This window comes from Pseudacidovorax intermedius, assembly GCF_001476815.1.
In the GTDB taxonomy this organism is placed as follows: Bacteria; Pseudomonadota; Gammaproteobacteria; order Burkholderiales; family Burkholderiaceae_C; genus Xenophilus; species Xenophilus intermedius_A.
Genome location: NZ_LDSL01000004.1, coordinates 1 through 54,297, shown reverse-complemented (window position 1 = coordinate 54,297; position 54,297 = coordinate 1). Strand labels below are relative to the sequence as shown.

The following is a 54,297-nucleotide window of genomic DNA, read 5'->3' as shown; positions in this document are numbered from 1 at the left end:
GCACGTTCGAGCCGGGGATCACCAGATCGAGCACCAGCACGTCGAGCCGATGGGCGGCCAGCTCGCGTGCCAGGCCGCGCGCGCGGTCGCTTTCCCACACCATGTCGAGGTCGTCCTCGGCCTCGAAGAGCGCGCGCAGGCCGTTGCGCACCACCGGGTGGTCGTCGACCACGCCGATGCGCAGCGCGCGGCCCGGCCGGGCGCCGGTGCGGGACGGCCCATGCAGCACGGAAGGGGCCGCAGGGGCCGCAAGAGTCGGCATGGAGGAAGTTTGCATGAGGGTTTGCTGGCAACTCCCATGCCGCGTACATCTGCGCGAAATGAAGCATTTTGGGCACTGTTAGGCGCACAAGGCTGATGTTGATGCCGAAGCGGAGGCACGGTACGCGCATTTCGGCAACTGTTGCCGCAAGGCTTGCGGCATGCCATGGCCGTCTTGCAGGCCTGCCTGCTGCCACGCTGCACAGCGTCCGCATGGCCGACGTGCGATCCGCCAACGTCCGACAACGGCGCAGCGCGCCGGGAAGAAGGTAAGAGTTCCTTCCACCCAGGGCGCCGCGGCGTCGGTGCTTGCGGCCACGACGGCCGTACATCTATCGCCAGGCGCCCGCCCATGAGAGGCAAGACCATGACCAACACGCACCGCGGCCATCCCCGCCCCACCCCGCACGCACCGCAGAGCGCGCAGGCATCCCGACCCGGCGAGACGCCGCAGCGCACGCCCCAGAGCCGCCATGACCGCGAGGACCACGTCGGCAGCCACAACCAGAAGCAGGCGCGCGAAATCCGTGGCAGCCACTGACCGGCGGTGGGGCCGCGCGGTGGGCGGGGTCGCCGCCCTCCTCCTGTCGCTGACGGCCTTCGCCCAGGGCTCCGGCAATCCCCGCGGCAATCCGCAAGGCAGTGAAACGCCGGGGACCAGCGGACGGGCCGCGCCTGCGCCCGCCTCACGCCCGCCGCAGACCGCGGCACCGACGCCCGATGACGCGGGCAGGCGCACCAATCCTGACCAGCCCGACGTCAGCAGCGGCCATGGCCGGCAGGCCGGCGCGGGGCAACCGGGCGGCCTCGGCGGGCAGCGCGCCGCCGGATCGGGCAACCGGACGACCGAGACCGATCAGGCGCCCAAGCCCGGCACGCGCCAGGGCCGCTAGCCGCGCTCAGGGCGTCCCGGACTGGCCCCGCTGCGACGGCGGCTGAACCACTGGCGAGGCAGCGGGCTCGGTCCGCGCCTCGCCCGGGGCCGCGCCCTCGTCCGCCGGCCCACCCGGCACGCCGCTCACGTCGCGCAGCGCCTGCGCATGGCGCCGGCCGCCATCGCCCCGGTCGCCGGCGGGGGCGTCGTCCTGGTCGAACTGCGTGGTGGGCGGATGGCGTGCATCGCCCACCACGGGCGGACGCGGCATGGGGATTTGCTCGGGCGGCGTGCCGGCATCGGGCACGCGGCCACCGTCGAGAGTGCGGGCCGGGTCTTCGCCCACGCCCCCTGGGGGTGCGCGGCGGCGGTCGTCGTTGTCGGGCATGGGCAGGTCTCCTGGAAATGATGGGCGGAAGGCGGCGGCCGGCTGCGCGGGCCGCCCAGGGTCGGCGCCTGAGGGCGTGCGAGCGTCACGGCGTGAGCACGACCTTCAGGCAGCCGTCCTCGGCCGTGTCGAAAAGCTTGTAGCCCCGCACCGCCTCGTCCAGCGTCAGACGGTGCGAAATGATGGCCGCCGGCTTCAGCCGCCCTTCCTGGATGCAGTCGAGGAGGTAGGGCATGTGCTGCTGCACGTGGGTCTGGCCCATCTTGAAGGTCAGGCCCTTCTCGAAGGCGTCGCCGAAGAGGAAGCCGTGGATGAAGCCGGCGTACACGCCCGGCACGCTCACCACGCCGCCGCGGCGCACGGCCGCCATGGCCTGGCGCAGCGCCTTGCCGCTGGAGCCCTCCAGCCGCACGGCCGTGAGCGCCGTCTCCAGCATGCTGCCCTTGGCCTCGAAGCCGACGGCGTCGATGCAGGCGTCCACGCCGCGGCCGTCAGTGCGCTCGATGATCTCGGCGGCCGGGTCGTCGCTGTCGTCGAAGTTGAGCGTCTCCACCCCGTAGGTGCGCAGCGCGAAGGCCAGGCGGTCGGTCTGGTTGTCGATCATGAAGATGCGCGCGGCGCCCTGCATCTGCGCGCAGGCGGCCGCCATCAGCCCCACGGGCCCGGCGCCGAAGATGGCGACCGTAGAACCCTCCTGCACTTCGGCATTGATCACCGCCTGGTAGCCCGTCGGCAGGATGTCGGACAGGAACAGCACCTGCTCGTCCGGCAGGCCGGGCGGCAGCACCAGCGGGCCGACGTTGGCCTTGGGCACGCGCACGTATTCCGCCTGGCCGCCGGCATAGCCGCCGTACAGGTGCGAGTAGCCGAACATGCCGGCGCCGGGCCGCAGCTGCTTCCTGTTGAGGATGGCACCGCGGCCCGGATTGGTGGTCTCGCAGGCCGCGAAGAGCGAACGGCTGCAGAAGAAGCAGCCACCGCAGGCAATGGTGAAGGGCACCACGACCCGGTCGCCGGGCCGGACGCGGGTGACGCCGCTGCCGACCTCCTCCACGATGCCCATGAACTCGTGGCCGAGCACGTCGCCCGTCTCCATGGCGGGGATCTTGCCGCGGTAGATGTGCAGGTCGGAGCCGCAGATGGCGGTGGCGGTCACGCGCAGCACGATGTCGTCGTCGTGCTGCAGGCCGGGGTCGGCCACCGTTTCCAGCCGCACGTCGCGGCTGCCGTGGTAGGTCAGGGCTTTCATGGCAATGCTCCTCGGGAATGGGCTGGCGTGCGGTGTGGGCCGCGCCGGGCGGCGACAGGTCCGAGGCTGTTCAGGCGCATCCGGCGCCCGGGTAGGAAAAGCCGCAGCACGGCGTCCGCGTGCGAGCGCAGTCGCGTCCCTGCGGCGTGCGATGCCTGGGGACATGCGTTGCCGAGCCTTGCGACGGCAACTGGCGCGGCCTGTACGCACGCCGTCCTGCGCCGCGGCCTACGTGCGGCGAGCGGACTGCGCCGCACCTTGGTCGATCACGCCGTCACGGCCACCCAACTGGCCGCGCCGGACCCGGCGCCGCCCTCCCCGGCCGCGCCGTCAGACCCAGGAGCACGAAGGATGAGCACCACCCGCATCATGGACAGCGGCGAAGGCAGCCGCCCCACCACCGACGGCGCCGCCAGCAATCTCGGCGCCGCCAAGGGCTACCCCGAGGGCGACACCGTCCGCCCCGGCCCGCACGAGCGCATGGCGGACAAGCGCCAGAACGCCGAGGCCGACGAGCACGACGGCGCCACGCCCTGGGGCGTACACGAATCCATGCGCCCGAACCCCAACACCGAGCCGCCGCCCTGGCCGGGCAAGACCCGAAAGGGCCGGCAGGCGCCGCCCGGCCGCTGAACGGCGCGCCTCCTCCCCTGCAGGGCATGGCCAAGCATCGTCTGGCGGGGCTGCGCCGAAGTCCAGCCCCCGGCGCAGGGGGCCGGACTTCTGTACATTCGTCCAGCCTTCGATGCCGGGCTGCCATGCGGCGCCCGGCATCGGCGTGCGTCCTTCCTCCACGCCCCGCTGCTTCGATGCTCCACGTCTCCGTCAAGACCCTCTGCGCCTTTGCGGCCAAGGCGGGCGACCTGGACTTCCGCTTCGCCCCCGCACCCACGGCCCAGGAAGGCCAGGCCGGCCACACCCTGGTGCAGTCGCGCCGCGGGCCGGGCTACGAGCGGGAAGTGAGCCTGTCGGCCGAGGTGGACGGCCTGCACGTGCGCGGCCGTGCCGACGGCTACGACGCCGGCCGCCGCCGGGTGGAGGAGATCAAGACCTTCCGCGGCGACTTCGCCCGCATCAAAGCCAACCACCGCGCCCTGCACTGGGCCCAGGCCCGCACCTATGGCGCCCTGCTGTGCGCCCGGGACGGCCTGGACGGCCTGACCGTCGCCCTGGTCTACCTGGACCTGGGCACCGGCGAGGAGACGGTGCTGGAGCAGCAGGCCACCCGCGCCGAGCTGCAGGCCGGCTTCGAGGCCCTGTGCCGCGCCTACGCCGGCTGGGCCGCGCAGGAGGCGCAGCACCGCGAGCGGCGCAATGCGCAGCTGGCCGGGCTGCACTTTCCGCACGGCGACTTCCGCGCCGGGCAGCACAAGCTGTCGCGCGACGTCTACCGCGCCGCCGCCGCGCGCCGATGCCTGCTGGCCCAGGCGCCCACCGGCATCGGCAAGACCCTCGCCACACTCTACCCGCTGCTGCGCGGCATGGCGGCCCACGGCACCGACAAGGTGTTCTTCCTCACCGCCAAGACGCCCGGGCGGCGCATCGCGCTGGACGGGCTGGACCTGCTGGCCGGGGGCCGGCCGCTGCGGGTGCTGGAACTGGCGGCGCGCGAATCCGCCTGCGAGCGCCCCGGGGCGCCCTGCACCGGCGAGGGCTGCCCGCTGGCGCGCGGCTTCTACGACCGGCTGCCGGCCGCGCGCGACGCCGCGGCGCAGCGCGGCTGGCTGGACCGCCCGGCCCTGCGCGAGCTCGCCCTCGCCCATGAGGTCTGTCCCTACTACCTGGCGCAGGAGATGGTGCGCTGGAGCGACGTGGTGGTGGCCGACTACCACTACTGGTTCGACGCCAGCGCGCTGCTGCACGCCCTGACGCGCGACGAGGAATGGAAGGTGGCCGTGCTGGTGGACGAGGCCCACAATCTGGTCGACCGCGCCCGCGCCATGTACTCGGCCACGCTGGGCCGCGAATCGCTCGAAGCCGTCGCTGCCGACGCGGTGGGCCCGGTACGCCCGGCCCTGGCCGCGTTGCGCCGCGAGTGGCGCCAGCTGGCGCAGGCCCAGCCCGGCCCCTACGCCGCGCTGCCGCTGCTGCCCGAGCGGCTGTCGCGCGCCATGGCCGAGGCCGCGTCCGCCCTGGCCGAGCACGTGGCGCAGCAGCCCGAGGCCCTGGCGGGCGCACTGCAGGACTTCTTCTTCGCGCTGCTGGCGCTGGTGCGCCTGGCCGAGGCCTTCGGGCCGCACTCGGTGCTGGAGCTCGGTGCCGACCCGGCCGGCCGGCCGCAGACGCTGGCCATCCGCAACGTGGTGCCGGCGGGCTTCCTGCGGCCGCGCTTCCAGGCGGCCATGACCACCGTGTGCTTCTCCGGCACGCTGGCGCCCTTCGGCTACTACCGCGACCTGCTGGGCGTGCCGCGCGATGCGGTGGAGCTGGACGTGGCCTCACCCTTCAAGGCCGAGCAGCTGCAGGTGGAGATCGCGCTCGACGTCTCCACCCGCCTGCGCGACCGGCCCCGCTCGCTGGCCCGCGTGACGGCCGTGATGGCGGCGCAGTACGCCCGCGCGCCCGGCAACTACATCGCCTTCTTCAGCAGCTTCGCGCACCTGCAGATGGCCTTCGACGACTTCGCCGCGCGCCATCCGCAGGTGCCGGTGTGGCGGCAGTCGGCCGCCATGTCCGAGGCCGAGCGCACGGCCTTCGTCGCGCGCTTCCGGGCCGGCGGCCGCGGCATCGCCTTCGCCGTGCTGGGCGGCGCCTTCGCCGAGGGCGTGGACCTGCCCGGCGACCGGCTCATCGGCGCCTTCATCGCCAGCCTGGGCCTGCCGCAGCACGACGAGGCGCACGAGGTGGTGCGCGAACGCATGGAGGCGATGTTCGGCCAGGGCTACGACTACACCTACCTCTATCCCGGCCTGCGCAAGGTGGTGCAGGCCGCCGGCCGCGTGGTGCGCACCGAGCAGGACCGCGGCACGGTGCACCTGCTGGACGACCGCTTCGCCACGCCGCAGGTGCGGCGGCTGCTGCCGGCGTGGTGGGCGGTGGGGTCGGCGAAAGGGCCGGAAGGATGAAGAGGGGCGGCGTTCAGGGCTGGTAGGACACCGGGTCGTTCAGGCCAGCCTCGTCGTGCATCTCCCAGTAGCCGTCGTACAGACGCGTGGTGATCGGGCCCGGGAAGGCAGGCAGCGGCCGGCCATCGAGTTTGGCGATGGGCAACACGCCGCCGCCGCTGGAGGTGATGAACACCTCGTCCGCGCTGCGCAGCAGGGCGGCCGGCAGCGGCCCGACGCGCAGCGCAATGCCGAAGCGGCCGCACAACTCGATCGCCGTGCGGCGCGAAATGCCTTCGAGCACGCCACGGTCGGCGGTGTACACGGTGCCGTCCTTCACTGCGAACACGTTGAAACCCGGGCCCTCGGTGATGTTGCCCTGCGCGTCCACCATGCAGCTGGTGTCGCGGCCCTGGTCGTAGGCGTCGAACATCGACTGCACCAGGTCGATCCAGTGGTAGTTCTTGATCGTGGGATCCACCGATTCCGGCGCGATGCGGATGCGCTCGCTGACGTGCAGGTCGATGCCCGCCAGCTGCTTCTCGCGCGAGGCGATCCAGACGTAGGGCACGGCATAGGCATAGAAGCGGTTCTGGGCCAGCCGCGGATCCCGAGCGCCCTTGGCCGGCACGCCGCGCGTGCAGACCATGGCGACGTAGGCGTCCTGCAGACCGCCGGCCCGCACGCAGCCGTGAAGGATCTCGCGCAGCTGCGCACGGTCATAGGGGATGGCCAGGTGCATCTTCTCCAGGCTGCGGAAGAAGCGGTCCATGTGCGCGTCGAGCCGGAAGAAGCGGCCCCGCCACGTGGTCGCCACGTCGTAGGTCACGTCGGAGCGCGTGAAGCCCCAGTCGAACATCGAGATCTTGGCTTCCGACAGCGGTGCATACGCCCCGTCGATGAACACGCAGCCGCCGTCGAACTGGTTCACGGGCGGGGTCGGCGGAACGGGCATGGCAGGCACTCCTTCAATTAATTGAACGCAGTCTAATAAAAATTGAACAGAAAACAAGGCTCCTTAGAATCCGGCCATGCCCAGCCCGCGCAAACCTGAAAAAGGAACACCCGCCCCCACCCGCGCCAGGCCTGGCCGGCCCCGCAAGCCGCAGACCGACGCCGCGGCCGCGGCCGTGCTGGGACGCGAGCGCATCCTGCAGGCCACGCTGGCGCTGATCGACGAAAAGGGCCTCGCGGCGTTCAACATCCGGGCCCTGGCGACCGCCCTCGGCGTCTACCCGGCGGCGATCTACTGGCATGTGCCGAGCCGCGACGCGCTGGTGGCGGGCGCCATCGGACTCGCGATGCAGAACGTGGCGGCGCGATTGCCCGAAGGCGGCTGGCAGCTGCGCCTGGCGGCGCTCATGCGCGGCTTTCGCGACGCCTTGCGGGCGCATCCGCACCTGGCCCCGGCCGTGGCCAGCGAACTGGCCACGAACGTCAATGTCGATGCGCCGCTGATCGACTACGTGCTGGCCGCGCTGGAAGAAGCCCGCTTCGAGGGCCCGGCGCTGGTGGACGCCTTCAACGTCGTCATCGCCGCCATGTGCGGCTTTGCGACCCTGGAGCTGTCGGCCGCGCCGGCCGAGGCCGCCGCCGAGTGGCAAGACGCCTGCCGCAGCCGCATCGACGCCGTCGACGCGCAGCGCCATCCGCACCTGGCCCGCCACGTGGGCGAACTGCGCAACCAGGCGTTCATGCTGCGCTGGGCGAGCGGCCGCGAACAGCCGCTGCACAGCAGCTTCGACGCGTGGATCGACGTGGTGATCCGAGGTCTGGATGCGCGCAGCCGGATGCTGCGTCGGCCGGCGCGTGTGGTTTGAAGCAACGCATGGAAGGCGTGCCGACGTCGAGCCTCGCCGCAGCGGGGCGGATGACGCCGCGCCTGGCTGAGGGGAAATGGCTGGCCAAGGGCAGCGCGATCAACGCTTGACGCTGGCGGAAGCGGTGAGATTCGAACTCACGGACGGTTGCCCGTCGCCGGTTTTCAAGACCGGTGCAATCGACCACTCTGCCACGCTTCCTGGGTCGGCCTTCTGCGGTGGCGCCGGGCGGCGCCCGAAGGCGAAAAGAGGCCGCAAGTGTAAAGGCACCGCCGCGCCCTTCGGTGGCCGCCGCCGCGTCAGTCCGCCGCGCCGCCTTCCGGCAGGAACATCGCCTGCAGGTTGCTCAGAAAATCCATGCCCCGCTCGGTCGGCCACACGCGGTGCAGGTCGCGTGCCAGCAGGCCGCGGGCCTCGGCCTCTTCCAGCGGGCGGCGGATGGCGCTGATGGCCAGGCCCGTGCGCTCGCAGAACTGCGCGAGCGTGAAGCCTTCCTTCAGCCGCAGCGCATTCAGCATGAACTCGAAGGGAAGATCCGCCAGCGCCACGTCGTCGCTCTGGGCCACGGCCTGGCCGGCCAGGGCCTGCGCCATGTAGCGCTGCGGGTCGCGCACGCGTACCTGCCGCACGATGCGGTGGGCGAAGCTCAGCTTGCCGTGCGCGCCGGCGCCCAGCCCCAGGTAGTCGCCGAACTGCCAGTAGTTGAGGTTGTGCGTGCAGCTGTGGCCCTGCCGCGCATAGGCCGACACCTCGTAGCGCGCCAGGCCCGCGGCGGCGGTGCGCTCGGTGATGCGGTCGAGCATGGCATAGGCGATGTCGTCCTCGGGCAGCGCCGGCGGGTGCTTGGCGAAGAAGGTGTTGGGCTCGATGGTCAGGTGGTAGATCGACAGGTGCGGCGGCGCGAGGGCCAGGGCCTGGTCGAGTTCGCCCTCCAGGCCCTGCAGCGTCTGCCCGGGCAACGCATACATCAGGTCGAGGTTGAAGGTGTCGAAGGCCTGGGCCGCCTCTTCCACGCCGGCAATGGCCTGGCGGCGGTCGTGCACGCGGCCCAGCGCCTTGAGGTGCGCGTCGTCGAAGCTCTGCACGCCGACCGAGAGGCGCGTCACCCCCGCGGCGCGGTAGGCGCGGAAGCGGTCGCGCTCGAAGGTGCCGGGGTTGGCCTCCAGCGTGATCTCGCAGCCGGGCTCCAGCCGCAGGCGGGCGCGTACAGCACCGAGCAGGCGGTCGATGCTTTCGGGCGCGAACAGGCTGGGCGTGCCGCCGCCCATGAAGATGGTGTGCACGGTGCGGCCCCACACCAGCGGCAGCGCGGCGTCCAGGTCGGCGATCAGCGCGTCGATGTAGCGCTGCTCGGGGACGGCCGCGGCATCGCCCTCGCCGCGCCATTCGTGCGAATTGAAGTCGCAGTAGGGGCACTTGCGCAGGCACCACGGCAGGTGGATGTACAGCGACAGCGGCGGCGACGCGGCCAGCTGCAGCGGGCCCGGCCGCATCATGTGCAGCACGTCGTTGGCCTGCGGCGCGGCGGCCACCGCGGACGCGGCGGGCTGGATGGGAATGGTCACGACACTGTCCTCGGGCTCAACGACCGCGGGTGCAGGCGAACGCGGACGTTCGGGGCACGGCTCACGCGCCAAGGGCCCAGCGCTCGCGCATCAGGGCCAGCATGGCGCGCGCCGCCTGGCCGCGGTGGCTGTGGGCATTCTTCACCTCGGGCGGCAGCTGCGCGAAGGTCTTGCCGAACTGGGGCAGGAACATCACCGGATCAAAGCCGAAGCCGTGCTCGCCCACCGGTTCGGTGGTGATCTCGCCGACCGCACGGCCCACCGCGACCAGCGGTTCGGGGTCTTCGGCATGGCGCAGCGCGACGAGCGTGCTGACCAGCGCGGCACGGCGGTTGGATTCGCCGCGCAGTTGTTCCAGCAGGGCCTTGACGTTGTTGGCGTCGCCCTTGGCATAGCCGAACTGCGTGGCGTAGTACGCCGTGTCCACGCCGGGCAGGCCGCCGAAGGCGTCCACGCAGAGGCCGGCGTCGTCGGCGATGGCGGGCAGGCCGGTGGCCGCGCTGGCGTGGCGGGCCTTGGCCAGCGCGTTCTCGACGAAGGTGCGGAAGGGCTCCTCCGCCTCGCCCACGCCCAGCTCGGACTGCCGCACGAGCGTGAGCCCCAGCTTGCCGAAGAGCTGCTGCAGCTCGGCCAGCTTGCCCGCGTTGTTGGATGCGAGAACCAGTTTCATGGATGCCTCGTGCGCGCGCGTGCTCAGGCGATCTGCAGCGCCTGCTTCTGCAGCTGCACCAGCTCGGCGATGCCCTTGTCGGCCAGCGCCAGCAGCTGGTCCATCTCGTCGCGGCTGAAGGCGGCGCCCTCGGCCGTGCCCTGCACTTCCACGAAGTGGCCGGCGCCGGTCATCACGACGTTCATGTCGGTGTCGCAGGCCGAGTCCTCGACGTATTCCAGGTCCAGCAGCGGCGTGCCCTGCACGATGCCCACCGAGATGGCGGCCACATGGCTGCGGATGGGCGAGGCGGCCAGCGCGCCGGTGGCGATGAGCTTGGTCACCGCATCGTGCGCGGCCACGAAGGCGCCGGTGATGGCGGCCGTGCGGGTGCCGCCGTCGGCCTGCAGCACGTCGCAGTCGAGGTAGAGGGTGCGCTCGCCCAGCGCGGCCAGGTCGAACACGGCACGCATGGAGCGGCCGATGAGGCGCTGGATCTCCTGCGTGCGGCCGCTCTGCTTGCCCTTGGCGGCTTCGCGGTTGCCGCGGGTGTGGGTGGCGCGCGGCAGCATGCCGTATTCGGCCGTGACCCAGCCTTCGCCGCTGCCCTTCTTGTGCGGCGGCACCTTCTCTTCGACGGAGGCGGTGCACAGCACGCGCGTCTGGCCGAACTCGATCAGGACCGAGCCTTCGGCGTGGATGGTGAAGCCGCGGGTGATGCGCACGGGGCGCAGCTGGTCGGCGGCGCGGCCGCCGCTGCGGAGGAAGTCGGTCATGGAAAGTCCAGGAAAAAGGGCAATGGCAAAAGGAAAAGCGCGGGCCGCTGCGTCACCCCGGGGCCGGGGCCGCTGCGGCGCCGCGCGCGGGTTCAGGTTTTTCGGGCCGCCGAGCGGCGGATGGCCTCGTTGATCTCGGCGATGCTGCGCTCGATGGCGGCTTCGTCCAGTTCGTCGTAGTCGGCCTCGCCCGGAAGGCCGGCCTGGATGCTGGACGCGAACACGTCCGGCCCGATGCTGTCGGTGGACACGCCGGGCTCGCTGCCGGGCGCGTCGGGCGTCTCCCATTCCAGCGCGATGAGGGTCACGTTGTCCGATTGCGGACCGCCGCGGCGCAGCGCCATCTCCACCAGCTCGGGCGCCGCATCGGCCACCGGGCGGGCGCCGCCCAGCGTGCGCACCAGCAGGGCATCCTCGATCACGCCCCACAGGCCGTCGGAGCACAGCATCAGCCGGTCGCCCTGCTGCAGCGGCAGCGCGTCGGACAGATCGAACACCGGCGGCACCGGCGAGCCCAGGCAGGTCTGCAGCAGGTTGCGGTTGACGGTCTGCGGCGACACGCCCGGGCGGGGCCGCTCGGCATGCGAATGGTCGCGCGTGCGCACCAGCAGCCGCTCGCCGCGCACCGCATACAGCCGCGAATCGCCGCAATGCGCCCAGGTGGCACAGCCCTGCTGCAGCACCGCGACCACGATGGTGGTGCGCGGCGTGTCGAGCATCGCCTTGCGGCCGGCATAGCGCATGATCTGCTGGTGCGCCGCGCCGATGGCCGCGGAAAGGAAGTGGCGCACGTCCGTCAGCACCGGCCGCGCCTCGCGCTGAAACAGCGCCGACACCGCCTGCAGCGCGAGCTGCGCCGCCACCTCGCCCTCCGGATGCCCGCCCATGCCGTCGGCCAGCACGAACAGCGCCGACTCGCGGGTGTAGCAGTAGCCCATGCGGTCCTCGTTCTTGAGGCGCCCGCCCTTGCGGCTGACCTGGAAGACCGAGAACTTCATGGCACGGCCGGCCGCGTGGTCGGCGCCGCCGGCGCGCGCGCCGTGGGCTTGCGGTCGTTGGCCCGCATGTTGTCCAGCGACAGGCGCATGCGCTCGCCCACCGACAGCTTGGTGTAGCGGCGTTCGCTCTCGCGGCCCAGTTCCTTCTGCAGCGCGAACACCGACTGTGGCCGCGACAGGGGGTCCAGCGCCATGGCCCATTCCACCACCTCGATCAGGTCGTCGGAATAGACGCCGCGCAGCCGCGTGAGCGACAGGTTCAGGCGGTCCTTTTCCAGCCGCTGCGGCGCGTCGGTGGGCGGGTAGCCGTTCATGCAGGCATAGATGCAGGCGCCCACGGCATAGATGTCGGTCCACGGCCCCATGGACGAGTCGCGCCGGTACATCTCGGGGGCGGCGAAGCCGGGCGTGTACATGGGGCGCACGAAGTTGCCTTCCTTGGACAGCACCTCGCGCGCCGCGCCGAAGTCGATCATCACGGCGCGGTCGTCGTCGGTGATGAAGATGTTGGCCGGCTTGATGTCCAGGTGCAGCATCTTGTGCTGGTGCACCACGCGCAGCCCGCGCAGGATCTCGTCGAACAGGGACCGGATGGTCGACTCGCGCAGCACCTTGGGCCGCTTCAGGTCGCGGGCCGTGACGATGAAGTCCTGGAGCGTGGCGCCTTCCAGGTAGTTCATCACCATGTAGACGGTTTCGTTCTCGCGGAAGAAGTTGAGCACGCTCACCACCGAGGCGTGCGCGATCTGCGCCAGCGCCCGGCCTTCCTCGAAGAAGCTCTTAAGGCCGAGGCGGTAGAGCGACAGCTTCTCGGGCGACACCTGCGGCGCGAGGCTGCCGTCCTCGCGCGTGACCAGGGACGACGGAAGGTATTCCTTGATGGCGACCTGCTGGCCCGCCTTGTCCACCGCGAGGTAGACCACGCCGAAGCCGCCCGCGGAAAGACGGCGAATGATTCGGTAGCCGCCGATCACCGTGTCCGGCATCAAGGGCGACGGTTTGACCTTTGACATAATCGGAGGCTTCGCCCGAAGAGGAGAGGCGGCGTGGCCCGTCGGATCCGCATCAGCTTGGGCGCCGGCCCTGCGCTTTGGCGGGGCATGTCAGACGAACACGGGCCGAGAGCGAGGTGCGATGGCAGTTTACAGCATGACCGGTTACGCCAGTGGCCAGAGCCGCGCCTCGGGCGCGGAGGGCGCACTGGGAGAAGAGCGCTCCGGGCCGCGGCTCGGCATCGAGGTGCGCGCGGTCAACAGCCGCTTCCTGGACCTCAGCTTCAAGCTGGCCGACGAACTGCGCCAGCACGAGCCGCTGCTGCGCGAACTGCTCACCAAGCGCCTCAAGCGCGGCAAGGTCGAGCTGCGGGCCGCCATCGACAGCGGCACCGACGGCGGTGTGACCGAGCCCTCCGTGCGCCTGCTGCAGCGCCTGAACGGCGTGCAGGACGCCGTGCGCGCCTGGCTGCCCACCGCCCGCGAGTTGAGCGTGGCCGACGTGCTCCGGCTGGCCGGCAACGACAGCGGCCGCCACGGCGCCACCGACGGCTTTGACATCGGCGCCCTTGCCGCCACCGTCATCGACGACCTGATCGCCGCCCGCGAGCGCGAAGGCGCCCGCCTCGTTGCGCTGCTGCGCGATCGGCTCGAGAGCCTCCAGGCGCTGGCCGCCCAGGCCGAGCCGCTGGTGCCGCAGCTGGTCGAACAGCAGCGCGCCCGCTTCCTGGAGCGTTGGCAGGAAGCCATGGGCCTCGCGGCCGGCGCCGCCACCCCCGAGGCGGCCCAGGACCGCGCCCTGTCCGAAGCCACGGCCTTCGCCATCCGCATCGACGTCGCCGAGGAACTGGGCCGACTGCGCGCCCACCTGGACGAGATCGAGCGGCTGCTCAGGCAAGGCGGCGAGGTCGGCAAGCGGCTCGACTTCCTCATCCAGGAACTGCACCGTGAGGCCAACACCCTGGGCTCCAAGTCGGCGGCCCTCGAGCTGACCCGCATCGGCGTCGACATGAAGGTGCTGATCGAGCAGATGCGCGAACAGGTCCAGAACATCGAATGAGCGCCATGGAATACCCCGGAAACCTGTTCGTCGTGGCGGCCCCGAGCGGGGCCGGCAAGTCCAGCCTGGTCAAGGCGCTGAGGGAACTCGACACGGGCGTGAATCCCTCGGTGTCGCACACCACGCGGGCGCCGCGCGGGCAGGAAAAGCACGGCCGCGAATACTTCTTCGTGTCGCCGGCCGAGTTCGAGGCCATGGCCCACGCCGACGCTTTCCTCGAATGGGCCAACGTGCACGGCCACCGCTACGGCACCTCCAAGCGCGCGGTGGAAGAGCGCATAGCCTCCGGCACCGACGTGATCCTGGAGATCGACTTCCAGGGCGCGCTGCAGGTGCGCCGCGCGTTCGCCAACGCGGTGCTCATCTTCATCCTGCCGCCCAGCTGGGAAGAACTGCGTTCCCGCCTGGAGCGCCGTGGCGAGGACGCCCCCGAGGTGATCGAGCTGCGCCTGCGCAATGCCGCCCAGGAGATGAGCCAGACCCACCAATTCGACTACGTTATAATCAATGAGCTCTTTGAACGCGCGCTTTTCGACCTCAAAGCGATCGTTCATGCGCAGCGGCTGCGCTACTCCGCACAGCGCCGCGCCCGTGCCGACACCTTCGCGGCATTGAACATTCCCTGACACTTCATCAAGGCACACCGTCATGGCCCGCATCACCGTCGAAGACTGCCTGCAGCAGATCCCCAACCGCTTCCAGCTCGTGCTGGCCGCCACCTACCGCGCCCGCATGCTGAGCCAGGGCCATGCGCCCAAGATCGAAAGCAAGAACAAGCCGGCCGTGACCGCCCTGCGCGAGATCGCCGACGGCAAGGTCGGCCTGGAAATGCTCAAGAAGGTTCCGGGCTGAGCCTCTGCTCTGACGGCAACGGGCGCCAAAGCGCCGAGAACAAGCACCTTTCGAGGTGCTTTTTTTGCGCCCGGCTGCTGCGCGGCGCATCAGCGGCTAAAGTCCGACCATGAGTGTGGTGCTTCCCTCTTCCACGTCCGGCGCGGTTCCAGCGCCCGGCAAGGCGCCCACGGCCGCGTTGAACGCCGCCGCGGCGAGTTTCGCCGCGCTGACCGCGCGGCTGGATTACCTGGCGGCCTACGACGTGGACCTGGTGCGCCGCGCCTACCGCTTCGCCGACGAGGCGCACCTGGGCCAGCTGCGCAACAGCGGCGAGCCCTACATCACCCATCCCATCGCCGTCGCGGCCCAGTGCGCCGAGTGGAAGCTCGACGCCCAGGCCCTCATGGCCGCGCTGCTGCACGACGCCATCGAGGACTGCGGTGTCACCAAGCCCGAGCTGGTCGAGCGCTTCGGCGCCGCCGTGGCCGAACTGGTGGACGGCCTCACCAAGCTGGACAAGCTGCAATTCAACACGCGCGAAGAGAATCAGGCCGAGTCCTTCCGCAAGATGCTGCTGGCCATGGCGCGCGACGTGCGCGTCATCCTCATCAAGCTGGCCGACCGCACCCACAACATGCGCACCCTGGGCGATGCGCCCCGGGCCAAGTGGGGCCGCATCGCCCATGAGACGCTGGACATCTATGCGCCCATCGCCTACCGGCTGGGCCTGAACCAGACCTACCGCGAACTGCAGGAGCTGTCCTTCCGCCACCTGAAGCCCTGGCGCCACGCCATCCTGACCAAGGCCGTGGCCAAGGCCCGCAGCCGGCGCCGCGACTTGATCCAGAAGGTGCAGCGCGACGTCGAGACCGCCTTTGCTGCCGCCGGCCTGCAGGTGCGCATCGCCGGGCGCGAGAAGACGCTGTATTCCATCTACCGCAAGATGGACGACAAGCACCTGAGCTTCGCCCAGGTGACGGACATCTACGGCTTCCGGCTGATCGTGCCCAGCACCATCGCCTGCTACACCGGCCTGGGCGTACTGCATCAGCTCTACAAGCCGCATCCGGGCAAGTTCAAGGACCACATCGCGATCCCGAAGATCAATGGCTACCAGTCGCTGCACACGACCCTGGTCGGCCCTTCGGGCGTGAACGTGGAGTTCCAGTTGCGCACCGAAGCCATGCACGTGGTGGCCGAGTCGGGCGTGGCCGCGCACTGGCTCTACAAGGCCGCGGGCGACGCGGACCACGGCGAGCGGCTCAGCGCGAAGTGGCTGCAGTCGCTGGTGGACATCCAGGACGAAACCCGCGACGCCCGCGAGTTCTGGGAACACGTCAAGGTCGACCTCTTTCCCGACGCCGTCTACGTGTTCACGCCGCGCAGCGAGATCCTCGCCCTGCCCCGCGGGGCCACGGTGGTCGATTTCGCCTATGCCATCCACACCAACGTCGGCCACCATGCCTCGGCCGCGCGCATCAACGGCGAGCAGGTGCCGCTGCGCACCGAACTGAAGAACGGCGACGTGGTGGAGGTGATCACCGCCCCGGTCTCCACGCCCAACCCGGCCTGGCTGGGCTTCGTGCGCACCGGCCGGGCGCGGTCCAAGATCCGCAACTACCTCAAGACCCTCGCCCAGGCCGAATCGGAACATCTGGGTGAGAAGCTGCTGTCGCAGGCCTTGCGCGCCGAGGGCGTGCGCAAGCTGCCGAACAGCGACGCCGACTACCAGCCGATCTGGGACAAGCTGCTGCGCTTCACCGGCAACCGCAACCGCGAAGACCTGATGACCGACATCGGCCTCGGCAAGCGGGTGGCCAGCATCGTGGCCAAGCGGCTCGTCACGCTGCTGGGCGAGCGCGGCGAGAAGCCCGACGCGCTGCTGATGAGCCGCGAGCGCTTCACCGCGCACGAGAACGTGTCCCAGGGCGCGGTCACGCTGGACGGCAGCGAGAACTCCTCCGTGCGCTTCGCCCTGTGTTGCCGCCCGGTGCCGGGCGATCCGATCGTGGGCTACCTGGGCCACGGCGAGGGCCTGGTGGTGCACACCGAGGCCTGCGGCGTCGGCCAGCGCCTGCGGCACAAGGACGCCGAACGCTTCTTCGCCGTCGAGTGGGCGGACGAGCCGGTGCGCAGCTTCGAGACCGGCATCCTCGTCACCGTGCGCAACGACAAGGGCGTGCTGGCGCGCGTCGCCTCCACCCTGGCCCGGGCCGAGGCCGACATCACCCATGTCGAGATGCCGGACGAGAGCCAGCGGGATTCGACGGATCTTCGCTTCGTGGTGGCCGTGCGCGACGCTGCGCAACTCGAGACGGTGCTGCGCGCCGCACGCCGGACGCCGTCGGTGCTGTCGGCGCGGCGGATCGTGCCGGCGGCCTGACGCGCGTCGCAGTCCGGGGTTCAGGCCGCCCGCGCCGGCGCCGGATAGTCCACCGCCACCACCTCGATCTCCTGCGTGCCGCCCGGCGTCACCAGCTTGAGCACATCGCCCACCCGGGCCTTGAGCAGCGTGCGGGAAATCGGCGCGATCCAGCTCACCTGCCGCTGGGTGCTTTCCGCCTCGTCGATGCCGAGGATGGTCACCGACTGCGCGGCGCCCGTCTCGTCCGCATAGGTGACGGTGGCGCCGAAGAACACCTGGTCCGAACCATGGTGCACGGACGGATCGGTCACCTCGGCGATCTCCAGCCGTTTCGTGAGGAAGCGGATGCGGCGGTCGATCTCGCGCAACCGCTTCTTGCCGTACAGGTAGTCGCCGTTCTCGGAGCGGTCGCCGTTCTTGGCGGCCCAGTGCACCGCCTCCACCACCTTGGGCCGCTCTTCGTCCATCAGCGACAACAACTCGGCCCGCAGCCGCGCATAGCCGGCCGGCGTGATGTAGTTCTTGCCGCCGGGCGGCAGGGGCGGCAGTCCGCCGAGGTCATCGTCCTCGTCGGCGGCATCGCTCTCTTTGGTGAAGGCCTTGCTCATGGGCCGGATTGTGCAGAAACCGTTTGGACAAAGAAAAACGGGCTAGCGCTTGTGGCGCTAACCCGTCGTTCCCCATAGGGAAATATGGTGCGGCTGGCAGGAATCGAACCCACGACCCCTTGGTTCGTAGCCAAGTACTCTATCCAGCTGAGCTACAGCCGCTGAGCTTTCTAGTATAGCACGACATTTTCGTGGCGCCAACTATCAAGCAAAACTTTCTTCGTTCTTCCGTCCTGGTAGGCCGTGCTGGGCTTGAACCAGCGACCAAAGGATTATGCCTCCCACTTCAGCTTTCGCTGCCCGTTTCCGGTTTGTGGTCTGGACTCTGTCTTGCCTTTCGGCCTTCCCGTCGAGTCTCTACACGTTCCCCTTGCGGGGCTTCGCTCGGCGTTGGCCTGGCGCTCGGAAGAGCACGTTAGCGTTCGCCGAATTTGAGAAGTTCTACTTCAAGGCAGAGTGAACTTACCTTGAGCAACCCGTCGGGCAACAGCCGTTGGCACAAAAAGCACCTTTAGGCTCTCACCCTTCAAGTCCTCTGCTCTAACCAACTGAGCTAACGGCCCGAAGAGATGAGATTATGGCACAGATTTTCAGCCGCGGCTACGGGGAACAAAGGCGCGACCTGCAAAAGGCTTGCCGCCGTTGCCGCGCGGGCCTTCGGACGAACGGGCATCCCGGCCATCGCGACCGGCGGGGGCCGGGCGGCGCGCATCGCCGTGCGAGCGCGGGCCGGCGAAGCCTTCGCCATGGCCGCGCGGTGCGCCGAAGCCTTCGTTGCTGCGGCCACGGTAGCCGCCGCCGAAACCTTCACCGTGGCCGTGGCCACGCTGCTGGCCACCGAAGCCCTCGTTGTGGCCGCGATGGCCGCCACCGAAGCCTTCGCCGCCACCCTGCGGGCGCGGACCGCCGAAGCCGCCTGCGCGACCGCCGTCGAAGCCCTGGGAACGCTGGCCGCCCTGGCGGTCACCGTAGGACGACTCGCCCCAGCCAGACGCACGGCCACCACCGGCGAAACCGGAGGAGCGGCGACGGTCGTCGCCCTGGCGGCCGCCAGGAGCGCCACGGCCACGGCCGGCACCGCCGCGCGGCGGCTGGGCCGTGGGCGCACGGCGCGTCGGCTCCATGCCCTCGATCACCTCGGCCTGGAAGGGCTGCTTGGTGAAGGCTTCGATGTCGAAGATGCGGCGCTGGTCGCGGAATTCGGCGAAGGTGACGGCGATGCCGTCGCGGCCCGCACGGCCGGTGCGGCCGATGCGGTGGGTGTAGTCCTCCGACTTCATCGGCAGGCCGAAGTTGAAGACGTGGCTGATGCTGGGCACGTCGATGCCGCGGGCGGCAACGTCGGTGGCGACCAGAATCTGCACCTGGCCGTTGCGCAGCGCCATCAGGCGGCGGTTGCGCAGGCCCTGGCTCAAGGCACCGTGCAGCGCCACGGCGGAGAAGCCGGCCTGCTGCAGGTCGTTGGCGAGGCCGTCGCATTCGATCTGCGTGCTGGCGAACACCACGGCCTGCTGGATGGCGGTGTCGCGCAGCCAGTGGTCGAGCAGCGCACGCTTGTGCGTGGCGTGGTCGGCCCAGTGCAGCACCTGGCGGATGTTGGCGTGCTTCTGCTGCGGGCTGTCGATCTGCACCTTGCGCGGCTCGCGCATGACGCGGGCGGCCAGCTGCTGGATGCGCGGCGCGAAGGTCGCGCTGAACATCATGGTCTGCTGGCGCTGGATGGTCAGCTGGTTGATCTCGGCCAGGTCGTCGGCGAAACCCAGGTCCAGCATGCGGTCGGCCTCGTCGACGACGAGGAAGCGCACCTGGTCCAGCTTGATCTGCATGGAGCGCTGCAGGTCCAGCAGGCGGCCGGGCGTGGCCACGACCAGGTTGGCGTTCTGCAGGCGGGCGATCTGCAGCTGGTAGGGAATGCCGCCCACCACGTTGGCGATGCGCAGGCCGCGGCAGTGGCGCACCAGCTCGATGGCGTCATGGGCCACCTGCTGGGCCAGCTCGCGCGTGGGGCACAGCACCAGCGCGCCGGGAACGGCGGCCTTGAAGTTGCGCGACTGCGTGGGATTGACGCGGCGCGGCTTCTTGGGCGGCGCTTCGCCGCGGGCGGCGGCTTCGGCCGCCAGGCGGGCGTGCTCGGCCTTGGCCTCGGCTTCCTCGCGCTGCTGCTGCAGCAGCAGCGTGTGCAGCACGGGCAGCAGGAAGGCGGCGGTCTTGCCGCTGCCGGTCTGGCTGGAGACCATCAGGTCGACGAAGCCGGCCGCGCTCGCGTCCTGCTCTTCGTTGCCGGGCATGGCCATGGGGATGGCCTTGGTCTGAACGGCGGTGGGCTCGGTGTAGCCCAGGTCGCGCACGGCGGCGACGAGCTCGGGCGCCAGGCCCAGTTCGGCGAAGGGATGCGGGCCCTCGGGCACGACGGCTTCGGCAGCGATGCCGTCGGCCAGCACGGCCTCGGGCGCATCGTTGCGGCCTTCGGCCACGGTGTCGGTGGAAAGGGAAAGGTCGAGCGAAGGCGCGGCTGCGCCCTGCTCATGCAGGGAGTCGGTCATAAAAACTGATCGTGAACGCACGCCGCCCCGTGGGGGCAGGCACGTTGGAGGTTCAGAAAAACATCAACCATCCAACGACGATCGGCGCGTGGCGATCCGGGTGAGGATCAGGGCGCCGTGGTCGGGTTCATCGAGCTGTTCCGCCTGAAGCGGGAGCCGCCGACCAATGTGCAAGAAGGGAGATGCGCAAACTCGCCATGTTTTTTGAGGCGAGCCAGCGATTATGGCATGGAGCGAGGGTTTTGCCTAATCCTCACTGCCGACGCGTTCAATCTTCCAGCCGCAGGAAGGTGTCGCGGTAGTGCAGCAGTTCGTCGATGGATTCGTGCACGTCGGCCAGTGCGGTGTGGGCCTGCTGCTTCTTGAAGGCGGCATAGGCGGCCGGCTTCCAGCGCTTGGCCAGTTCCTTGAGCGTGCTGACGTCCAGGTTGCGGTAGTGGAAGTAGGCCTCCAGCCGCGGCATGTACCTGACGAGGAAGCGGCGGTCCTGGCCGATGGTGTTGCCGCACATGGGCGAGCCGCTGCGCGGCACGTAGCGCGCGATGAAGTCGATGAGCTGCTGCTCGGCCGCGGCTTCGTCGAGGGTGGAGGCACGCACCTTGTCGATCAGGCCGCTGCGGCCATGGGTGCCCTTGTTCCAGGCGTCCATGCCGTCGAGCACGGCCTCGCTCTGGTGCACCACGAGCACCGGGCCGTCAACGCGCGTGGCGAGGTCGGGGCTGGTGACGACGACGGCGATCTCGAGCAGGCGTTCCTTCTCGGGGTCGAGCCCGCTCATCTCGCAGTCGAGCCAGACGAGGTTCTGGTCGCTCTTGGGCAGGGCTTGGGCAGGGGTGGCTTGGGGGGCGGACATCGGGGCATTCTCGCCCAGACGACGGCGTCGCCCGTGGGGCGCGCAGGTGCCCACTACACTCGCCCGCGCATGTCCGCCTCTCTCGCTTTCACGCTCGTCTTCGCCCTGGCCCTGGTGGCCGGGCTGCTGGTCCGCTTCTGGCTCGCGGCGCGGCAGGTGCGTCATGTGGCCCGCCACCGCGACGCCGTGCCCGCCCCTTTCGCCGGCACCATCGACCTGGCGGCCCACCGCAAGGCGGCCGACTACACGCTGGCGCGCATGCGCTTCGGCATGGTCGAGGCGGCCTGGGGCGCCGCGGTGCTCGTGGGCTGGACGCTGCTGGGCGGCCTGGACCTGCTGGACAAGGCGCTGGCCGCCTGGCTGGGCGCCGGCCTGCTGCAGCAGCTGGCACTGCTGGGCGCCTTCAGCCTGATCGGCGGGCTGATCGACCTGCCCTTCACCTGGTGGCAGACCTTCCGGCTGGAAGAGCGCTTCGGCTTCAACAAGATGACGCCTGGCCTGTGGCTGGCCGACCTGCTCAAGGGCACCGCCGTCGGCGTGGCGCTGGGCCTGCCGCTGGCCGCGCTGGTGCTGTGGCTGATGGGCGCGGCAGGGCCGCTGTGGTGGCTGTGGGCCTGGGTCGCACTGGCCGGCTGGACGCTGCTGCTGCAGTTCATCGTGCCGACCTGGATCGCGCCGCTGTTCAACAAGTTCGCGCCGCTGGAAGACGCCCCGCTGCGCGAGCGCGTGCAGGCGCTCATGGCCCGCTGCGGCTTTGCCGCCAAGGGCCTGTTCGTCATGGACGGCAGCCGCCGCAGCGCGCATGCCAATGCCTACTTCACCGGCTTCGGCCGCGCCAAGCGCGTCGTCTTCTTCGACACCCTGCTGCGCCAGTTGACCCCGGGCGAGGTGGAGGCGGTGCTGGCCCACGAACTGGGCCACTTCAAGCACCGCCACATCGCCCGCCGCATGGGCCTGATGCTGGTGCTGAGCCTGGCGGCTTTCGCGCTGCTGGGTTGGCTTTCCGCGCAGGCCTGGTTCTACACCGGCCTGGGCGTGCGGCCGCACATGGCGGCGCCCAACGATGCGCTGGCGCTGCTGTTGTTCATGCTGGTGGTGCCGGTGTTCGGCTTCTTCGTCTCCCCGCTGATGGCGCGGTCCTCGCGCCGCGATGAGTTCGAGGCCGATGCCTTCGCCGCCGCCCATGCCGATGGCGCCGACCTGGCCCGCGCGCTACTCAAGCTGCACCAGGACAACGCCTCGACGCTGACGCCCGACCCGATCTACGTCGGCTTCTACTATTCCCACCCGCCGGCCGCCCAGCGCCTGGCGCGGCTGCAGGGCGCGGCCGCGGCCGCCGCCTGAAGGCGGCAGCGTGGGCCGCGGCAAAGCTGCAGCAGCGGGTGCGCCGGCCAGCGGCACGGCGCGCGCAGGCCTGGTGGTCGGCAGCCACGGCCGCCATTGCCTGGTGGAGACGCCCGACGGCGAGCGCCGCATCTGCCATCCGCGCGGCAAGAAGAGCCAGGCCGTGGTCGGCGACCGCGTGCAATGGCAGCCCACCGCCGACGAAGGCACCATCGAGCGCGTCGACGAGCGCCGCAACCTCTTCTACCGCCAGGACGAGATCCGCACCAAGTCCTTCGCCGCCAACCTCGACCAGATCCTGCTGCTGGTGGCGGCCGAACCCGATTTCTCCGAGCACCAGCTGACCCGCGCGCTGATCGCGGCCGAGGCGCAGCACATCCGCGCGCTGATCGTGCTCAACAAGAGCGATCTGGCCGAGCTGTTCGGCCGCGCATGGGAGCGGCTGGCGCCCTACCGGCGCATGGGCTATGCGGTGCTGCCGCTGTCGCTGGAAGGCGCCGACGCACCGGGCCTGGCCGCCGTGGAGGCCGAACTGGCCGGCCGCACCACCCTCATCCTCGGCCCCTCGGGCGTGGGCAAGAGCACGCTGGTCAACCGCCTCGTGCCCGGCGCGCTGGCGCAGACGGGCGAAATCTCGCAAGCCCTCAATTCGGGCCGCCACACCACCACCACCACCACCTGGTACTGGATGGACAAGGCCGCGGGCACGGCGCTGATCGACTCGCCGGGCTTCCAGGAATTCGGCCTGAACCACATCGAACCCACGCAGTTGCCGGCGCTCATGCCCGACATCGCGGCCCACACCGGCGAATGCCGCTTCTACAACTGCACGCACCGGCACGAGCCCGGCTGCGGCGTGATCGCCCATGTCGAAGGGGCAGCGCCGCCCAGCGACGCCGACATCAGCGCCATGCGCTACCGCATCTACAACGAGCTCTTCGACGAGCTGAGCCGGCCGCCGTCGTACTGACCACCGGCACGCGCCCGTGCGCGGCCGCGTTCACCCTTCCAGGATCGCCTGCAGCGCCTCCACCAGCGCCGCGCACTGCGCGCGGCTGCCGATGCTGATGCGCAGCCACTGCTCTATGCGCGGCTGGCGGAAATGCCGCACCAGCACCGCACGCGCCCGCAGCGCCGCCGCCAGTTCGCGGGCATCGCGTGCCGGATGCCGCACGAAGACGAAATTGGCCTGCGAGGGCAGGACCTGGAAGCCCAGGTCTTCGAGCTGCAGCGTCAGGCCCTCGCGGGTGTTCATCACCTCGCGGCACTGGCGCGCGAACCAGTCCTCGTCCTCGATGGCGGCCTGGGCGCCGGCCTGGGCCAGCCGGTCCAGCGGATAGGAATTGAAGCTGTTCTTGACGCGCGCGAGCCCCGCGATCAGCCCCGCCTGGCCCAGCGCGAAGCCCACCCGCAGCCCGGCCAGCGCGCGCGACTTGGACAGCGTCTGCACCACCAGCAGGTTCGGATGCGCGTCGATCAGCGCCGTGGCGCTTTCGCCGCCGAAGTCCACGTAGGCCTCGTCCACCAGCACCACGCGGTCAGGGCAGGCCCGCAGCAGCCGCGCGATGGCCGGCAGCGGCAGGCCGATGCCCGTGGGCGCGTTCGGGTTGGCGACGACCACGCCGGCGCAACCCTGGGCGGCCCGCTGCGCCAGGGCGTCGATGTCGATGCGCAGGCCGTCGTCCACCGGCAGCAGTTCGGCCGCGATGCCGTGCAATTGCGCCCAGACGCGGTAGAAGCTGTAGGTGACGTCCGGAAAGAGCAGCGGCTGCGGCCGCTGGAAGAAGGCCAGGAAGGCATGGCCCAGCACCTCGTCCGAGCCGTTGCCCACGAACACCTGCTCGGGCTTCAGGCCATGGCGGCGGGCGATGGCGCCGCGCAGTCGCGTGGACTCCGGATCGGGGTAGCGCTGCAGCCCGTCGCGCGCCGCCTCGGTGATGGCCGCCACCACCCGCGGCGACGGCGCGGCGGGATGCTCGTTGGTGTTGAGCTTGACCAGGTCCGCGATGTGCGGCTGCTCGCCGGGCTCATAGGGCGACAGCCCTGCCGCGAGCGGGCTCCAGAAGGGGGAGGAGGTCAGCGTAGACATCTCAGTTTTTTTCGAAGGCGCCGCGCGTCACCCGCGCCGCAGAAAACCGGCGCGGTCCCAAGATCGAACGGCCGCGGAGCAGGCCATCCCAGTGCACCCGCGGAACCGGCTTTGCCGGGCCGCCGGGTGCGCCCCTCGAGGGGGATTGGACTTCCACACGCAGTGAGGAAGTCCAAACGGGGTGGTCTCATTCCTACCCCAGCAATCGCGCCAGGGTCAGCAGGGCCAGCAGCAGCATCCACAGCACCACCGAGCGCCACACCAGGCCCACCACGCTGCGCAGGTGGCCGGGCTCCGGCTCGCGGCCCGTCGTCGGGCCGCCGTCCAGCAGCCCGGCGTCCGGCAGTTCGGTCTCGGTCATGAGCGCATCGCCCAGGCCGCCGCGGCTGGGCCGCAGCTGTTCGCCACCCAGGCGCACGTTGAGCGCGCCCGAGGTGGCCGCCAGGATCACGCCGTCGTTGATGCCGGCGAAGCGGCGCGCATCGTTGCGCCAGCAGTCGATGGCTTCCTCGAAGCTGCCCACCACCGCGAAGCCGAGGGCCGTGATGCGCGCCGGCAGCCAGTCGATGGCCACCCACGCCCGCGCGGCCGCCTGCTGCACCCACACGCTCGCCGGCTGCCGCATGGCGTTGTGCTTGTGGGCCCAGTAGCGGCCCACGAATTCGCTCATGCGGTAGAACACCGCACCCGCCGGCCCCAGGCCCAGCAGCGCCCCGAGCGAGAACCAGGCGAGCACGCCCAGCACGTGGCGATGGGCGGCAATCACCGAATACTCGATGACGTGGCGCACGATCTCGCTGCGCGGCAGCTCGGCCGCGTCCACCCGCTGCCAGCGGGCGAGCAGGCTGCGCGCCAGCGCCTCGTCGCCCACGTCCAGCGCGTCGCGGATCTCGGTGAAGTGGTGGCTGAACTGGCGGAAGCCCAGCGTGGCGTAGAGCACGCCCACGCTCCAGATCAGCGCGAACGGCGCGCCCAGCGTGAGCATCAGCAGCCAGTGCAGGCCCAGCGCCAGCAGGCTGGGCGCGCCCACCGCCAGCGTCCAGGCGATCCATCCGTGCTGCGGCTTGCCGGCGTCGAAGTTGCGGCTGGTCCAGCGCGTCCACGACAGGGCCGCGCCATAGGCCGGGTTGTCGGCCGCCAGCGGTCGCACCTGCTCGATCAGCAGCGCGCACAGGATGGCAAAGAAGCTCATCGAGGAATCATAAATCTGCGCTTCACGCGCGGCGGCTGCCGGCCCGCCGGCGCGTCTGCGGGCAAGCCGCCGCCCTCATGCCGACAGGAAGCGGTAGAGGTTGCGCAGCATGCCCGCCGTCGCGCCCCAGACGTAGCGCTCGCGGCCGTGGTCGTCGTAGGGCATGGAGAAGAAATGGCGGCTCTGGCCGCTGCCGTCGTCCACACGGTGGCGGCGGTGGTGGGCCGGATCCATCAGGAAGGCAAGCGGGACCTCGAACACGTCCGCCACCTCCGCCGGATTGGGCCGCAGCACGAAGCCGGGCTGCACCAGCGCCACCACCGGCGTGACGACGAAGGCGGTGATGGTCGTGTAGGTGGGCAGTTCGCCCAGCACCTCGACGAAGCCGGCTTCCAGGCCCACCTCTTCCCAGGCCTCGCGCAATGCGGCATCGGCAATGCTGGCGTCGCCCGGGTCGACGCGCCCGCCCGGAAAGGCGATCTGCCCCGAATGGGTGGACATGCGCGTGGCCCGCTCGGTGAGCAGCACCATGGGCTCGGCCCGCTGCACGATGGGCACGAGCACGGCGGCGGGCGCCGGGCTGCGGCGGGTCTGCCGGGGCTCGCGCCGCACCTCGGCCGCCCACACCGGCGGCGCGGCGAAGCGGGCGCGCAGGGCGGCGGCGGACAGGCGCTCGGCGGGCACGGCGGGCAGGTCGCTGTCGACGCCGGCCACCGGCACCGCGCGCGGATCGACCACCGCGCCGACCGGCGCGACGGCGTTGACCACCTCGGGCGGCGCATGCCCGTCGGCGTCGGAAGGTTGGGGATCGGGACTCAGGGACACGGCAATCGGCTTCGTTGAGGAAGGCCACCGCGGCACAGGCGGCGCGGTGGACGGCAGGGCCGCCCTGCAAAACCCGCGGGCGCGGCGGCCCGGCCATGAAAAAGGCCGCCCGAAGGCGGCCCGGTTCGGGCGGCGAGGACAGGGACTGGCCTCGCCGACATGCCTCGGATTACTCCGCAGCCGCCACCGCTGCCGCGGCCTTGCCCGGCAGCTTTTCCTTGATGCGGGCCGAACGGCCGCTGCGCTCGCGCAGGTAGTACAGCTTGGCACGGCGCACGTCGCCGCGGCGCTTGACTTCGATGCCGGCGATCAGCGGGCTGTAGGTCTGGAAGGTCCGCTCGACGCCTTCGCCGCTGGAGATCTTGCGCACGGTGAAGCCGCTGTTCAGGCCGCGGTTGCGCTTGGCGATCACCACGCCTTCGTAGGCCTGCACGCGCTTGCGGTTGCCTTCGACGACGTTGACGCTGACGATCACGGTGTCGCCGGGGGCGAACGCGGGGATCTTCTTGCCCAGGCGGGCGATTTCCTCTTGCTCGAGGGTCTGGATGAGGTTCATGGTTTCCTGCGAAGGATCGTGTCCGCGCTGCACTGAAGGCGGCTGCCGGTGCCGGTTCGCACGCCAGTGCGTGGAGGGCGCCGGACCAGGAAGCGGGGTTCCTGAACGAGGGCCGCGGCCGGACAGAGGATCGGAAAAGCCCGCGATTATAGCGCGTCGCGCGGCTGCTGTTGCAAGAACTGCTCGTCGCGCGGCTGGAGCCGACCCGCGGCGCGGGCCGCGTCGATCAGTTCCGGCCGCCGCGCCGCCGTGATCGCCAGCCGCTGCTCGCGGCGCCAGCGCTCGATCTGGGCATGGTGGCCCGACATCAGCGGCGCCGGCACGGCCTCGCCCTGCCAGACCTCGGGCCGGGTGTAGTGCGGGCAGTCCAGCAGGCCGTCGAGCGCGGGGTTGAAGCTGTCCTGCGCATGGCTGTCGGCGTCGCCGAGCACGCCGGGCTGCAGGCGCGCTACCGCGTCCAGCAGCGCCAGCGCGGCCAGCTCGCCGCCGGAGAGCACGAAGTCGCCCAGGCTGATCTGGTGCGTGACGTAGCGGTCGATGAAGCGCTGGTCCAGCCCCTCGTAGCGGCCGCAGACCAGCAGCGCGCCGGGACCCGCCGACCATTCGCTCACGGCGGCGTGACGCAGCGGCTCGCCGATGGGCGAGAACAGCACCACCGGCGCACGCGCGCCGCGGTCGGCGAAGGCTGCCTCGGCGCAGCGGGCCATGGGCTCGGCCATCATGACCATGCCGGGGCCGCCGCCGAAGGGACGGTCGTCCACGCGGCGGTAGTTGCCCTCGGCGAAATCGCGCGGGTTCCAGAAGCGCACGTCCACCTGTCCCGACGCGAAGGCGCGGCGGGTGATGCCGTTGGCCAGAAATGGCGCGAACAGCTCGGGAAAAAGGGTCAGGACGTCGAAGCGCATTGGCGTCTGCGCAGGGGGCCGCGGGGGGGGCCGGTCAGAAGGTGTGAATGAATCCGGCGTGGCCGAGCGGGCTGCCAAAACGCGGCCAATCAAGGCGCAAAGCACAGCCATAGCTCGGGCTATGGCGAGCATTTGCAACGCAGAGTGGGCGTGTTTTGGCAGAGCGAGCGGGCATGGCGGGTTCGTTCACACCTTCTCAATAGTCCGGTTGCCAGTCGGCCACGATGGTGCGGCCGGCCAGGTCGACCTTGTCGACGATGGCGGAGACGAAGGGGATCAGGCGCTCGCCGGGCTTGTCGCCCTCGGCGGCCGGGGCCACCTCGAGCACCAGCGTGGTCTGCGGGCCGGTGGCGAGCAGTTCGCGCACCACACCCAGGGCCACGCCCTCGCGGTTGAAGACGGACAGGCCGATCAGGTCGACCCAGTAGAACTCGTCCTCGCCAGGCGTCGGAAACAGGGAGCGCGGCACGAAGATGCGCGCACCGCGCAGGGCCTCGGCCGCGTTGCGGTCGGGCACGTCGTCGGAATGGGCGACGATGCAGTCGGTGTGCTCGCGGGCTTCGCGGATGGGAAGCCGGAAGACCTGGCGATCGTTGCCAGGCGGCTGGAGGAACCAGCGCTTGGAAGTGAACAGCGCCTCCGGCTCGGCGCTGTGGGGCAGGACCTTGAACCAGCCCTTGATGCCCCAGGCATCGACGATGCGCCCGACTTCGATGGCGTCCGCCGGCAGTTCGGCGGCGTCGAGGGTGGGCAGCATCGGCGACGGCGCGCCGATCAGGCGGCGGCTTGCTCGGCGGCGGCAGGGGCGGCGCTGCCGGCCTGCTTGATCAGGCGCACGACGGTGGGCGAAGCCTGGGCGCCGACGCTCTTCCAGTAGGCCAGGCGGTCCTGGGCGATGCGGATGCTTTCCTCGCCGCCGCGGGCGGTGGGGTTGTAGAAACCCAGGCGCTCGATGAAGCGGCCGTCGCGACGGGTGCGCTTGTCGGCGACGACGATGTTGAAGAACGGACGGCCCTTCGAGCCGCCGCGGGAGAGTCGGATCACGACCATGATTTATCCTTGGGGTGGAACCGGCTGAAGGCTTCTGAAAATCGACGAAAGCCCGAAACCAGCCGATGAATTCTTCTTCAGCGTTGAGACACGCGACATGGCCACCCGGCCAGCGACACGCCGAAAAGCCCGCCAGTATAGCGCCCTTCCGACCCCATCCGCCATGCCCCTGACCATCCGACCGAGCCGCGACGACGATGTCCCGGCCATCACGGCCATCTACGCCCACCACGTCCTGCACGGCACGGGCACTTTCGAAACCGAGGCACCCAGCCAGGCCGACATGGCCAACCGCCGCGCCGACGTGCTGGCCAAGGGCCTGCCCTACCTGGTGGCCGAGGGCGAGGCGGGCGAGGTGCTCGGCTTTGCCTACTGCAACTGGTTCAAGCCGCGGCCGGCCTACCGCTACTCCGCGGAAGACTCGATCTACATGGCCGACGCCGCGCGCGGCATGGGCCTGGGGGCGCAGCTGCTCGAAGCGCTGATCGAGGCCGCCGAGGCCGCCGGCGTGCGCAAGCTGATCGCCGTGATCGGCGACTCCGCCAACGCCGGCTCGGTCGGCGTGCACCGCAAGCTGGGCTTCGCCGAGGTCGGCGTCATCAAGGACTGCGGCTGGAAGTTCGGCCAGTGGCGCGACGTGGTGCTGATGGACAAGGTGCTCGGCGAGGGCAGCGGCACCGCGCCTGAATGACCGACCGACTGACCGAATGAAGAAAGCCCTGGCATGACCACCCGCGCCGAAGCCGTCCTCGACACCGCACGCGCGCCACGCAGCAAGACCCTCGCCGCCTGGCTCGCCTTCCTGGGCGGGCCGCTGGGGCTGCACCGCTTCTACCTGTACGGATTGGGCGACATGACGGGCTGGCTGCTGCCGATCCCGACGGCGCTGGGCCTCTACGGCATCGAGCGGGCCCGCATGTACGGGCTGGACGACGGCTGGAGCTGGGTGCTCATTCCCTTCGTCGGCTTCACGATTGCGGGCTGCGCGCTGATGGCCATCATCTACGGCCTGACGACGCCGGAGCGCTGGAACGCCAGACACAACCCCCAGGTGCCGCCCGACGCGTTGCCGGGCCGCACCAACTGGTTCACCATCGGTGCCGTGGTGCTTGCACTGCTGGTCGGTGCGACGGTGCTGATGTCGAGCATCGTCTTCAGCTTCCAGCGCTACTTCGAGCACCAGATCGAGGAAGGCCGCCGCATCTCGCAATGAGCGAGCGGCGCGCCGTTTCTCTGACGGCTCAGAACAGCTGCATGCTCAGCCAGTAGGCGATGGCCGCCACGAAGGCGGCGGCGGGGATGGTGAAGATCCAGGCCCACACGATGTTGCCCGCCACGCCCCAGCGCACCGCGCTGGCGCGCTGGACCGATCCCACGCCGACGATGGCGCCGGTGATGGTGTGGGTGGTCGACACCGGAATGCCCAGCGCCGTCGCCAGGAACAGCGTCAGCGCGCCCCCGGTCTCGGCGCAGAAGCCGCCCACGGGCTTGAGCTTGGTGATCTTCTGGCCCATGGTGCGCACGATGCGCCAGCCGCCGAACATCGTGCCCATGGCGATGGCGGTGTAGCAGGCCACCACCACCCAGGTGGGCGGCGCGGAATCGCCCGCCGAGGCATAGCCGGTGGCCAGCAGCAGCATCCAGATGATGCCGATGGTCTTCTGCGCGTCGTTGCCGCCGTGGCCCAGGCTGTAGGCACCGGCAGACACCAGCTGCAGCCGCCGGAACCAGCGGTCCACCCGGGAGGGCGTGGCGCGGCGGAAGACCCAGGCCACCACCACCATCATCAGCGAGCCGAGCAGGAAGCCCAGCAGCGGCGAGACGAAGATGAAGGCCACCGTCTTCCAGATGCCGGCGCCGACCAGGCCCGAGGTGCCGGTCTTGGCCATCACGGCGCCCACGATGCCACCGATCAGCGCATGCGAGGAACTGCTGGGAATGCCGTAGTACCAGGTCACCAGGTTCCAGCTGATGGCGCCGATCAGCGCGCCGAACACCACGTGCACGTCGATCACGTTGGGATGGGCAATGCCCTTGCCCACCGTCGCCGCCACGCTCAGGTGGAAGACGAAGATGGCGATCAGGTTGAAGAAGGCGGCGAACAGCACCGCCTGACCCGGCTTGAGCACGCCGGTGGACACCACGGTGGCGATGGAATTCGCCGCGTCGTGGAAGCCGTTCATGAAGTCGAAGGCGATGGCCAGCGCGACCAGCACCACCACCACCCAGAGGGCGACCTGCACCGTTGCCATGGAGACTGCTCCCGGCGGCTCAGGAGTTCTCGAGGATGATGCCCTCGATCACGTTGGCCACGTCCTCGCACTTGTCGGTGACGGTCTCCAGCAGCTCGTAGATGGCCTTCAGCTTGATCACCTCGCGGACGTCGGGCTCCTCGCGGAAGAGCTTGCTCATGGCGCTGCGCATCACGCGGTCGGCGTCGGACTCGATGCGGTCGATTTCCTCGCAGGTCTTGAGCGTCGCCTCGGCCACGGCCGGGTCGGCGATCTTGCCCAGGTACTTGACGGCGTCCTTGAGGCGGCCGCAGCACTTGACCGACAGCGTGGTCAGGCGCGAGATCTCCTCGGTCATCTGGCGCACGTCGTACAGCGCCATGGTCTCGGCGCAGTCCTGGATCAGGTCGGCCACGTCGTCCATCGTGTTGATGAGCTTGTGGATCTGCTCGCGGTCGATGGGCGTGATGAAGGTCTTGTGCAGCAGCAGGTTGACGTCGTGGGTCACGCGGTCGGCCGCGCGCTCCGCGTTGTCGACGTCGCGGTTGTACTGCTCACGCAGATGCACGTCGTTGTAGTTGGCAACCAGCTGTTCGAAGGCGTGCGCGGCCTCGACGATGCGCTCGGCATGCTGGTTGAACATCTCGAAAAAATTGCCCTCGCGGGGCAGCAGCTTGCCGAGCATGAAATGGACGTCCTTACACGAAAGATGCGACAGGGTGATGACACCCGAGCAACCCGCAAGTGTAATTGGCCGGCCCGGCGGGCGCCGCCGGTGGGTACTTCAGAGCCGCTCGATGGCCTGTCCGGCCACCGCGGCGAGCCAGGCGGCATCGACCCGTTCCGGGGCGATCTCGGCCAGCGGCAGCAGCACGAAGGCGCGTTCGTGCAGGCGCGGATGCGGGACCGTCAGGCGCGGCGCGTCGATGCGGGCCTCGCCGTAGAGCAGCAGGTCCAGGTCCAGCGTGCGCGGCGCGTTGCGGTAGGGCCGCTCGCGGCCGGCGGCGAGCTCCAGGCGCTGCAGTTCGTCCAGCAGCGCCAGCGGCGCCAGGGCGGTGTCGAGCGCCGCCACGGCATTGATGAAATCGGGGCCACCGGCATCGACCGGCGCACTGCGGTAGAGACTGGAGCAGGCGACCCGGCGCGTCTGCGGCAAGCGATCCAGGGCCGCGAGTGCCAGGGTGACCGTCGCCTGGGCGTCGCCCAGGTTGGCGCCGAGCGCCACGTAGGCGCGAACCTGGGGCGCTTCAGCACCGGTGGCGCAACGGCCCTCGGCTTCTCCCGCAATGGAAGACCCCTGCGCAGAGGCCGGGCGTGCGCTCACGCCGCGTCGGGCGGGCCGCCCGAGTCGCCCGCATCGCCGCCGCCGGCCGCACCGCCGCCGGTGCGGGGCTTGCGGCGCCGGCGGCGCTTGCGCGGCGCGCCGGTCTCGCCATCGGCCGGCACCAGGGCGCCCTCGCCCTCGGCGGCCTGCCCGGTCGTCGCGCCCTCGGCCATCTCGCCGCCGTCCATCGGCGCGGGCGCCGAGGCGCGGTGGCTGCGCGTGTGCACCCGCGGCGCGCGGCTGCCCGACTGGGCCTTGCGCTGCTCCGCACGCACCTGCTCGATGAGGTCCTCGCGGCGGATGTCGTCGGCGGTGCTGAACTCCTGCCACCACTCGGCGATGGCCTCGTCCACCTCGCCGATGTCGGCACGCAGGCGCATGAAGTCGAAACCGGCGCGGAAGCGCGCCTGCTCCACCAGGCCGTAGGGCGTGCTGCCGACGCGCTTGTCGAAGCGCGGCTGCATCATCCAGATTTCGCGCATGTCCGCCGCCAGCTTGCCGCGGCCCGACACGTCGCCGATGCGGGTGTTGAAGACGTCGTCGATGGCGTCCTGCAGCGCCGGCACGGGCGGCTGGGCGCGCTGGCCGGGGCGCTCCTGGAGGCGCGCCTTCCAGCCCTCGCGCACGTCGCTCCAGAGCACGCAGGCCAGCAGGAAGCTGGCGGCCACCGGCTTGCCCTCGCCCACGCGGCGGTCGGTGTCCGCCAGCGCCGCCTTGACGAAGGGCAGGTCGGCGCGCTCCACCACCACGTCCAGCAGCGGATAGATGCCGCGCGCCAGGCCCAGCGCGCGCAGTTGCGCGATGCTGGCCAGCGCATGGCCGGTCTGCAGCAGCTTGAGCATTTCGTCGAACATGCGGCTTTGCGGCACGTCGGCCAGCAGCCTGGCGGATTCGACAAGCGGCGCCGCCGTCTTGGTGTCCATCTTGAAGCCCAGCGCCGCCAGCTTGGCCGAGAAGCGGATGGCGCGCACGATGCGCACCGGGTCCTCGCGGTAGCGGATGGCGGGGTCGCCGATCATGCGCAGCACCAGCTTCTGCGCGTCGCGGATGCCGTTGTGATAGTCGACCACGATCTGCCGCGCCGGGTCGTAGTACATGGCGTTGACGGTGAAGTCGCGGCGCGCGGCGTCCTCGTCCTGCGGGCCCCAGACGTTGTCGCGCAGCACGCGGCCGCTGGCGTCCACGGCATGCTTCATGGCCGAGAGTTCGCTCTTGCTGGTGCGCTCGTTGCCGGCCACCTGCTCGGCGGCGCCGGCTTCCATGTAGGCGCGGAAGGTCGAGACCTCGATCACCTCGTGCTCGCGCCCGCGGCCGTACACCACGTGCACGATGCGGAAGCGCCGGCCGATGATGAAGGCGCGCCGGAACAGGCCCTTGACCTCTTCCGGCGTGGCATTGGTGGCCACGTCGAAGTCCTTGGGCTTGAGGCCGAGCAGCAGGTCGCGCACGGCGCCGCCCACGACGTAGGCCTCGAAGCCGGCCTGCTGCAGCGTGGTCACCACGTTCCGGGCCCGCTCGTCCACCAGGGCGGGGTCGATGCGGTGCACGCTGGCATCCACTTCCTGGCGCTTGCCGAAGCGCGAGCGGCCGCCGCGGGCCGAGCCCGTCTTGGCCAGGATCTTGTCGATGAATTGCTTGATCATGGAATCCGTGTGTCGGACGGCCCCCGCAGGGCCGCCCGGAATGTCGTCATTCGTTTTCGAGCATGTGCCGCACCAGCGGGATGGTGATGGCACGCTGCGTGCGCAGTGCGTAGCTGTCCAGCGTCTTGAGCAGTTCGACGAGGCTGCCCAGGTCGCGGCTGAAGCGGTGCAGCATGTAGTCGACCACCTCCGGCGGCAGCTTGAGGCCGCGCGCCGAGGCCAGCTCGTGCAGCACGGCGCGCCGCTCGGCCTCGCCCAGCAGCTGCAGCTGGAACACATGGCCCCAGGCCAGCCGCGTGCGCAGGTCCTCGCGCAGCCGGAGGTCGGCCGGCGGCAACTCGCCCGCCGCCACCACGCCGCACTGCAGCGACTGGGCCTGCACGAACCAGCTGAAGGCGGCCTGCTGCTGCACGTTGTCGTACAGGTGCACGTCGTCCATCAGCACGGCGTCCCACTGCTCCTCGAAGGGCGGCGGATCGTAGAGGCCCGGATGCATCCAGCCCAGCCGCGCGCCCTGGTCGTACAGGGCCGAGGCCACCGACTCCAGCAGGTGCGTCTTGCCGGTGCCCGATTCGCCCCACAGGTAGATCGGCACCGGCGAGTGCAGCGTGCCGCGGCCGGTGCCCACCCAGCCGCGCAGATGGGCCACCGCCTCTTCGTTCGGCCCGACGTGGAAGCTCGCCAGCGTCGGCGCTGTCTGCAGGCCGATGTCGAGCGCGAGCTGCTTCATGCGAGGGAATGGGAAGGCGGCGGGAGGATGCGGGAATGCGGCGGGGCGGGCCGGAGCCGGCCCTTAAAATCACCCGAAATTCTATGCGGCCCGCCTCCGCGCCTGTCGAAGACGCCCGGGCCGCCTTCTTTTCGTCCCTCTCCCTCGCGTTCCGCCACCATGACTTCGCCCTCCTCCACCCCCCTCAGTTACAAGGACGCCGGCGTCGACATCGATGCGGGGGATGCGCTGGTCGACCGCATCAAGCCGCTGGCGAAGAAGACGATGCGCGAGGGTGTGCTGGCCGGCATCGGCGGTTTCGGCGCGCTGTTCGAGGTGCCCAAGCGCTACAAGGAGCCGGTGCTGGTCTCCGGCACCGACGGCGTGGGCACCAAGCTCAAGCTGGCCTTCGAATGGCAGATGCACGACACGGTGGGCATCGACTTGGTGGCCATGAGCGTCAACGACGTGCTGGTGCAGGGCGCCGAGCCGCTGTTCTTCCTGGACTACTTCGCCTGCGGCAAGCTGGACGTGGACACCGCCGCCCGTGTGGTCGGCGGCATCGCCAAGGGGTGTGAGCTGTCGGGCTGCGCGCTGATCGGCGGCGAGACGGCCGAGATGCCCGGCATGTACCCGGCCGGCGAGTACGACCTGGCGGGCTTCGCCGTCGGCGCCGTGGAGAAGTCGAAGATCCTCACCGGCCAGAACGTAAAGCCCGGCGACGTGGTCCTGGGCCTGGCCTCGCACGGCGTGCATTCCAACGGCTTCTCGCTGGTGCGCAAGGTGATCGAGCGCGCCGGCGCCGACCTGCCCGCCACGCTGGACGGCCAGCCCTTCCGCGAGGCCGTGATGGCGCCCACGCGCCTGTACGTCAAGCCGGTGCTGGCCGCCCTGGCCGCGCATCCGCACGGCGGCGAGGCCGGCGACGGCGGCATCAAGGCCCTGGCCCACATCACCGGCGGCGGCCTGCTGGAGAACATTCCGCGCGTGCTGCCCGAAGGCACCGCCGCGCACCTGCAGAAGGGCAGCTGGCCCCAGACCGAGCTGTTCGCCTGGCTGCAGAAGGTGGCGGGCATCGACGACATCGAGATGAACCGCACCTTCAACAACGGCATCGGCATGGTGGTGGTCGTGGCCGCAGCCGACGCCGAGGCCTGCGCCACCACGCTGCGCGCGCAGGGCGAGACGGTGCACCGCATTGGCACCATCGCCGGGCGCGGCGAGGGCGCCGCCGTCGTGGTCGCCTGACCCCCATCCGCGCCGCACCCGGGGGATGACGCCGCCTTCCGCCACCCACGACCGGCGCCGCCCGGTCGTCATCGCCAGCTACCTGCTCATGGGTGTGGGCCTGCTGGGCCTGCTGATGAGCCATCTGCTCGTGGGCCTGCTGTGCGCCTGCGTGGGCTTCCTCGCCATCCGCTGGTTCGTGCGCGCCACCGTGGGGCTGGCCCAGCGGCGCCTGCCCGCCCGGCTGCAGCCGCGGGCCGAGTCGCTCATCAAGGCCGTGGGCATCCTGCTGGTGGTGCTGGGCCCGCTGGCGCTGGTGGCGCTGGGCGTGTCGCAGGCCCGCGAATACGTGGTCGAGGCGCCTCAGCAGTACCGCGGCCTGATCGACTTCGTCGCCCGCACCGTGCTCGAGCTGCGGCAGAAGCTGCCGCCCGAACTCGCGGCCTCGCTGCCGGCGGCGGCGGACGACATCCAGCGCATGGTCGCCAACTACCTGCGCAACGAGGCCGGCACCCTGGCGCTGGCCGGCCGCGCCTGGCTCAATGCCGTGCTGCACGGCTACGTGGGCCTGATCGTCGGCGGTCTGGCCGCCGTGGCGCAGCCGCCCGGCTACCGCCGGCCGCTGGCGTCCGAGCTGCACCAGCGCATCACCACCTTCGGCCAGGCCTTCCGGCAGATCGTGGCGGCGCAGTTCTGGATCGCGGCCTTCAACACGGCGCTCACGGCCGTCTTCCTGCTGCTGGTGCTGCCGCTGTGGGACGCGCGGCTGCCCTACACGCCGGCGCTCATCACCTTCACCTTCGTGGCCGGGCTGGTGCCCATCGTCGGCAACCTGGTGTGCAACGTGGTGCTGACGCTGGTGGGCCTGTCGGTGTCGCCGGTCACGGCGGCGGCCTGCCTGGTGTTCCTGATCCTGATCCACAAGGCCGAGTACGTCATCAACGCCAAGGTGGTGGGCCGGCGCACGCACATGGCGGTGTGGGAACTGCTGTCGGTGATGTTCGTGGCCGAGACGCTGTTCGGCCCCGCGGGGCTGGTGGCGGCGCCGCTGTTCTATGCCTACCTCAAGAAGGAGCTGGAGGCGGCGCAGCTGGTGTGAGCGGCCGGCCGGACGTGATGTCCGAAAACGATCGGTCGCCGGCCGGCGGCGTGCGGACGGCCACAGCCGTGCCGCGAAGAATGCAGCTTTCCCCAACGGCCCTGCCACGGAGCTGCACCTTGACCGCCTGTCTGATCGTGATCGATGCCCAGGAATCCTTCCGCCATCGCCCCTACTACCGCGCCGACGACGTGCCCGCCTGGCTGGCGGCGCAGAACGCACTGATCGCCGGCTGTCGCGAGGCCGGCGTGCCCATCGTGCGCATCTACCACGTGGATGGCCCGCAGGAGGCCGGCAACCCCTTCGCCCAGGAAAGCGGCCACATCCGCCCCTTCACGGGTCTGGCCGACTTCGCGGCCGATGCCACCTTCGTCAAGCACCGCCACAGCGCGCTGGTCGGCACCGGGCTGGACGTCTGGCTGACGCAGCAGGGCATCCGGCGGCTGATCGTCACCGGCATCCGCACCGAGCAATGCTGCGAGACCACCACGCGCCATGCCAGCGACCTGGGCTGGCAGGTGGACTACGCGCTGGACGCCACCCTCACCTTCGACATGGTGCAGCCGGACGGCCAGCCGCTGACCGCGTCGCAGATCCGCGCCCGCACGGCCACCGTGCTGGACGGCCGCTTCGCCCGCGTGCGCAGCGCCGCGCAGGTGCTGGCTGCGCTGCCGGTGGGCGCAGGCGGCGTGAGAATCGCGGACCCGCTCCGCCTTCGTCCCTCATGAGCACGCCCTCGCCCAGCCCCTTCGCCAGCCTGCCGCCCGGTCCCTGCTATGCGGTGATCTTCTCGTCCCGCCGGAGCAGCGAGGACGATGCCGGCTATGCGGCCGCCGCCGACCGCATGGTCGAGCTGGCGGCGGCGCAGCCCGGCTTCCTGGGCGTGGAAAGCGCCCGTGGCGCCGACGGCTTCGGCATCACCGTGTCCTACTGGGCCAGCGAGGCGGCGATCGCCGCCTGGCGCCGCCATGCCGAGCACACGGCGGCCCGCGAGCAGGGCCGCGCCCGGTGGTACGAGGCCTTCGAGCTGCGCGTCGCCCGGGTGGAGCGCGCCTACGGCAGCACGCCGCGGTGAGCCCCGGCAACAGCGGCACACCGCCCACCGCCATCCGCGTGGTCTTCGCGCTGCTGCCGGACAGCCTGGCGCTGGACTGGGCGGGCCCGGCCGAGGCGCTGCGCATCGCCGACCGGCTGCTGGAGGCGGCAGGCCGGCCCTGGCGCTTCGACATCGAATTCGTCGCCGCCGCGCCGCAACTGCGCAGCTCGGTCGGCGTCCAACTGGCCGGGCTCTCGCCGCTGCCGACGGACTGGGACCATCGCCCCACCTGGCTGGTGCTGGTGGGCCTGCCCGGCCGGCGCATCGACGTCGGCACGCCCGCAGCGCGCGATCTGCTGCACTGGCTGCGCGGCCAGCGCCTGGCGCCCGGCCGTGTGGAGCTGCTGACCATCTGCGGCGGCGCCCTGCTCGCCGCCCATGCCGGGCTGCTGGCCGGCCGCCGCGCCACCACGCACCACCATCACCTGGACGAGCTGAAGGCCGCCGAGCCGGCCTGCGAGGTCGTGACCAACCGCGTCTTCGTGCTCGACGCCCCGGTCTACAGCAGCGCGGGCGTCACCACCGGCATCGACCTGGTGCTGCACCGACTGGGCGCGCTGTGCGGCGAGGCCCTGGCGGCGCAGGTGGCCCAGACGCTGGTGATGCCGCTGCGCCGCGGGCCGCACGACCCGGAGCTGTCGCCCTTCCTGGCCCACCGCCACCACCTGCATGCCGCCGTGCACCGGGTGCAGGACGCGGTGAGCGAGGCGCCGCAGTCGGACTGGACGGTGCCGCGCATGGCCGAACTGGCCCACACCTCGCCGCGCCACCTGACCCGCCTGTTCGTGCAGCATGCCGGCACCGCGCCGCTGGCCTACCTGCGGCGGCTGCGGCTGGAGACGGCCCGCCAGGCGATCCGCGCCGGCGCCAGCGTGACGCAGGCGGCGCAGGACGCGGGCTTCGGCACCGACACCCAGCTGCGCCGGGCCTGGCATCAGTTCGGCTTGCCGGGGAGCCCCGCGCGGCCGGACTGAGCGTCGGCGGCCAGCGCCGGGCCCTGCTGGGCCATCGTGCCGACGGCACCGTCCGGTGAGGCGGTTCCGTCCGCGCGTTCCGCCATGCCCCCTGCCGCCGGCTCCGCCACCGCCAGCCAGTCCACGGCATGCTGCTGCAGCACGTCGATCTGCACCCACACCAGCAGCAGTTCGGTGCGCATCAGGCGCAGCCGGGCCTCCGTCTCGTCGGCCTCGCGGGCGTCGGCATCGCCGGCCCAGGCGGCGAGTTGCCGGCGCGCCGGTGCGTCGGCGCCCTGGCCGGGCGTGCCGGCCTCCACCGCGGCGGCCAGCTGCTCCAGTGCCGTGGCCGCCTGCGCCGCCGCGTCGCGCAGCAGCGCCACGCGGGTGCCATCGGGCAACGCGGCGCGGTGTGCGCCCAGCGCCGACAGGTAACTCAGCAGCGTGTGCGACTGGATCACGAAGCGCACCGCCACGCCCGCGCGGCGGCGGGCGAAGCCGGGCTCGCGGAACATCTCGGTCACGGCGGTGGCCAGCGCCGCATCGCTGTTGTGGGCATTGCGGCGCGCCAGCCGGTAGGCCAGGTCGTCGCGGGCACCGCTGTCGTACTGGCTGGCGATCTGACGCAGGTAGGCGGCATGGTGGCGCATGGCCTGCGCGGCGATCTCGTGCAGGCGGCGCGCCTGCCAGTGCGGCAGCACCAGCAGCACGGCCAGGCCGGCGATCAGGCTGCCAATGGCGGTGTCGATCAGCCGCGGCTGGATCAGCCGCGCGCTGTCGGTGATCTGGTTGAAGCACATCAGCACCAGCAGCGTCATGGCCGCCGTGGCCAGCAGGTAGCGCGTGCTGCGGTTGGCGAAGAACACCACGCCCGCCACCACCGCGAACACCGACTGCAGCAGCGGCTGCGGAAAGAGCTCGATGAGCGCCCAGCCCGCCACCACACCCAGCGCGGTACCGGCCACCCGCTGGCCCATGCGGGCGATGGTCTCGCCGTAGCCGGGCTGGCAGACGAAGATCGTCGTCAGCATGATCCAGTAGCCCTCGGGCAGCTGCACCGCATGCATCACGCCATAGCCCGCAGCCAGCGCCACCGACAGGCGCACCGCATGCCGGAACAGCGGCGAGCGCACGGTGAGCTGGCGCCGCACGCGGGCCAGCGCGTCGCGCCAGTCGCGCGCCGAGCGGTCGAACAGGCTCATGTCGGTGCGGCCCAGCCGCGCGGAGGGATGCGCCGTGTGGCTGGCGCCGGCCAGCTGGCCGTCGAGCAGCGCGAGGTTGCGCGCCAGGGCCTCGATGGCGGGCAGCCGCGCCCGCCCCGCCGCGTCCGCGGTGGCCCGTGCGTGGGCGATGGCGCTGCGCAGCTCGGCCAGGGCCTGCACGCTCTGGCCGTCCATGACGAAGGGCTCGCGCCGCTCGACCGAATGGGCCAGCCGGGTGCAGGCCTCGCCCTGCAGCCACAGCACGCGGCGGCAGCGGTAGAGCAGGTCGCTGTGGAAGAAGGCGTCGGCCAGGGCGTTGTAGTCCTCGTGGGAGGAACTGGCGCGCTCGTGCACGTCCTGCGCGATCAGGTAGAGGCCGCGGTAGCGCGCCAGCCGGCCGGTGGGCGCCCGCGGGCCGAGGCGGGAGAAGATCGCCTCCTTGGCCTCGTTGAGCGCCGCCACCACGCGCGCATTGAGGCCGGCCAGCGCCAGCCGCTTGCGCTCCACGTCGACGCCGCGCAACGGCTCGAACAGCGAGGCCTTGTAGCGCACGTATTCGCCAAGTTCGCGAAAGAGCCGCACCAGCCGCGCCTGCACCGGCTGCGAGGGAAAGACGGCGCACCACAGCACCGAGATCAGGCCGTACCAGGCCGCGCCGGCCACCAGCAGCACCGGCTCGTGCCAGTGGCGCCCCGGGCCGTGTGCGGCCACCGCATGTTCGGCGCTGATGGTGGCATACATGGCCAGGATCAGCGTGCCATAGGCGATGGCCTTGTAGCGCGCGCCGATGGCGCCCAGCAGCGTCAGGCCGAAGGCGACCAGGCAGAACACCGCGATGAACACCCACGACAGGCCGAACAGCGCCTGCACCACTGCGCCCACCGCGCTGAAGCAGCCAAGTGTCACCAGCAGCGCCCGCAGCCGGCCGCGCCAGCTGTCGTCGGTTTCGGCGAGTGCGCTGGCGATGGTGCCGAGGAAGAGCGGGATCACGGCCTCCTGGTGACCGGCCAGGCGCGCGCCCGCCATCAGGCTGGCGAGCGCCAGCAGCACCCGCAGCGGCTGGGCATGGTGGAACAGCAGGCGCCACTGCTGACGCAGGGCATCGATCGGGAGCAGGGAATCCATGGCGACGAACTACAGGGCCGTGGCCGCCCGACACGCAGGATGCATGCCGTGGGCCGGCGCGGTGGATGGGCAGGGGATGCGGCGTGGGCGGCCGGCCCCCTCAGCGGCTGACGAACAGCACGCTCACGCGCAACCCGCCCGTGGGCGCTGCGGCGGACAGCCGCAGTTCGGCCCCCAGGAGCTTGGCGTAGCGCGCGACGATGGACAGGCCCAGGCCCGAGCCCTCGCCCAGCTTGCGGCCGTCGGTGCCCTGGGCCCAGCGGTGCATCAGCGCCTGCTGCTGCGCCTCGGCAATGCCGGGCCCGTCGTCCGCGACCGAGAGCACCGGCACCGGGCCAGCGGCCGTGTCTTCCTTCGCCAGTTCGATGGTCACCGTCTTGCCGCCATAGCGCAGCGCGTTGTCGATCAGGTTGTCGAGGATGCCCTCCACCAACGCCACACTGCCCGGGACGGTGAAGCCGCCGGCCTCCTGCGCCTCGTCCAGGCCGCGGGCGCCGAGGTCGACGCCACGGGCGTCGGCCCGGGTGAGGTGGCGCAGCACGGCCTCGTGCGCCAGCTGGTCCAGCACCACCGGCTCGCGCTGGAGCACGGCGTCCGATTCGGCCGCCAGCGCCAGCGCCAGCAACTGGTCGACCAGGTGGCTGGCCCGCGCCTCGCTGTCGGCGATGCGTTGCAGCTGCTCGCGGGCCACCGCCGGGTCGGTGTGGCCCAGGCCGTAGTGCGCCAGCGCGCGGATGCCGGCCAGCGGCGTGCGCAGCTCGTGCGCCACGTTGCCGGCGAATTCGCGCTGGGCGCGCACGCTGCCGTCCAGCCGCACGAACAGGTCGTTGAGCGCATCGCCGAGCTGCGCGACCTCGCGCGTGTCGCCGCGCACCGCCACGGGCGACAGATCGCTGGCGTCGCGCCGGCCCAGGTCCTGCTGCAGGGCGCCCAGCGGTGCCAGTTCGCGCGCGATGCCGCGCCACAGCCACCAGGCCAGCATGGCCAGCAGCAGCATCTGCGGCAGCGTGGCATACAGGCCCAGCCGACGCAGCAGCGCGGTGCGCGAGCCGGTGGTCTGGGCCACCACCACGATGAAGTCGCCGCCGTTGCCGGCCGGATGGCGCAGCACCACGGCCCGCAGCGGCTTGCCGGCGAAGCGCACGTCCGCCAGGTGCCAGACGGTGCCGTCGGCCAGGAAGGGCGTGGGCAGCGAGGCGTCGCCGGAGAGCAGGCTGCCGTCCGGGCGGCGGACCGCGAAATAGACCGTCTCGTGCTGGTCGAAGAGCAGCGTGGTCATTTCGTGCGCGGTGAGCTGCAGCTGCGCATCCGAACGGCCCATGGGCTGGATGTTGGCGGCGATCGCATAGGCGTCGTCCACCAGGGCGCGGTCGAAGGCCTGGCGCACGAAATAGTTGGAGATGACGATCACCACCAGCGTGCCGGCCAGCCACGTGAGGGCCAGCGGCAGCATCACCTGCCGCAGGACCCGGGCGCGCAGCGAAGGCCGGGCGCGTGCGGCGGCCGGACGCGCGGCGCCGGCGAGGCGCGACCCGGCGGCCGCCGGCGCCGTCTGCGCGTTCAAGCCTCGCCTTCCAGCAGGTAGCCGATGCCGCGCAGGGTGCGGATGCCGGCGCCGCTGCCCAGCAGCTTCTTGCGCAGGCGGGAGATGAAGGCTTCGAGCGCGTTGTCGCCCAGGGCATCGTCGAAGCTGGAGAGCTTGTTGGACAGCACCCGCTTGCTCACCGCATGGCCGGGCGGGCTCATCAGCTCCCACAGCACCTCGAATTCGCGCGCCGGCAGGTCGAGCGGCGCGGCGCCGATGAAGAAGCGGCGCGCCCGCCGGTCCAGCCGGAGCTGGCCGACCGTGGCCACGTCGTCGGTGCCCTGGGCACGGCGCACCAGGGCGCGCAGGCGGGCGTCGACTTCGGGCAGCTCGAAGGGCTTGCCCAGGTAGTCGTCGGCGCCGGCATCCAGGCCGGCGATGCGCTCGTCGGTGCGGTTGCGGGCCGTGAGCACGAGCACCGGCGTGCGGTCGCCGCGGCTGCGCGCCTGGCGCAGCACGGTCAGCCCGCTGCCCAGCGGGCTGCCCGGCCCCGGGCCGGCGGGCAGGTTCAGGTCCAGCAGCACCGCATCGAAGGGCTGCACGCGCCACAGGTAATCGGCCTCCTCCATGCTTGCCGCCACATCGACCCGATGTCCGGCATCGGTCAGGCTGCGCAACATCACGTCGCGCAGCGTCGCATCGTCTTCCACCAACAGGATTCGCATGGGGGCGAAGGCTACCCCAGCCGAAGGGAAGCTGACCAGGGGAGAGTCAGCCATTGGTCAGCTTGGCGCAGGATGGCGCACGGCCGGCCGGCGATCCAAACAGCGGCATCTCTCTATCTGCTGTTTCTCCCAGAACGGGGTCCGCGATCGAACGACGCCCAACGCCACCGCACGATTCAGAAGGCCGCGGAGCAGGCCACGCCAGTGCACCCGCGGAACCGGCTTTGCCGGGCCGCGGGGTGCGCCCCCCTCCAAGCCGAAGGCGCCAGAGAGGGGGGGGAGCCGCGAAGCGGCATGGGGGGTTCAGGAGATCTGTCGCCGCAGCGCCGCCGCACGTTCAGCGATGGCATCGACGTCCAGCGCGTCCTCGGCATGGGCGAGGTAGGTCTCCAGGTCCTGCACCGCCTGGGCGGTGTGGCCCTGCTCGGCATGGGCCAGGCCGCGGTCGCGGTATTCGGCCCAGGCCTCGGGCAGCAGCACCAGCAGCCGGTCTTCCACGGCGATGAGGCGGGCCCAGTCCTCCTGCGCGCTGTGGATCTCCTTCAGGTTGCGAAGCATGCGCGCGACGATCTCGCGCGGCGGCGCCGGTTGCAGGTACAGGCCCAGCGGCACGTCGTATTCGCCCACCAGTCCGTTGCTGCGCTTGTAGGGCTCCAGCCGTTCGGCCAGCTCCTCGCGCGACAGCGAGCGGCCCGTGAAGGGGTCGATCACCACCTGCCCCTTGGGCAGCGACACCTTCAGCATGAAATGGCCGGGGAAGCTGATGCCCCGCGCATGCAGGTTCAAACCCTGCGCCAGCTCGATCCAGAGCACGGCCAGCGAAATGGGAATGCCGCGGCGCGTGCGCAGCACCACGTGCAGGAAGCTGTTGTCGGGGTCGTAGTAGTCGTTGACGTTGCCGCCGAAGTTCAGGTCGTGGAAGAAGAACTGGTTGAGCGCCCGCAGCCGGGCGAGCGGGGCGGCGTCGGCGGGCAGGCGGCGCTTGATGCGGGCCAGCAGCTGGTCCAGGTCGCCCAGCACCTGCTGGACGTCGAGCTCGGGATATTCGTCCTGGGCGAGGGACGCGGCGGCCTCCAGCAGCGGGAAATGCTCGTCGCTCTGCACCAGGGCGGCGAAATAGGCCAGCGGCGTGGGCGTGTCGTAGCTCAGGGTCATGGGCCTTTGTAGCGGGGCCGCGCCGACAGCGTCAAGGCGGCCCGGGGAAGCCCCACCGCCGCCCCGGGCGATGCGACGGGCCGTGTTCAGCGCCGCATGAAGCTGCGCAGGCGCACGCCGCAGGCCGCGAGCACGCCGAAGTACAGCAGCGCCGCGCCCACGACGAAGCCGGCCAGCAGCCCGATGCGCAGCAGCCGCTGGCCGCGCAGGCCCACCCAGTCGAAGCCGTGCGCGCCCCAGAACAGCAGCGCGGTCATCACGGCCGTGCCCGCGAGCACCTGCAGCAGGAAGCGGCCCCAGCCCGGCGCCAGCTGGTAGGCATCGGCGCGCCGCAGCCCGACCCACAGCGCCAGGGCATTGAGCAGCTGGCCCACCCCGATGGCCAGCGTCAGGCCGGCATGCTGCAGCCACGGCACGAAGGCCAGGTTGAGCAGTTGGGTCACCGCCAGGGCCGCCAGGCTGATGCGCATGGGCGTGCGCATGTCGTGGCGGGCATAGAAGCCCGCCGCCAGCACCTTGATCGAGACGATGCCCACCAGCCCGACGCCATAGCCGGCCAGGGCGTCGGCCGTGCGCAGCACGCTGGCGTCGTCGAAGGCGCCGTTGTGGAACAGCACCGCCACCAGCGGCACGGGGAACACCAGCAGCGCCGCCGCGCAGGGCAGCGCCAGCAGCACGATCAGCCGCAGGCCCCAGTCCAGCATGGCGGAATAGCGGTCCGCGTCCTTCGCCGCGCGCGCCGCGGCAAGCTGGGGCATCAGCACCACGCCCAGGGCGACGCCGAGCATGGCGCTCGGGAATTCCATCAGCCGGTCGGCATTGGTGATCCAGGTGACGCTGCCGGCCGTCAGGTGGGAGGCGATCTGCGTGTTGATGAGCAGCGACAGCTGCGCCCCGCTGACGCCGATCATGGCTGGCAGCATCAGGCCGAGGATCTTGCGCGTGCCCGGGTCGGCCCAGGCCGCGCGCAGCGCCGCGAGGCGCACGCCCAGCCGCGGCATCAGGCCCAGCCGGCGCAGGGCCGGCACCTGGATCGCCAGCTGCAGCAGCCCGCCCACCATCACGCCGACGCACTGCGCATAGATCGGCTCGATGCCCCAGCGCCGGAACAGCGGCGCGCCCAGCACGATCGAGCCGATGAGCGCCACGTTGAGCAGCACCGGCGACGCCGCCGGCACGGCGAAGCGCTTCCAGGTGTTGAGGATGCCGCCCGCGAAGGCCACCAGCGACATGAAGCCGATGTAGGGGAACATCCAGCGCGTCATGACCACTGCGGCATCGAAGCTGCCCGAGCGCTCCAGCCCGCTGGCCATGGCCCAGACCATCAGCGGCGCGCCCACCACGCCCGCCACGCACAGCAGCACCAGCGCCCACAGCAGCAGGGTGCCCACGTGGTCGATCAGCTGCCGGGCGCTGTCCTCGCCCCCCTCGGTGCGGGTCGCCGACAGCACCGGCACGAAGGCCTGGCTGAAAGCGCCCTCCCCCAGCACCCGGCGGAAGAGATTGGGAATGCGGAAGGCGACGTAGAAAGCGTCGGTCAGTGCGCTGACGCCGAACACCGAACTCATCAGCACATCGCGCACGAGCCCGGTGACGCGCGAGGCCAGGGTCAGCAGGGAGACGGTGGAAGCGGATTTGAAGAGCGACACGGCGGCGCAGTGTAGGCGGGGCGTACCGGCGGGCCGGTTGGGCCGACTGCCACCCGCTTTGGGACCGACGGAGCACTGCCCAGCTCAACGCAGGCACCGCATCACACCGGCATCGGCATCGGCATCGGCATCGGCACCACCATCGCTTCCAGCGAGCCGCAGCACCGGATGGCGTGACAGCAGCAGTCGTGAACCGGTGCCGCCCGTGCATCCGCGGAACCGGCTTTGCCGGGCCGCCGGGTGCGCCCCTTGAGGGGGATTCGGCTACACGAAGTGAGCAAGAAACGGGGTGGTATACTTTCCGGTTCGCCGCAACATCCCCAGACACTCAAGGAACACAGATATGGCATCCGCCAAGCCCAAGAAGAAGAACCCGCGCCTCGCGTCGGGCCGCAAGCGCGTCCGCCAGGACACCAAGCTCAACGCCGCCAACAGCTCGCTGCGCTCCAAGTACCGCACGGCCATCAAGAACGTCGCCAAGGCCGTGGCCGCCGGTGACAAGGACAAGGCCGCCGAGCTGTTCGCCAAGGCCCAGAGCGTCGTCGACACCATCGCCGACAAGGGCATCTTCCACAAGAACAAGGCCGCGCGCGACAAGAGCCGCTTGGCCGCCAAGGTCAAGGCCCTGGCCACTGCCGCTCCGGCGGCCGCCGCCTGACGGAATTCAGGTCAGCCCGGACTGCCCACAGGCGGTCCGCCGTTTGATCGGGTGCGCTGCAGCGAATAAAGAAAAACCGCCTTCGGGCGGTTTTTTCGTTGGCGGATCCGGCCGCATGGGAACCGGAAAAGCAGGGCGACGCGTTCAGCCCTTGGCGGGTTTTTCGTCCGGCACCAGACAGGCCTCGGCCACCTGCAGGTCGTTGTCCTTGGCGAAATTCATGACGAAGTCCCAGGCCATGGGCTCGGCCGCCTGCAGGTCGCGGTGGACCACCACGCACTTCACGCCGTTGATCACCGTCGGCACGCACCAGGGCGAGTAGCTCAGGTGCCCCCCGAGCCAGGCGCCGCCGGGGCGGAACTGGCTCATCACGCCGGCCAGCCGCTCGGCCCAGTCACTGGGCCGGAAGGTGCGGCCCTGGCTCGTGACGCCCTGGATGAAGACTTCTTTGGCAGAGGGGGAAACCATTGTTCTCGTGTTCGGCGCAGGCGTGTTGCGCCGCACAAGGGATTCTACCCAGCGTGTCCCGCGGGCGACCGCGCAAGGCCATGGCCGCCGCTGCGAATCCCGCACGCATGGCAGTGATGCGCAATCCTCAACGAAGCCGTCATGGCCCCCACCTAGAATTTCTTCACTTTCCAGGAGAACCCATGAGCGCCACCGCCGCCCCCACCTCGCCCCACGTCATGAACACCTATGGCCGGCTGCCGATCGCGCTGTCGCACGGCCAGGGCTGCCGCGTGTGGGACACGAACGGCAAGGCCTACCTGGACGGCCTGGGCGGCATCGCCGTCAACACGCTGGGCCACAACCATCCCGAGCTCGTGCCTGCGCTGCAGGACCAGCTCACCAAGATCATCCACAGCTCCAACTACTACCACGTGCCCGGCCAGGAGATCCTGGCGAAGAAGCTGACCGAGCTGTCGGGCATGACCAACGCCTTCTTCTGCTGCACCGGGCTGGAGGCCAACGAAGCCGCCATCAAGCTGGCGCGCAAGTTCGGCCACGACAAGGGCATCGAGAAGCCGCAGATCGTGGTGTACGAGAAGGCCTTCCACGGCCGCAGCATCGCGACGCTGTCGGCCACCGGCAACCCCAAGATCCAGGCCGGCTTCGGCCCGCTGGTCGAGGGCTTCATCCGCGTGCCGCTCAACGACATCGAGGCCCTGAAGGCGGCGACCCAGGGCAACCCGAACGTGGTGGCCGTGTTCTTCGAGACCATCCAGGGCGAAGGCGGCATCAACCCGATGCGCTGGGACTACCTCAAGCAGGTGCGGGCGCTGTGCGACGCGAACGACTGGCTGATGATGATCGACGAGGTGCAGTGCGGCATGGGCCGCACCGGCAAGTGGTTCGCGCACCAGTGGGCCGGCATCGTGCCGGACGTGATGCCGCTGGCCAAGGGCCTGGGCTCGGGCGTGCCGATCGGCGCCGTCGTGGCCGGCCCCAAGGCCGCGAACATCTTCCAGCCCGGCAACCACGGCACCACCTTCGGCGGCAATCCGCTGGCCATGCGCGCCGGCATCGAGACCATCCGCATCATGGAAGCGCAGAACCTGCTGGCCCATGTGGAACAGGTCGGCGCGCATCTCAAGTCGGCGTTGCAGGCCGCCTTCGAGGGAGTGGCCGGCGTGACGGACATCCGCGGCCAGGGCCTGATGCTGGGCATCGAACTCGACCGGCCGGCCGGCGCGCTGCTGGAGCGCGGCTGCGACGCCGGGCTGCTGTTCTCGGTGACGGCCGACCGGGTGATCCGCCTGGTGCCGCCGCTCATCCTGACCACGGCCGAGGCCGACGAGATCGTCGCCATCCTCGCGCCGCTCGTGAAGGCCTTCCTGGCCGAGCCGGCACAATAAGCCCATGAGCTTTCCTGCGATCCGCCACTACCTCCAGTTCAGCGACTTCACGGCCGACGAGTACGCGTACCTGTTCCGACGCGCGGCGCTCATCAAGAAGAAGTTCAAGACCTACGAGAAGCACCACACGCTGGCGGATCGCACCCTGGCCATGATCTTCGAGAAGGCCAGCACCCGCACCCGTGTGAGCTTCGAGGCCGGCATGTACCAGCTGGGCGGCAGCGTGGTGCACCTGACCACGGGCGACAGCCAGCTGGGCCGCGCCGAGCCCATCGAGGACAGCGCCAAGGTCATCAGCCGCATGACCGACCTGGTCATGATCCGCACCTACGAGCAGGAGAAGATCGAACGCTTTGCGGCCAACTCGCGCGTGCCGGTCATCAACGGCCTGACCAACGAATTCCATCCCTGCCAGATCCTGGCCGACCTGTTCACCTACCTCGAGCACCGCGGCCTGGCGGCCGACGGCACGCCCGACCCGCAGGCCCTGCGCGGCAGGACGGTGGCCTGGGTGGGCGACGGCAACAACATGGCCAACACCTGGCTGCAGGCGGCCGAGATCCTCGGCTTCGCGGTGCACGTGAGCACGCCCAGCGGCTACGAGGTGGACCAGGACGTCGCCGGCATCCGCTCCGGCGACAGCTACAAGGTCTTCAAGGACCCGATGGACGCCTGCCGCGACGCCCACCTGGTGACCACCGACGTGTGGACCAGCATGGGCTACGAGGCCGAGAACGAGCAGCGCCGCCAGGCCTTCGCCGACTGGTGCGTGGACGAGGCCATGATGGCCGTGGCCCAGCCCGATGCGCTGTTCATGCACTGCCTGCCCGCCCACCGCGGCGAGGAAGTGACGGGCGAGGTCATCGACGGGCCGCAGTCGGTCGTGTGGGACGAGGCCGAGAACCGCATGCACGTGCAGAAGGCGCTGATGGAGTACCTGCTGCTCGGCCGCATCGGCTGAAGCGTTCCCTTCGTCCTTTCCACAGCGCCGTGAGCCCCTGCCAGCAATGCGGCGCCTGCTGCGCGAGCTACCGCGTCGACTTCAGCGTCCACGAACTGGACGACATGGGCGGCCGCGTGCCGGCCGGCCTGGCGGTGCCGGTGACGGACGCCATCTGCCGCATGCGCGGCACCGACCATGTGCCGATGCGCTGCGCGGCGCTGACCGGCCAGATCGGCCGTTCCGTGGCCTGCGGCATCTACGAATGGCGGCCGAATCCCTGCCACGAGCTGGAAGCCGGCAGTCCCGGCTGCGAGAGGGCCCGCGCACGGCACGGGCTGCCGGCGCTCGAAGGCTGAACCCACAGCGCCGGCAAGCACCCACACCACCAGCAGGTGGACGCGTTGCGGCGCCCCGGGCCGAGCGCATCGGCGCTTGTCGCGCCGCGTTGGGAATAACCGACACCACACACCCGCAAGCGGCGCTATGGTCCGGCCCATGCCTGCCACCTCCGCCCGCCTCTGGGACATCTCGCCCCCCGTCTACGTCGGTGCGCCCGTCTTTCCGGGCGACACGCCCTATGCCCAGCAATGGGCCACCACGCTCGGACCCGGCTGCCCTGTCAACGTGAGCCAGATCACGATGTCGCCGCACGTCGGGGCGCATGCCGATGCGCCGCTGCACTACGCCGCCGACGGCGCCACCATCGGCGACGTCGACCTGGACGCCTTCCTTGGCCCCTGCCGCGTGATCCATGCCATCGGCGCGGCGCCGCTCGTCGAATGGCAGCACATCGCCCATGCCATCGACGACCGCCTGCCCCCGCGCGTGCTGGTGCGCACCTACGAGCGCGCGCCCGTGGACCGCTGGGACCCGGCCCTGCCCGCCTACGCGCCCGAGACCGTCGAGCGCCTCGCGGCCCTGGGCGTGCGCCTCATCGGCATCGACACCGCCAGCATCGACCCCGCCGACAGCAAGGCCCTGCCCAGCCACCAGACCATCCGCCGGCACGACATGCGCGTGCTGGAGAACCTGGTGCTCGACGACGTGCCGGAGGGTGACTACGAGCTGATCGCGCTGCCGCTCAAACTGGTGGAGGCGGATGCGTCGCCGGTGCGGGCCGTGCTGCGGACGCTGCGCTGACGGGTCCGCGTGCGATCCGGGCGCGCCGCCCTGTGCGCGCCTTCAGCGGCACCGTCAGGCCGGCACCATCGCGTACGCCACGATCTCGATCTTCATGCCCGGCACCACCAGCGCCGCAACCGCCGCGCTGGAGCGGTTGGGGTACGGCGCCTCGAAGAACTCCCGGTACACGGCGTCGATGGCCGGCATGTCCGCCACGTCGGTCATGTAGATCAGCACCTGCGTCACGTCCGCCATGGTGCCGCCGGCGGCCTGCACGGCGCGCCGCAGGTTGTCGAAGGTCAGGCGCGCCTGCGCGTGGATGGCGCCCGTGTCGATGGTGCCGTCGGTGCGCACCGGCCCGTGCGCCGTGAAGAGCATGGCGCCGGAGGCCTTCACGGCCCACGAAAACGGTTGCTTGAGCGCCGGCAGGCCCACATCGATCACTTGCTTCATCAGGACTCCAGATGTTCCATATGTAAAACGTCGTTTATTTTATGGGCGCCGTTGGAAATAAGCGACACAACACGTTTTTTGGCGGTGATAACTTCCCGGCTTCGCTCCGCAGCGCCCTGTCCTACGCCGCTCGAACTCCGAGCGCGGCAGCCCGCCCGGCCCGCAGCTTGCATCGTCCGCGCCGCCATTCGCCCACGGACCGCACCACCGAAAGCCCGCCATGTTCGAACACATCCCCGCCTACCCTGGTGACCCGATCCTCTCGCTGATGGAGGACTTCCAGCGCGACACGCGGCCCAACAAGGTGTCGCTGAGCATCGGCATCTATTTCGACGACGACGGCCGCCTGCCGGTGATGAAGGCCGTGCGCACCGCCGAGACCGCACTGCTGCAGGAGATCGGCCCGCGCTCCTACCTGCCCATGGAAGGCATGGCCGACTACCGCGCCGCAGTGCAGAAGCTGGCCTTCGGCCCCACGCACGAGGCCGTGACCAGCGGCCGCATCGCCACCATCCAGACCATCGGCGGCTCCGGCGGCCTGAAGGTCGGCGGCGACTTCCTCAAGCGCTACTTCTCCGACTCGCAGGTCTGGGTCAGCGACCCGACCTGGGAGAACCACCGCGCCATGTTCGAAGGCGCCGGCTTCCCGGTGAACCTGTACCCGTACTACGACGCCGCCACCGGCGGCCTGCGCTTCGAGGAGATGCTGGCCACCTTCAAGACGCTGCCGGCCCGCAGCATCGTGCTGATGCACGCCAGCTGCCACAACCCGACCGGCGTGGATCTGTCGCAGGACCAGTGGAAGCAGCTGATCCCGGTGATCGCCGAGCGCGGCCTGATTCCCTACGTCGACATGGCCTACCAGGGCTTCGGCGACGGACTGGTGGAAGACGCCTTCGCGCCGCGCGCGCTGGCCGATGCGGGCGTGCGCTTCTTCCTCGCCAACTCCTTCTCGAAGAGCTTCTCGCTGTATGGCGAGCGCTGCGGCGGCCTGTCGGTGGTGTGCGGCTCGGCCGAGGAAGCCGGTCGCGTGCTGGGCCAGCTCAAGAGCGCGGTGCGCGCCAACTATTCCAGCCCGCCGACGCACGGCCCGCGCATCGTCACGCGCGTGCTGAGCACGCCCGAGCTGTACGCGCAATGGGACGCCGAACTCGCCGAGATGCGCGGCCGCATCAAGGCCATGCGCGAAGCGCTGCACGCCTCGCTGGCCGAGCGCCTGCCCGGGCGGGACTTCGGCTACTTCCTGACCCAGCGCGGCATGTTCAGCTACACCGGCCTCACGCCCGAGCAGGTGGACCGGCTGCGCGAAGAGCATGCGGTATACCTGGTCCGCTCGGGCCGCATGTGCATCGCCGGCCTGTCGACCAGGAACGTCGCCTACGTGGCCCAGGCCATGGCCGCCGTGCTGGACTGACCCTCACCCCTCCCAGGAGCCCTGCGATGAATCCCTCGACATCCGCCGGCCAGGCGGAGGGCGGAGCACTGCCCGAACAGATCGTCCACGAAGAGAAAGCCCAGCTCGACTTCAGCCAGTCGATGAGCTATGGCGACTACCTGCACCTGGACGAGATCCTCGGCGCCCAGCATCCGCTGTCGCCCACGCACGACGAACTGCTGTTCATCGTGCAGCACCAGACCAGCGAGCTGTGGATGAAGCTCATGCTGCACGAGCTGACGGCCGCCACCGCCGCCATTGCCAACCCGGCGGAAGACACCCGGCCGCAGGCCTTCAAGATGCTGGCCCGGGTCACGCGCATCATGGAACAGCTGGTGGGCGCCTGGACCGTGCTGTCGACCATGACGCCGACCGAGTACACGGCCATGCGGCCCTACCTGGCCAATTCCAGCGGCTTCCAGAGCGCGCAGTACCGCTGCATCGAATTCGCCCTGGGCAACAAGAACGCCGCCATGCTCAAGCCGCATGCCCACCGGCCCCACCTGCTCGCGATGGTGGAGGCGGCCTGGCGCAGCCCGTCGCTCTACGACGAGGCGCTGCGACTGATGGCGCGCGAAGGCCTGCCCATTCCGGCCGACCGGCTGGCGCGCGACTGGACGCAGCCCTATGCCGCCAGCGAAGGCGTCAAGCAGGCCTGGCTCACGGTGTACCGCGACCCCAAGGCGCACTGGGACCTGTATCAGCTGGGCGAGAAGCTCACCGACATCGAGGACGCCTTCCGCCTCTGGCGCTTCCGGCACGTGACCACGGTGGAGCGCGTGATCGGCTTCAAGCGCGGCACGGGCGGCACCGGCGGCGTGAGCTATCTGCGCAAGATGCTGGACGTGGTGCTGTTCCCGGAGCTCTGGACGCTGCGAACGGAGCTGTGAGCGTCCGGGCCGGCGCTCAGCCGGCGTAGAGCCAGGGCTGGTCCATCAAGGCCGGGCCGGCGAAGCGCATCGCCAGGTCGCGGCCCCACCGCACGGGGCCGCCGAGGTGAAAGATGCGGCCGTTGCGCCGCGCCCGGGCCTGCACCTGCGCATTGCGCGCCCAGCGCGCCTGGGCATAGCGCGCCAAGGCATGGGGCACCTCGGCCGGCGTGCGGCCGTCGAGCTGCGCCACTAGGGCCACGGCATCCTCGATCGCCATGCCGGCGCCTTGCGCCAGGTAGGGCAGCATGGGATGCGCCGCATCGCCCAGCAGCGCCACGCGGCCGTCCACCATCTCCTGCGGACCGGTCAGCGGCGGCCGGTCGCACAGCGTCCAGGCCCGCCAGGCAGGCACGGCGTCGAGCAGCGACCGCAGCGGCTGGCCGACATGGCCGGTG

The 54,297-nt window shown here is 70.7% G+C and carries 57 protein-coding genes and 2 tRNA genes (1 of these 59 only partly in view); 25 read left to right on the top strand and 34 right to left on the bottom strand.

What is annotated here, in order from left to right:
* Positions 1–262: the 5' end (the start) of a response regulator gene (locus tag NS331_RS00575; protein ID WP_193758019.1), read on the bottom strand. Its footprint begins 443 nt before the window's first position; 262 of the gene's 705 nt are visible here — the first part of the coding sequence; its start codon is at positions 260–262; its stop codon lies beyond the left edge, outside the window.
* A 366-nt stretch (positions 263–628) separates the two neighbouring features.
* On the opposite strand from NS331_RS00575, the gene NS331_RS26520 reads away from it, so the two are divergent.
* Both NS331_RS26520 and NS331_RS00570 read left to right on the top strand, forming a co-directional pair.
* Positions 629–802 (top strand): hypothetical protein, encoded by a 174-nt coding sequence (locus tag NS331_RS26520; RefSeq protein ID WP_193758018.1) that lies wholly within the window; start codon positions 629–631, stop codon positions 800–802.
* Positions 789–1,154, top strand: coding sequence for a hypothetical protein (locus NS331_RS00570; RefSeq protein ID WP_153012688.1), 366 nt, complete (start codon positions 789–791; stop codon positions 1,152–1,154). Before NS331_RS26520 ends, NS331_RS00570 begins: the two co-directional genes overlap by 14 nt.
* A gap of 6 nt (positions 1,155–1,160) precedes the next feature.
* On the opposite strand, the gene NS331_RS00565 is transcribed toward NS331_RS00570, so the two are convergent.
* Both NS331_RS00565 and NS331_RS00560 read right to left on the bottom strand, forming a co-directional pair.
* Entirely contained in the window at positions 1,161–1,523 is a 363-nt protein-coding gene (locus NS331_RS00565) for a hypothetical protein (RefSeq protein WP_058640077.1), read from the bottom strand.
* Positions 1,524–1,608: 85 nt separating this feature from the next.
* Positions 1,609–2,772, bottom strand: a complete 1,164-nt coding sequence (locus NS331_RS00560) for a zinc-dependent alcohol dehydrogenase (protein WP_058640076.1) — start codon at positions 2,770–2,772, stop codon at positions 1,609–1,611.
* A 351-nt stretch (positions 2,773–3,123) separates the two neighbouring features.
* Here NS331_RS00560 and NS331_RS00555 point away from each other — a divergent pair, with 351 nt between their 5' ends.
* Together NS331_RS00555 and NS331_RS00550 are read left to right on the top strand one after the other, a co-directional pair.
* On the top strand, positions 3,124–3,405 hold the full coding sequence (locus tag NS331_RS00555; protein ID WP_058640075.1) for a hypothetical protein: 282 nt from the start codon (positions 3,124–3,126) through the stop codon (positions 3,403–3,405).
* A 176-nt stretch (positions 3,406–3,581) separates the two neighbouring features.
* Complete coding sequence (locus NS331_RS00550) at positions 3,582–5,837, top strand: ATP-dependent DNA helicase (RefSeq protein ID WP_058640074.1); 2,256 nt, start codon at positions 3,582–3,584, stop codon at positions 5,835–5,837.
* Between the two features lie 13 nt (positions 5,838–5,850).
* On the opposite strand, the gene NS331_RS00545 is transcribed toward NS331_RS00550, so the two are convergent.
* Positions 5,851–6,771, bottom strand: a complete 921-nt coding sequence (locus NS331_RS00545) for an aminotransferase class IV (RefSeq protein ID WP_058640073.1) — start codon at positions 6,769–6,771, stop codon at positions 5,851–5,853.
* A 76-nt stretch (positions 6,772–6,847) separates the two neighbouring features.
* Between NS331_RS00545 and NS331_RS00540 the strand changes: the two genes are divergently transcribed.
* Positions 6,848–7,636, top strand: a complete 789-nt coding sequence (locus tag NS331_RS00540) for a TetR/AcrR family transcriptional regulator (protein ID WP_082702140.1) — start codon at positions 6,848–6,850, stop codon at positions 7,634–7,636.
* Between the two features lie 113 nt (positions 7,637–7,749).
* Here NS331_RS00540 and NS331_RS00535 read toward each other — a convergent pair.
* The 6 genes from NS331_RS00535 to NS331_RS00510 all read right to left on the bottom strand — a co-directional run bounded on the left by NS331_RS00535 (position 7,750) and on the right by NS331_RS00510 (position 12,637).
* A tRNA-Ser gene (locus NS331_RS00535) sits at positions 7,750–7,837 on the bottom strand.
* Positions 7,838–7,935: 98 nt separating this feature from the next.
* Complete coding sequence (hemW, locus tag NS331_RS00530; protein ID WP_058640071.1) at positions 7,936–9,201, bottom strand: radical SAM family heme chaperone HemW; 1,266 nt, start codon at positions 9,199–9,201, stop codon at positions 7,936–7,938.
* 61 nt (positions 9,202–9,262) lie between these two features.
* Positions 9,263–9,871: an RdgB/HAM1 family non-canonical purine NTP pyrophosphatase gene (gene rdgB, locus NS331_RS00525; protein WP_058640070.1), complete on the bottom strand. Its 609-nt coding sequence runs from the start codon at positions 9,869–9,871 to the stop codon at positions 9,263–9,265.
* Between the two features lie 23 nt (positions 9,872–9,894).
* On the bottom strand, positions 9,895–10,626 hold the full coding sequence (gene rph, locus NS331_RS00520; RefSeq protein WP_058640069.1) for a ribonuclease PH: 732 nt from the start codon (positions 10,624–10,626) through the stop codon (positions 9,895–9,897).
* Positions 10,627–10,718: 92 nt separating this feature from the next.
* Entirely contained in the window at positions 10,719–11,624 is a 906-nt protein-coding gene (locus tag NS331_RS00515; protein WP_058640068.1) for a PP2C family protein-serine/threonine phosphatase, read from the bottom strand.
* Entirely contained in the window at positions 11,621–12,637 is a 1,017-nt protein-coding gene (locus NS331_RS00510) for a serine/threonine protein kinase (RefSeq protein ID WP_058640067.1), read from the bottom strand. The genes NS331_RS00515 and NS331_RS00510 overlap by 4 nt, the downstream gene beginning before the upstream one ends.
* 121 nt (positions 12,638–12,758) lie before the next feature.
* Between NS331_RS00510 and NS331_RS00505 the strand changes: the two genes are divergently transcribed.
* From NS331_RS00505 to NS331_RS00490, 4 genes are all read left to right on the top strand, one after another.
* Positions 12,759–13,676, top strand: a complete 918-nt coding sequence (locus tag NS331_RS00505; RefSeq protein WP_058640066.1) for a YicC/YloC family endoribonuclease — start codon at positions 12,759–12,761, stop codon at positions 13,674–13,676.
* A 5-nt stretch (positions 13,677–13,681) separates the two neighbouring features.
* The gene (gmk, locus tag NS331_RS00500) at positions 13,682–14,302 is read left to right on the top strand and encodes a guanylate kinase (RefSeq protein WP_058640065.1); all 621 of its coding nucleotides are present in this window, start codon (positions 13,682–13,684) and stop codon (positions 14,300–14,302) included.
* Between the two features lie 22 nt (positions 14,303–14,324).
* Positions 14,325–14,528 carry a DNA-directed RNA polymerase subunit omega gene (gene rpoZ / locus NS331_RS00495; RefSeq protein ID WP_017758912.1) on the top strand — a complete coding sequence of 68 codons (204 nt, stop codon included), beginning with the start codon at positions 14,325–14,327 and terminating at the stop codon, positions 14,526–14,528.
* Between the two features lie 109 nt (positions 14,529–14,637).
* Positions 14,638–16,893, top strand: a complete 2,256-nt coding sequence (locus tag NS331_RS00490) for a RelA/SpoT family protein (RefSeq protein WP_082702139.1) — start codon at positions 14,638–14,640, stop codon at positions 16,891–16,893.
* Between the two features lie 20 nt (positions 16,894–16,913).
* Here NS331_RS00490 and greB read toward each other — a convergent pair whose 3' ends face one another.
* The 4 genes from greB to orn form a co-directional block, all read right to left on the bottom strand.
* Positions 16,914–17,483, bottom strand: coding sequence for a transcription elongation factor GreB (greB, locus tag NS331_RS00485; protein WP_058640063.1), 570 nt, complete (start codon positions 17,481–17,483; stop codon positions 16,914–16,916).
* An 85-nt stretch (positions 17,484–17,568) separates the two neighbouring features.
* A tRNA-Arg gene (locus NS331_RS00480) sits at positions 17,569–17,645 on the bottom strand.
* A 428-nt stretch (positions 17,646–18,073) separates the two neighbouring features.
* Positions 18,074–20,026 (bottom strand): DEAD/DEAH box helicase, encoded by a 1,953-nt coding sequence (locus NS331_RS00475; RefSeq protein ID WP_058640062.1) that lies wholly within the window; start codon positions 20,024–20,026, stop codon positions 18,074–18,076.
* A 268-nt stretch (positions 20,027–20,294) separates the two neighbouring features.
* A complete protein-coding gene (gene orn, locus NS331_RS00470; RefSeq protein WP_058640061.1) occupies positions 20,295–20,879 on the bottom strand; it encodes an oligoribonuclease in 585 nt (194 codons plus the stop codon).
* 69 nt (positions 20,880–20,948) lie between these two features.
* On the opposite strand from orn, the gene NS331_RS00465 reads away from it, so the two are divergent.
* Positions 20,949–22,223 carry a M48 family metallopeptidase gene (locus NS331_RS00465; protein WP_058640060.1) on the top strand — a complete coding sequence of 425 codons (1,275 nt, stop codon included), beginning with the start codon at positions 20,949–20,951 and terminating at the stop codon, positions 22,221–22,223.
* Positions 22,224–22,233: 10 nt separating this feature from the next.
* On the top strand, positions 22,234–23,193 hold the full coding sequence (rsgA, locus tag NS331_RS00460) for a ribosome small subunit-dependent GTPase A (RefSeq protein ID WP_058640059.1): 960 nt from the start codon (positions 22,234–22,236) through the stop codon (positions 23,191–23,193).
* A 30-nt stretch (positions 23,194–23,223) separates the two neighbouring features.
* Here the strand turns inward: rsgA and hisC are convergent, their stop codons facing one another.
* The 7 genes from hisC to rpsP form a co-directional block, all read right to left on the bottom strand.
* Positions 23,224–24,312: a histidinol-phosphate transaminase gene (hisC, locus tag NS331_RS00455; RefSeq protein WP_058640058.1), complete on the bottom strand. Its 1,089-nt coding sequence runs from the start codon at positions 24,310–24,312 to the stop codon at positions 23,224–23,226.
* Between the two features lie 193 nt (positions 24,313–24,505).
* Positions 24,506–25,504, bottom strand: coding sequence for a CobD/CbiB family protein (locus tag NS331_RS00450; protein ID WP_058640057.1), 999 nt, complete (start codon positions 25,502–25,504; stop codon positions 24,506–24,508).
* Between the two features lie 75 nt (positions 25,505–25,579).
* Positions 25,580–26,323, bottom strand: coding sequence for a CoA pyrophosphatase (locus NS331_RS00445; RefSeq protein WP_082702145.1), 744 nt, complete (start codon positions 26,321–26,323; stop codon positions 25,580–25,582).
* Positions 26,324–26,498: 175 nt separating this feature from the next.
* On the bottom strand, positions 26,499–26,885 hold the full coding sequence (rplS, locus tag NS331_RS00440; protein WP_058640056.1) for a 50S ribosomal protein L19: 387 nt from the start codon (positions 26,883–26,885) through the stop codon (positions 26,499–26,501).
* 146 nt (positions 26,886–27,031) lie between these two features.
* Positions 27,032–27,790 (bottom strand): tRNA (guanosine(37)-N1)-methyltransferase TrmD, encoded by a 759-nt coding sequence (gene trmD, locus NS331_RS00435; protein ID WP_058640055.1) that lies wholly within the window; start codon positions 27,788–27,790, stop codon positions 27,032–27,034.
* Positions 27,791–27,986: 196 nt separating this feature from the next.
* The gene (gene rimM / locus NS331_RS00430; RefSeq protein WP_058640054.1) at positions 27,987–28,547 is read right to left on the bottom strand and encodes a ribosome maturation factor RimM; all 561 of its coding nucleotides are present in this window, start codon (positions 28,545–28,547) and stop codon (positions 27,987–27,989) included.
* A 17-nt stretch (positions 28,548–28,564) separates the two neighbouring features.
* Positions 28,565–28,840: a 30S ribosomal protein S16 gene (rpsP, locus tag NS331_RS00425; RefSeq protein WP_058640053.1), complete on the bottom strand. Its 276-nt coding sequence runs from the start codon at positions 28,838–28,840 to the stop codon at positions 28,565–28,567.
* Between the two features lie 163 nt (positions 28,841–29,003).
* Between rpsP and NS331_RS00420 the strand changes: the two genes are divergently transcribed.
* Together NS331_RS00420 and NS331_RS00415 are read left to right on the top strand one after the other, a co-directional pair.
* On the top strand, positions 29,004–29,531 hold the full coding sequence (locus NS331_RS00420) for a GNAT family N-acetyltransferase (RefSeq protein WP_058640052.1): 528 nt from the start codon (positions 29,004–29,006) through the stop codon (positions 29,529–29,531).
* A gap of 33 nt (positions 29,532–29,564) precedes the next feature.
* Positions 29,565–30,053: a TM2 domain-containing protein gene (locus NS331_RS00415; protein ID WP_058640051.1), complete on the top strand. Its 489-nt coding sequence runs from the start codon at positions 29,565–29,567 to the stop codon at positions 30,051–30,053.
* A gap of 28 nt (positions 30,054–30,081) precedes the next feature.
* Here NS331_RS00415 and NS331_RS00410 read toward each other — a convergent pair whose 3' ends face one another.
* The 5 genes from NS331_RS00410 to hda form a co-directional block, all read right to left on the bottom strand.
* Positions 30,082–31,092: an inorganic phosphate transporter gene (locus NS331_RS00410; protein WP_058640050.1), complete on the bottom strand. Its 1,011-nt coding sequence runs from the start codon at positions 31,090–31,092 to the stop codon at positions 30,082–30,084.
* 19 nt (positions 31,093–31,111) lie between these two features.
* A complete protein-coding gene (locus NS331_RS00405; RefSeq protein ID WP_058640049.1) occupies positions 31,112–31,756 on the bottom strand; it encodes a DUF47 domain-containing protein in 645 nt (214 codons plus the stop codon).
* A gap of 99 nt (positions 31,757–31,855) precedes the next feature.
* Positions 31,856–32,296 (bottom strand): 2-amino-4-hydroxy-6-hydroxymethyldihydropteridine diphosphokinase, encoded by a 441-nt coding sequence (folK, locus tag NS331_RS00400; RefSeq protein WP_058640048.1) that lies wholly within the window; start codon positions 32,294–32,296, stop codon positions 31,856–31,858.
* Between the two features lie 95 nt (positions 32,297–32,391).
* Positions 32,392–34,038, bottom strand: a complete 1,647-nt coding sequence (gene pcnB / locus NS331_RS00395) for a polynucleotide adenylyltransferase PcnB (RefSeq protein WP_058640047.1) — start codon at positions 34,036–34,038, stop codon at positions 32,392–32,394.
* 46 nt (positions 34,039–34,084) lie between these two features.
* Positions 34,085–34,768, bottom strand: a complete 684-nt coding sequence (gene hda, locus NS331_RS00390) for a DnaA regulatory inactivator Hda (RefSeq protein ID WP_058640046.1) — start codon at positions 34,766–34,768, stop codon at positions 34,085–34,087.
* 159 nt (positions 34,769–34,927) lie between these two features.
* On the opposite strand from hda, the gene purM reads away from it, so the two are divergent.
* The 5 genes from purM (at position 34,928) to NS331_RS00365 (ending at position 39,143) form a co-directional block, all read left to right on the top strand.
* The gene (gene purM / locus NS331_RS00385) at positions 34,928–35,995 is read left to right on the top strand and encodes a phosphoribosylformylglycinamidine cyclo-ligase (RefSeq protein WP_058640045.1); all 1,068 of its coding nucleotides are present in this window, start codon (positions 34,928–34,930) and stop codon (positions 35,993–35,995) included.
* A gap of 25 nt (positions 35,996–36,020) precedes the next feature.
* On the top strand, positions 36,021–37,073 hold the full coding sequence (locus NS331_RS00380; protein WP_058640044.1) for an AI-2E family transporter: 1,053 nt from the start codon (positions 36,021–36,023) through the stop codon (positions 37,071–37,073).
* Positions 37,074–37,192: 119 nt separating this feature from the next.
* Entirely contained in the window at positions 37,193–37,801 is a 609-nt protein-coding gene (locus NS331_RS00375; protein ID WP_153012687.1) for an isochorismatase family protein, read from the top strand.
* Positions 37,798–38,148 (top strand): antibiotic biosynthesis monooxygenase family protein, encoded by a 351-nt coding sequence (locus NS331_RS00370; RefSeq protein WP_058640042.1) that lies wholly within the window; start codon positions 37,798–37,800, stop codon positions 38,146–38,148. The genes NS331_RS00375 and NS331_RS00370 overlap by 4 nt, the downstream gene beginning before the upstream one ends.
* A complete protein-coding gene (locus tag NS331_RS00365) occupies positions 38,145–39,143 on the top strand; it encodes a GlxA family transcriptional regulator (protein WP_058640041.1) in 999 nt (332 codons plus the stop codon). The genes NS331_RS00370 and NS331_RS00365 overlap by 4 nt, the downstream gene beginning before the upstream one ends.
* On the opposite strand, the gene yccS is transcribed toward NS331_RS00365, so the two are convergent.
* The 5 genes from yccS to murJ all read right to left on the bottom strand — a co-directional run bounded on the left by yccS (position 39,104) and on the right by murJ (position 46,503).
* Positions 39,104–41,449: a YccS family putative transporter gene (yccS, locus tag NS331_RS00360; protein ID WP_082702137.1), complete on the bottom strand. Its 2,346-nt coding sequence runs from the start codon at positions 41,447–41,449 to the stop codon at positions 39,104–39,106. The two genes, NS331_RS00365 and yccS, sit on opposite strands and share 40 nt — an antisense overlap.
* Before the next feature lie 100 nt (positions 41,450–41,549).
* The gene (locus NS331_RS00355) at positions 41,550–43,013 is read right to left on the bottom strand and encodes a sensor histidine kinase (protein WP_058640040.1); all 1,464 of its coding nucleotides are present in this window, start codon (positions 43,011–43,013) and stop codon (positions 41,550–41,552) included.
* Positions 43,010–43,699 (bottom strand): response regulator transcription factor, encoded by a 690-nt coding sequence (locus tag NS331_RS00350; RefSeq protein WP_058640039.1) that lies wholly within the window; start codon positions 43,697–43,699, stop codon positions 43,010–43,012. The genes NS331_RS00355 and NS331_RS00350 overlap by 4 nt, the downstream gene beginning before the upstream one ends.
* Before the next feature lie 303 nt (positions 43,700–44,002).
* Complete coding sequence (locus NS331_RS00345) at positions 44,003–44,854, bottom strand: SirB1 family protein (RefSeq protein WP_058640038.1); 852 nt, start codon at positions 44,852–44,854, stop codon at positions 44,003–44,005.
* Positions 44,855–44,940: 86 nt separating this feature from the next.
* Positions 44,941–46,503 (bottom strand): murein biosynthesis integral membrane protein MurJ, encoded by a 1,563-nt coding sequence (murJ, locus tag NS331_RS00340; protein WP_058640037.1) that lies wholly within the window; start codon positions 46,501–46,503, stop codon positions 44,941–44,943.
* Positions 46,504–46,846: 343 nt separating this feature from the next.
* On the opposite strand from murJ, the gene rpsT reads away from it, so the two are divergent.
* Positions 46,847–47,161 carry a 30S ribosomal protein S20 gene (gene rpsT / locus NS331_RS00335; RefSeq protein WP_058640036.1) on the top strand — a complete coding sequence of 105 codons (315 nt, stop codon included), beginning with the start codon at positions 46,847–46,849 and terminating at the stop codon, positions 47,159–47,161.
* Positions 47,162–47,305: 144 nt separating this feature from the next.
* On the opposite strand, the gene NS331_RS00330 is transcribed toward rpsT, so the two are convergent.
* Positions 47,306–47,629, bottom strand: coding sequence for a DUF3579 domain-containing protein (locus tag NS331_RS00330; protein WP_058640035.1), 324 nt, complete (start codon positions 47,627–47,629; stop codon positions 47,306–47,308).
* A 182-nt stretch (positions 47,630–47,811) separates the two neighbouring features.
* On the opposite strand from NS331_RS00330, the gene NS331_RS00325 reads away from it, so the two are divergent.
* The 4 genes from NS331_RS00325 to kynB all read left to right on the top strand — a co-directional run bounded on the left by NS331_RS00325 (position 47,812) and on the right by kynB (position 51,100).
* Positions 47,812–49,017, top strand: coding sequence for an aspartate aminotransferase family protein (locus tag NS331_RS00325; protein ID WP_058640034.1), 1,206 nt, complete (start codon positions 47,812–47,814; stop codon positions 49,015–49,017).
* A gap of 4 nt (positions 49,018–49,021) precedes the next feature.
* The gene (argF, locus tag NS331_RS00320; protein ID WP_058640033.1) at positions 49,022–49,978 is read left to right on the top strand and encodes an ornithine carbamoyltransferase; all 957 of its coding nucleotides are present in this window, start codon (positions 49,022–49,024) and stop codon (positions 49,976–49,978) included.
* Positions 49,979–50,007: 29 nt separating this feature from the next.
* Complete coding sequence (locus tag NS331_RS00315; protein ID WP_058640032.1) at positions 50,008–50,316, top strand: YkgJ family cysteine cluster protein; 309 nt, start codon at positions 50,008–50,010, stop codon at positions 50,314–50,316.
* Between the two features lie 139 nt (positions 50,317–50,455).
* Complete coding sequence (gene kynB, locus NS331_RS00310) at positions 50,456–51,100, top strand: arylformamidase (RefSeq protein ID WP_058640087.1); 645 nt, start codon at positions 50,456–50,458, stop codon at positions 51,098–51,100.
* 54 nt (positions 51,101–51,154) lie between these two features.
* On the opposite strand, the gene NS331_RS00305 is transcribed toward kynB, so the two are convergent.
* Entirely contained in the window at positions 51,155–51,535 is a 381-nt protein-coding gene (locus tag NS331_RS00305; RefSeq protein WP_058640031.1) for a RidA family protein, read from the bottom strand.
* Between the two features lie 220 nt (positions 51,536–51,755).
* Here NS331_RS00305 and NS331_RS00300 point away from each other — a divergent pair, with 220 nt between their 5' ends.
* Positions 51,756–52,949 (top strand): amino acid aminotransferase, encoded by a 1,194-nt coding sequence (locus NS331_RS00300; RefSeq protein WP_058640030.1) that lies wholly within the window; start codon positions 51,756–51,758, stop codon positions 52,947–52,949.
* 26 nt (positions 52,950–52,975) lie between these two features.
* Entirely contained in the window at positions 52,976–53,860 is an 885-nt protein-coding gene (gene kynA / locus NS331_RS00295) for a tryptophan 2,3-dioxygenase (protein WP_058640029.1), read from the top strand.
* A 16-nt stretch (positions 53,861–53,876) separates the two neighbouring features.
* On the opposite strand, the gene NS331_RS00290 is transcribed toward kynA, so the two are convergent.
* On the bottom strand, positions 53,877–54,297 hold a 421-nt coding region (locus NS331_RS00290), incomplete at its 5' end, for an FAD-dependent monooxygenase (protein WP_193758017.1).

What these genes read in the sequence shown, in the direction of transcription:
- NS331_RS26520 (WP_193758018.1), top strand. Translation starts at nt 629, where the DNA reads ATGACCAACACGCACCGCGGCCATCCCCGCCCCACCCCGCACGCACCG.
- NS331_RS00565 (WP_058640077.1), bottom strand. Translation starts at nt 1,523, where the DNA reads ATGCCCGACAACGACGACCGCCGCCGCGCACCCCCAGGGGGCGTGGGC.
- NS331_RS00560 (WP_058640076.1), bottom strand. Translation starts at nt 2,772, where the DNA reads ATGAAAGCCCTGACCTACCACGGCAGCCGCGACGTGCGGCTGGAAACG.
- NS331_RS00555 (WP_058640075.1), top strand. Translation starts at nt 3,124, where the DNA reads ATGAGCACCACCCGCATCATGGACAGCGGCGAAGGCAGCCGCCCCACC.
- NS331_RS00550 (WP_058640074.1), top strand. Translation starts at nt 3,582, where the DNA reads ATGCTCCACGTCTCCGTCAAGACCCTCTGCGCCTTTGCGGCCAAGGCG.
- NS331_RS00545 (WP_058640073.1), bottom strand. Translation starts at nt 6,771, where the DNA reads ATGCCCGTTCCGCCGACCCCGCCCGTGAACCAGTTCGACGGCGGCTGC.
- NS331_RS00540 (WP_082702140.1), top strand. Translation starts at nt 6,848, where the DNA reads ATGCCCAGCCCGCGCAAACCTGAAAAAGGAACACCCGCCCCCACCCGC.
- rdgB (WP_058640070.1), bottom strand. Translation starts at nt 9,871, where the DNA reads ATGAAACTGGTTCTCGCATCCAACAACGCGGGCAAGCTGGCCGAGCTG.
- rph (WP_058640069.1), bottom strand. Translation starts at nt 10,626, where the DNA reads ATGACCGACTTCCTCCGCAGCGGCGGCCGCGCCGCCGACCAGCTGCGC.
- NS331_RS00515 (WP_058640068.1), bottom strand. Translation starts at nt 11,624, where the DNA reads ATGAAGTTCTCGGTCTTCCAGGTCAGCCGCAAGGGCGGGCGCCTCAAG.
- NS331_RS00510 (WP_058640067.1), bottom strand. Translation starts at nt 12,637, where the DNA reads ATGTCAAAGGTCAAACCGTCGCCCTTGATGCCGGACACGGTGATCGGC.
- NS331_RS00505 (WP_058640066.1), top strand. Translation starts at nt 12,759, where the DNA reads ATGGCAGTTTACAGCATGACCGGTTACGCCAGTGGCCAGAGCCGCGCC.
- gmk (WP_058640065.1), top strand. Translation starts at nt 13,682, where the DNA reads ATGGAATACCCCGGAAACCTGTTCGTCGTGGCGGCCCCGAGCGGGGCC.
- rpoZ (WP_017758912.1), top strand. Translation starts at nt 14,325, where the DNA reads ATGGCCCGCATCACCGTCGAAGACTGCCTGCAGCAGATCCCCAACCGC.
- NS331_RS00490 (WP_082702139.1), top strand. Translation starts at nt 14,638, where the DNA reads ATGAGTGTGGTGCTTCCCTCTTCCACGTCCGGCGCGGTTCCAGCGCCC.
- greB (WP_058640063.1), bottom strand. Translation starts at nt 17,483, where the DNA reads ATGAGCAAGGCCTTCACCAAAGAGAGCGATGCCGCCGACGAGGACGAT.
- NS331_RS00475 (WP_058640062.1), bottom strand. Translation starts at nt 20,026, where the DNA reads ATGACCGACTCCCTGCATGAGCAGGGCGCAGCCGCGCCTTCGCTCGAC.
- orn (WP_058640061.1), bottom strand. Translation starts at nt 20,879, where the DNA reads ATGTCCGCCCCCCAAGCCACCCCTGCCCAAGCCCTGCCCAAGAGCGAC.
- NS331_RS00465 (WP_058640060.1), top strand. Translation starts at nt 20,949, where the DNA reads ATGTCCGCCTCTCTCGCTTTCACGCTCGTCTTCGCCCTGGCCCTGGTG.
- hisC (WP_058640058.1), bottom strand. Translation starts at nt 24,312, where the DNA reads ATGTCTACGCTGACCTCCTCCCCCTTCTGGAGCCCGCTCGCGGCAGGG.
- NS331_RS00450 (WP_058640057.1), bottom strand. Translation starts at nt 25,504, where the DNA reads ATGAGCTTCTTTGCCATCCTGTGCGCGCTGCTGATCGAGCAGGTGCGA.
- rplS (WP_058640056.1), bottom strand. Translation starts at nt 26,885, where the DNA reads ATGAACCTCATCCAGACCCTCGAGCAAGAGGAAATCGCCCGCCTGGGC.
- trmD (WP_058640055.1), bottom strand. Translation starts at nt 27,790, where the DNA reads ATGCGCTTCGACGTCCTGACCCTTTTTCCCGAGCTGTTCGCGCCATTT.
- rimM (WP_058640054.1), bottom strand. Translation starts at nt 28,547, where the DNA reads ATGCTGCCCACCCTCGACGCCGCCGAACTGCCGGCGGACGCCATCGAA.
- rpsP (WP_058640053.1), bottom strand. Translation starts at nt 28,840, where the DNA reads ATGGTCGTGATCCGACTCTCCCGCGGCGGCTCGAAGGGCCGTCCGTTC.
- NS331_RS00420 (WP_058640052.1), top strand. Translation starts at nt 29,004, where the DNA reads ATGCCCCTGACCATCCGACCGAGCCGCGACGACGATGTCCCGGCCATC.
- NS331_RS00415 (WP_058640051.1), top strand. Translation starts at nt 29,565, where the DNA reads ATGACCACCCGCGCCGAAGCCGTCCTCGACACCGCACGCGCGCCACGC.
- NS331_RS00410 (WP_058640050.1), bottom strand. Translation starts at nt 31,092, where the DNA reads ATGGCAACGGTGCAGGTCGCCCTCTGGGTGGTGGTGGTGCTGGTCGCG.
- NS331_RS00405 (WP_058640049.1), bottom strand. Translation starts at nt 31,756, where the DNA reads ATGCTCGGCAAGCTGCTGCCCCGCGAGGGCAATTTTTTCGAGATGTTC.
- pcnB (WP_058640047.1), bottom strand. Translation starts at nt 34,038, where the DNA reads ATGATCAAGCAATTCATCGACAAGATCCTGGCCAAGACGGGCTCGGCC.
- hda (WP_058640046.1), bottom strand. Translation starts at nt 34,768, where the DNA reads ATGAAGCAGCTCGCGCTCGACATCGGCCTGCAGACAGCGCCGACGCTG.
- purM (WP_058640045.1), top strand. Translation starts at nt 34,928, where the DNA reads ATGACTTCGCCCTCCTCCACCCCCCTCAGTTACAAGGACGCCGGCGTC.
- NS331_RS00380 (WP_058640044.1), top strand. Translation starts at nt 36,021, where the DNA reads ATGACGCCGCCTTCCGCCACCCACGACCGGCGCCGCCCGGTCGTCATC.
- NS331_RS00370 (WP_058640042.1), top strand. Translation starts at nt 37,798, where the DNA reads ATGAGCACGCCCTCGCCCAGCCCCTTCGCCAGCCTGCCGCCCGGTCCC.
- yccS (WP_082702137.1), bottom strand. Translation starts at nt 41,449, where the DNA reads ATGGATTCCCTGCTCCCGATCGATGCCCTGCGTCAGCAGTGGCGCCTG.
- NS331_RS00350 (WP_058640039.1), bottom strand. Translation starts at nt 43,699, where the DNA reads ATGCGAATCCTGTTGGTGGAAGACGATGCGACGCTGCGCGACGTGATG.
- NS331_RS00345 (WP_058640038.1), bottom strand. Translation starts at nt 44,854, where the DNA reads ATGACCCTGAGCTACGACACGCCCACGCCGCTGGCCTATTTCGCCGCC.
- rpsT (WP_058640036.1), top strand. Translation starts at nt 46,847, where the DNA reads ATGGCATCCGCCAAGCCCAAGAAGAAGAACCCGCGCCTCGCGTCGGGC.
- NS331_RS00330 (WP_058640035.1), bottom strand. Translation starts at nt 47,629, where the DNA reads ATGGTTTCCCCCTCTGCCAAAGAAGTCTTCATCCAGGGCGTCACGAGC.
- NS331_RS00325 (WP_058640034.1), top strand. Translation starts at nt 47,812, where the DNA reads ATGAGCGCCACCGCCGCCCCCACCTCGCCCCACGTCATGAACACCTAT.
- argF (WP_058640033.1), top strand. Translation starts at nt 49,022, where the DNA reads ATGAGCTTTCCTGCGATCCGCCACTACCTCCAGTTCAGCGACTTCACG.
- kynB (WP_058640087.1), top strand. Translation starts at nt 50,456, where the DNA reads ATGCCTGCCACCTCCGCCCGCCTCTGGGACATCTCGCCCCCCGTCTAC.
- NS331_RS00305 (WP_058640031.1), bottom strand. Translation starts at nt 51,535, where the DNA reads ATGAAGCAAGTGATCGATGTGGGCCTGCCGGCGCTCAAGCAACCGTTT.
- NS331_RS00300 (WP_058640030.1), top strand. Translation starts at nt 51,756, where the DNA reads ATGTTCGAACACATCCCCGCCTACCCTGGTGACCCGATCCTCTCGCTG.
- kynA (WP_058640029.1), top strand. Translation starts at nt 52,976, where the DNA reads ATGAATCCCTCGACATCCGCCGGCCAGGCGGAGGGCGGAGCACTGCCC.